Genomic DNA, 57,671 nt, shown 5'->3' with positions numbered 1-57,671 from the left:
GTTCTCCACGCTCTCGGTGAGCGCGTCGAGCTCGTCGTCCGTCTTGCTGTTCATCTCGGAGATCTCGCCGGTCCGGCTCTTCACCGAGGCGGGATTCTTCACACCGGCGGTGACGAACTCCGTGATGAACGTGTTGAAGTCGTCGAAGTCGCCGCGATAACCCTCGAACTCCGTGGTGATCGAGGAGGGCAGCCCGGCGGACATCACCAGGTCCGCGGCCTCGACCGAGGAGGCCACGTCATCCGTCACGTCGCCCGAGACGTCGTCGCCGAGTGCCGCACGGTAAGCGTCGACCTTCAGCTCGCTCTGCCGGTTGTTCAGATGGTTGAGCGCCGCCAGGCCCGCCTCCAGGCTGCGCAGCTGCTCGGCCTGATCGGCCAGGTCGTCCTGGGAGATGAGCGTGATCGTGGCCATCGCGCCGAGCGCTATCGCCCCCGCCGCGACGATGGCGCCCAGCCGGTGGGCCGTCCCGATGTTCTTAAGGCCGAGCATCTTCCCTCCATCTTTGCCGACGTACGCCCGATCGACCGTGACGTGGCTCACCTGAGGAAAGAAGAAGTTTCCAGCTATATGCCCGACTTTTCTTAATTGTTGAGTTTACTGCGCCAATCGGCCGGGACGGCACCGGCGGGACCCGGAACCGGCTGACCCTCCGGACGGCTGACCGGCGGTGCCAGCTCCGGCCCGGCGAACGCCTGCTCGGTGGTGAAGTCCCAGAACCAGTCCTCGCCCGGCTCGAACGAGCGGATCACCGGGTGGCCGGTCTCCCGGAAGTGCCCGGTCGCGTGCTGGGACGGGGAGGTGTCGCAGCAGCCCACGTGCCCGCACCGGGCGCAGCGCCGCAGGTGCACCCACCAGCCGCCGGCGGCCAGGCACTCGGCGCACCCGGTGCCGGAGGGGAGGACATCGGGCTGGATCGCTTCGCTCGTCATCCCTTTTTCCTACCCGGCCCTCTCGGTGTCATAGGTGTCCTGCGCCGCCCGGATGTGCGTGATCTCCCCCTCCACGAGGTCGATCAGCTCCTTCATCTTGACCGCGACCTGCTCGCCGAGCGGGGTCAGACTGTATTCCACCCGGGGCGGGATGGTGGCCTGCACCTCGCGGACCACCAGGCCGTCGCGCTCCAGGGACTGCAGGGTCTGGGCCAGCATCTTCTCACTGACACCGTCGACCCGGCGGCGCAACGCGTTGAAGCGGTAGCTGCCCTCGTGCAGCGCGGCCAGGGCGAGACCACCCCACTTGCCGGTGACGTCGGCCAGCACGTGCCGGGAGGGGCACTCCCGGGCGAAGACGCTGGCGACCAGCTCATCGCTCGGATCGCTCATGACACGCAGCTTACCCGTTTCCGCCGTGCTTCCCGTTGTGATCGCACTCTCCTTCGGGTTGGCACTTTCGAAAAGTTAGTGCATGCTTTTCGGTATCCACCGCTTGAGGGAGCAGAACATGACCACCATCGCCGTCACCGGAGCCACCGGACACCTCGGCCGCCTCGTCGTCGAGGCCCTCATCGCCCGCGGCGCCGAGCCCGGCTCGATCGTCGCCGCGGTCCGCAGCCCGGAGAAGGCCGGCGGGCTCGCCGCCAAGGGCGTCCAGGTCCGCGAGGCCGACTACGAGCGCCCGGAGACGCTGGCCGGCGCGTTCGCCGGGGTGGACCGGCTGCTGCTGGTCTCCAGCAACGCGGTCGGCACCCGGGTCGCCCAGCACACCGCCGCGATCGACGCCGCGAAGGCCGCCGGGGTGGGCTTCATCGGCTACACCAGCATCCTGCGCGCGGACAGCACACCGCTGGCCCTGGCCGCCGAGCACCGGGCCACCGAGGAGATCCTGGCCGCGTCCGGTCTGCCGTACGCGTTCCTGCGCAACGGCTGGTACACCGAGAACTACACCGACCAGCTGCCCACGGTGAAGGCGACCGGCGGCTTCCTGGGCACCGCGGGCGAGGGCCGGATCGCCGCCGCCACCCGCGCCGACTACGCCGAGGCCGCCGCGGTCGTCCTGATCAGCGGCGAGGCGGGCGTCTACGAGCTCGGCGGCGACCAGCCGTTCACCCTGACCGAGCTGGCCGCCGAGGTGGCCCGGCAGACCGGCGACGCGGTCGCCTACAACGACGTACCCCCCGCCACGATGGTGGAGATCCTCACCGGCGCCGGCGTACCCCAGGGCTTCGCCGAGATCCTCGCCGACACCGACGTCCACGTCCGCGACGGCGCCCTGACCACCGACAGCGGCGACCTGTCCCGCCTGATCGGCCACCCGACCACCCCCCTCACCGACGCGGTCGCGGTCGCCCTCAAGTCCTGACCACCCCTCCCCCACACACGGGACCGAACTCGACACACGGGACCGAACTCGACATGCGGGCCGCCGCCGTGTGCCGCGGCCGCACCGGCTGGTCGAGGGCCTGCCGCGGCGTGCGGTTTTGGCTGGCACTCAGGGGTGCCTCGCTCCGCTTGAGGCACCCCTGACCCCGCTGGTCGATTCCGGCGGGATTCGGGGGTAGGCGTTCTCGGTCGTCGTCTGGGTTGGGGGTTATCCACCGCTGGGGTTTGTCCACAGGCCCCCGGGCCAAGATCGCTGCTATGTGCCACTGTTCCGTTAGGGATGGGGGTTTCCCCCGGTCGGGGTGGGCCCCGACCGGCCGGACTTGATCGACTTTTCATGATCAACTGCGGGGATGATCTTGGTGGCTGGTGGTCAGGGGTGTGTCGGCGGGCTGGAGTGACCCGTGAGTGCCAGCTTTCCCGGGGTGGCTGGTGTTCCGGGGTCTCTCGGGCGCCGGAGACACCCCGGATCGCCAGCCGGACCGGCCCGAGACACCCCGGATCGCCAGCCCGCCACCCACGGGGCGCCGCCCGGACGGTCCACGAACGAATCCTGGCTGGCGGGGCCGGCGATCCGCGGGCGGCGAGTGTTCGGGCGGGCACCCGGTCACGGGATCCGGCGTCCCGCCCAGGGGGTCCAGATGTGACCAGCAGGGTCACCCCTGGACACCAGCCGGGACGGTGGGCTACTCGGTCACGTCGGCGAACCGGCCGGACAGGGCGCCGACCGCGGCGTCCGCGCCGACCCGCAGGGCCGCGCCGCGTTCGCCCGAGCCCAGGCTGATCGTGCGGCCCCGGGTACGCTCGTCGGCGATCACCGGCCACGGCTTCGCCGAACCGAACGGCGTGATCGTCCCCCGCTCGTAGCCGGTCGCCCCCTTGGCCGTGGCGGCGTCCGGCATGGACAGCCGGTTCACCCCGAGCAGCGCCCGCAGCTTCGGCCAGGAGATCGACCGGTCGCCGGGCACCAGCACGAAGAGGTAGTCGCCGTCGCCCCGGCGTACCACCAGGCTCTTGACCAGGTCGCGGATCTCGACGCCCTGCGCCTCGGCGGCCTCGGCCACGCTGCTCACCGGGCCGTACCGGACCACCTCGTGCTCGATCCCGAGGGCGTTCACGGCGTCGATCGCGGGGCTCGTCATGATCGAACACTAACGCGACCGGACACCGGCGCGACCCTGGAGAATCACCGGCACGCGAACCGGAGCACGCAGCGCGACCGGCGCGCGAACCGGAGCACACGCCGCGACCAGCGCGCGAACCGGAGCACACGCCGCGACCAGCGCGCGGACCGGAGCAGGCGACGCGACCGGCGCGCGGACCGGAACGCGGCCGGAACGCGAAGTACGCTCGCGAGTATGACCGACAGGCCCCGCAAGTACCCCGGCCCGGATCACCCGATCACCGTCACGCCGACCGGGAGACGCGTCGTCGTCACCGCCGGCGGGAAGGTCGTCGCGGACACCCGGGCGGCGCTCAGCCTCCAGGAGTCGACCTACCCCGTCGCGCAGTACGTCCCGCTCACCGACGTCGACCAGTCCCTGCTGGAACGATCGTCCACCACTACGTACTGCCCGTTCAAGGGTGAGGCGACCTACTACTCGCTGCCCGGCGCGGCCGACGCGATCTGGGAGTACCAGGACCCCTACGACGCGGTCGCCGCGATCAAGGGTCACGTCGCGTTCTACCCCGACCGGGTCGACGGCATCACCGTCGAAGACTAGAGCGGACCGCCGCGAGCTGGTACCGGTCGGCGTCGTAGGGGGTGTACAGCGAGATCCGGTCGACCTTCCCGTCGAACCGGTCGCGCAGCGCCGCCGCGACGGTGACCGGGTCGCCGGCGACCGCGAACGCGTCCAGCACGTCGTCCGGGATCGCGGCGGCCATCGCGTCCCACTCCTGGCGGCGGGAGAACGCGTTGAGCCGGTCGGCGAGCCCGCCCCAGCCGTGCAGGTCCAGCACCGGGCGGTACGCGGGCGTCGAGGCGTAGAACGCGATCTGCCGGCGCACCGCCCGCTCCGCCCGGGACCGGCGCTCCTCGTCCGGGCCCATCACCACCATCGGGCTCATCGCCACGCTGAAGCCGTCCAGCTTCCCGCCACGCGCCTCCCGGGTCACCGGCAGGATCCTCTCGTTCAGGTACGCCGCGCTGGTCAACGGGTGCACCAGTAGCCCGTCGGTGCTGCGCCCGGCCACCGCGAGCATCCGTTCCCCGACCGCGGCGAGCTCCACCGGCGGGTTCCCGAACGGGTTCGGGCCCGGCGTGAAGAACTCCGTCATCAGCGTGTGCCGGTAGAACTCGCCGCGGAACATCAGCCGCTCGCCGGTCGCCCAGCTGTGCCAGATCGCCCGCAGCGCCCCGACGAACTCCTCCATCCGCGCCGCCGGCCGGCTCCACGGCATCGCGAACCGTCGCTCGATGTGCGGCTTCACCTGCGAGCCCAGCCCGAGCCGGAACCGCCCCTCGGAGATCAGCCGGAGATCGTTGCCGAGGATCGCCACGGTCATCGGGTTCCGCGCGAACGCCACCGCGATCCCCGACTGCAGCGAGATGTGCGTGGTCGCCCGCGCCACCAGGGCCAGCGTGGTGAAGACGTCGTGCCGGGTCTCGGCGGCGCTGAAACCGTCGTACCCCACCTGCTCCGCCGAGACGGCCGCCGCTTCTGCCTCGGCGGGCGTGGCCGCGACCGAGGCCGCGAAGTCAACCAACATCACACAGAGATAACACCATTGGATTCCAGAACCTTTTCCGGGTACGCCCGACGCCCGCCCCACCGGAGCTTTCCCCGCCCCGCCGATACCGCGCACGTCTCCCGCCCACACCCTTCGTCGCACGTGGGAGAGGCCGCCTCACCCGGTGACCGCCGCGCGGATCGCCGCGGCCATGACGTCCGAGGCCACGGCGCGGAGGTGGTCCAGGTCGTACCCCGAGGTGACCTCCCCGCTGGCGAGCGCGACCACGGCGTCCCCGTCGTACCGCGAATGGGCGGGGTGCAGCGCCCGGGCGAACCCGGTGTGCCCGCTCTGCGCGAGCAGGAAGCAGTCGGTCTTCCCGAGCTTCGCGTCGGTGACCACGACGGCGATCGTGGTGTTCCCCATCGCGGACCCCGGCGGCACCCCGGAGGAGCCCGCGCCCGAAGAGCCCGCCCCGGAGGAGCCCGCGCCCGAAGAGCCCACCCCGGAGGAGCCCGCGCCGAACATCGGTGGCGCCGGCGGGCCGGGTGACTCCGGTGCGCCCGGGGCGAAGAGCGGCCGCCCGTCCGCGCCGAGCACGTCGCCCCACGCGTTGACCACCGCGATCGCCGCCACCCGCGCGGACCCCGACCGCCCCTCGGCGACACCGGCACCACCCGGGTCGAGCCGGGACCGCCACTTCCCCGTCACCGCGCCGGTGCCCGCGCCGTGCGTACCGGAGCGGAGGGGTGCTCCGGAGAGGGCGGCGAGAGCGGCCGCGCGACCGGAGCCGGCATCCGGCGGGCGCGACGCCACCGAGGCATCGAAGATCGACATGCCGACCACGATCGGCACCGGCCCGAACGGCGTGGCGAACCCGCGGCCCCGCTCGCGCAGCAGCCCGGCCACCCCGTCGGCGGCGGCGAGCCCGAACGCCGAGCCCCCGGAGAGCACCACCGCGTCCACCCGGTCCACCAGCCGGGTCGGGTCGAGCAACGGGAACTCCCGGGTAGCGGGCGCGCCACCCCGCACCTCCCCGGACGCGACGGTCCCCGGCGGCGGCACGATCACGGTGACGCCGGTGCCGTCCCCGTCCCAGTGCCCGGCGAACGACGTCAGCAGCTGCGGTCGTTTTTCAGGATCGGTCACCCCGCCAATCTAGGGCGGCCTGTCTTCACCGCTTCCTGTTCGGCCCGCCGGAAACCGGGGAACCGGCCAGCATCGCGGTGCACCCGAGCACGATCAGCAGGGCGAGGACGGTCAGCGCCATCGGCGGCACACCGGGCCACTGCGGGCGTGGCAGCGGTGCCGGGTCCAGCCCGGCGAGCGGCAGCGCGGACCCGGTCAGTGCCCACGCGCCCAGGCCGATCGCCAGCCCGGCCGGGATCGCACCGGCCACCAGCAGCGGGTACGACCAGAGCGCCACCCGCCGCGCCGCGGCCCGGGACAGCCCCTGGGCCCGGAGCGCCGTCAGGTCCTCGATGAGACCGGCGCGCCCGGCCACCGCGGTCAGCACCAGCACCCCGGCGGCGAGCAGCACCACCAGCACCGCGACCAGGGCCGCGTACCCGAGGGCGACGGCCGGGCCCTGCCGGGCCAGGCGGCGGGCGGCCTGGCCGGCGCGGAGATCACCGGTCACCACCACGCCCTGCGCGGCGACCCGCTCCAGCACGTCCGCCGGCGCGCCCTCACCGAGCCAGATCTGGCCGGTGGTGGCCGGGGTGCCGTCGGTGGAGAGACGGTCGGCGTACTCCAGGTCGATCAGCCGGGCGGGCGTGCCCAGCTGCGGCACGGCCGGGATCCGGGCCGCCACGGTGACCGGGACGTCCCGGTAGTCCAGGCCGGTGACCGCGCCGGTCCAGCCGCCGGTCGCGGCCGTGGGCGGCGCGCCGGCCGCCGCGATCGGCACCGGGTACGGCGTGTCCACCGGCTGGACCACCATCCCCTCGGGCAGCCCGTCCAGCCCGCCGACCTCGATCCGCAGCCCGTCGGTGGCCGCGGCGAGCCGCCCGGCCGAGGCGCGCCAGGCGCCGGCCTCGCCCAGGGCGGGCACCCCGGCCAGGCCGTGGACGGTGACCACGCCGGTGACGTCGAGGACCGCGTTGCCGCCGGCGATCCGGAACGCGTTGATCCGGCAGCCCGCGGCGCACTGCGGCACCGGGTACCGGTACGTGTGCCGGCGCTGCTGGAGCACGCCCATCGGGGCCACGACGTCCTCGCCGCCGCGGACCGGGCTCAGCACGATCTGCATGGTGACGCCCTTGCCGGGGCGGAACTCGGCGGCGGTCAGGTCCAGCACCACCTCGGTGCCGGTCATGATCGGGGGTGCGGCCGCCGCCGGGCGCAGTGCGGCCGCCACCGTCGCGGCGTCCGGCCCGCCGTCCGGCCAGTTCGCCGCCGCGGCGAGGCGCTCGCTCTCCACCGCGAGCACCGGTGCCTCGCCCGGAGACCCGGTTATCCGTACGGCGGCCATCGCGTACGCCCCGTCCGGGTCGACCGCGTGCACCGCCGCGATCAGCCGGCTCCGCCCGATCGGCCCGACCGTCAGCACCCGGTCCGCGCCGGTGCCCAGACCCGCCTCGACCGCCCGGCCCCGGCTCGCCACGGCGGTGGCCGCGACCGCGTACCCGCTGACCGCCACCGCGGCCACGAGCAGGGCGAACAGCCGGGCGGTGCCGGGACGGCGGGCCAGCCGCAGACCGGTCAGTCCGGTAGCCGGCCGGCCGCGGTCCAGGGCGCGGTGGGCGTACCAGGCGGTCAGCGGGCGGACGGCGCGGGCGGTGATCAGCGCGAGGGCCAGGATGACCAGTCCCGGTGCGGCCGCCCCGGCGCCCTCCGCCGACGAGGTGCGCAGCTGCACGACGGCGGCCACGGCGAGCGCCGCGATCAGCATCTCGGCGGCGATCCCGGCCCGTCCGGCGGGGCGGGTGGCCCGGCGGAGCAGCTCGGTCACCGGGCGGGTCAGCGGGCGGCTCTGCGCGATCAGCACGGTGAGCATCACGGCGAGGGCGGCCGGTGGGGCGTACCGCAGCGAGGAGGCGTGCGGGTCGGCGCCGACCCCGGGGAAGCGGAGCGCCACCACCGCGTCGACCAGCCACTGCCCGGCCGGCACGCCGAGCAGGGTGCCGGCCAGGACCGCGATCAGGCTCTCCCCGGTCGCCAGCCACCAGCGGTGGATCCAGCGGGAGCCGCGCAGCGCGATCACCGCGCTCTCCGGGCGGCGCTGCGCGGCACCGGCCCCGGCGGCGATCAGGACGGCGAGGCAGGCGAGCAGGATCAGCGCCACGGCCGGGACCGGGACGATCCGGCGGGCCGCCGCCCGGCCGCTGTCGATCCGCTCCATCAGCGCGGGCATCGAGGTGCCGAGGTTCAGCCCGCTGGCGCTGACCCCGCCGGTGCCGAGCTGCGCGCCGAGGTCGGCGACGGTGCCCTGCAGCCGGGCGAGCGCCGCGCGCAGGGCGGGTAGCCGGTCCACGTCCATCGCGCCCGGACCGGCCGAGCCGTCCACCGCGAGCTGGACGTCGCCCCGCTCCATCAGGTTCATCGTGGAGAGCCCGGTGAAGGCCGGCTCGCCCGGCGCGTTCTCCTCCGGGGCGAAGTACCCGTGGTCGCCCCAGTAGGCGCCGCCCGCGCCGGCCACCCGGTACGTGCCCACCACCAGGAACGTCGCCGGCGCGCCGTCGGCGACGTACACCATCAGGTCGGGGGCGGCGGCGAAGTAGGCGTACGACAGGCTGACCGAGTCGCCGGCGGCGAGGTGCAGCCGGCGCGCCGCCTGCTCGCCGAGGACCAGATCGCCCTCGCCGGAGAGGCAGCGCCCGGTGACCATCACCAGGTGGGCGCAGACGTCCTGCCGGTAGACCAGCCGGGTGCGGTACCGGTCGTCCGGCTCGATGCCGACGGTGGGGTACTCGGCGGAGTAGACGTACTGGAAACCGGGGAGGTCGACCAGCGCGGAGCCGGTGTTGGGCAGGTTGACCGAGCCGGCCGAGCCGGCGTGGTCGCCGCGCTGATCGGGTTCGGTCAGCCGGACGGTGACCGACCGCTCGGCGAGGTCCGCCTGCGCGACCTGCCCGGCGGCGATCACCCGGTCGGCGGCGCGGAGGTAGGCGGGCGCGGCCACCGCCGGGGCGACCGCGAAGACGGTGAGCAGAGCGAGCACGACGGCCTGCCCGCGGCGGGCCCAGACCATGGCGGCGACGAGAGCGATCATCGCGCGGCCCCCGGACTCATCGTGCGGCGCCCGGGTTCATCCCGCGCCCCGGGCCATCGCTCGCCGCCGGGCTCATCGGTCCCCGCCGGCGGAGGTCGCCGAGGAACCGGAGATCGCCGACGACGCGGCCAGCAGCAGGAGGGCGACCGCGCCCGCGGCGAGCAGGGCCGGCCGGCCGAGCGGATCGGGTGCGGGCAGCAGCCGCCAGCCGTCCGCGAAGTACGTCGCCGGGGCGCCCGCCGCCCACCGCGCGAGCACCGCCGCCGCCAGCCCGGCCACCGCGCCGGTCACCGCCAGCGCGAGCGGCCCCGCGTAGCCGGTGGCCGCCGCGGTCCGCCGGGACAGGCCCTGCACCCGCAGCGCCCGGGTCGCCGCCAGCCGGGGCTCCCGGTCGACGGTCGCGGCGACCACGCCCATCGCCACCGCGACCAGCACCGCGACCACCGCGCCGAAGAGCGTGAACGCGCCGGCCGCCGACGCGCCGCGCCCCGGTGTCCGGGCCGCCCGGGCGGCCGCGTCCTCGTCGGCGAGAACGGTCAGCCCGGCGGCGCGCAGACCGTCCACCACGGACTCCGGCGCGCCGGAGGCGAGCCAGACCTGCGGGGTTCCGGAGGGCGCGGCCTCCGCGGCGATCCGGCGCAGCGCGTCGAGATCGGTCAGCACCCCGGCGGCGCCGAGCACCGGCAGCGCCCCGGCGGTGCCCGCGACCCGCACCGCGATCGGCCCGGCGCCGGTGAGGTCCAGGACGGCGTCGTCGAAACGCCAGCTCGCCGGTGCCGGCCCGGCCAGCAGGACCGGCAGCGGGACGGTGGCGTCGGCGGCGTAGACCCGGTCGCTGGTGGCGCTGCTCGCCGCGCCGCCGGAGATCGCCAGCCCGTCCGCCACCCCGGCCAGCTGCGGTCCCGGCCCGGTGGCCACCGTGCGCCAGCGGACCGGATCGGCGAAGTCGGCCGCGGTGAGCAGCGTCCGGTCCGGCCCGGTCTGGGTGAGCTGGCGCAGGACGATCGGTGCCGCGGCGGCCGCGCCGGTCACCCCGGGCGGGCTGGGCACCTCCCACCGGACCAGCCGGCATCCGCCGGAACAGCCCTCCACCGTACGCGTGACCGCGGCGTCCCCCGGCCGCACCGGGCCGAACGCGACGCGGACCGGCGCACCGGTGGCCTCGTCCTGGAGCACCAGGTCGACGGTGCCCGCCCGGACCCGGTCGTTGCGCACCTCGAGGGTCAGCGCCGAGCCGGTGATCAGCAGCGGCGCGTCCGAGTCGGCCTGCGGGACGGGGCGGGCCCCGAACGTGGGGTACCAGTCGGCGACCGTGGTGAGCCGAGTGGTGTCGACGGCGAGCAGCGGCGGGTTCTCGGTACGGTCCACCACCGCGGCCATCGCGTACCCGCCGCCCGGATCGGCGACGGTCACCGCGTGCTGCAGCGCGGTCCAGGTCAGTGTGGTGCCGGGCGCCGCGCCGACGGTCAGCACCCGGTCGGCACCGAGCTCGGCACCGGCCCGGGCCAGGTGCGCGGACCGGTCGGCGGCGAAGAGACCGGAAGCGGTCGCGAGCATCGCCACCGCGACCGCGATCAGGGCGAAGACCCGGTCGGTGCCGGCCTGCCGGGACATCCGCACGGCGATCAGCCCGAGACGCAGCCGCCCGGACCGGAGCGCGGCGCCGCCACCCCGGTCGGCGATCCGGATCATCAGCCGGGCGGCCAGCACCGCGACGGCGACCGCGACCGCGGCGGGGGCCAGCGCGCCGAACCCGGAGTCGGTGCCGCCTGACCGGGATTGATAGGCGGCGGCCGCGGCGACCGTGATCAGCAGGAGGTCGGCGAGCAGCACGGCGCGGCCACTGCGTGCCGGAGGCACCGAGCGGAGCAACGCGGCCACCGGCGTACGGAGAAGCAGGGAATCGGCGGCGAAGAGGGTGAGGAACGCGATGAGCAGGACCACGACGACGGCCGAACCGGACCAGAGACAGGCGGTGCCGAGTGCCGGACCGGGCGGTCCGCCGGCCAGGAGCCACGCGCCGGTGATCCCGGCGGCCGCGCCGAGCAGGCCACCCAGCAGCAGGGGCGGCACGTGCTGACCGGAGAGGAGCACGGCCAGCCGGCGCCGGCCACCGCCGCGGAGCGTGACCAGGGCGGCGTCGCGGCGACGGTCGCGGGCGGTGTAGCGGCCGGCCAGGACGATCGCATACCAGCCGAGCAGCAGGACCGGGAGGGCGGCGAGCAGCACGCCGACGGTCAGCCGCTCCCGCTCGCCGGTGAGGATCGCGCGCAGCGGACCGGTCGGATCGGTGATCTCCAGGCCCTGGGCGGAACCGGACGCGACCAGCGCGCCGAGGTCGTAGCCACCGTCTCCGCGCAGCAGCGCGTCCGGCACCGCGGCGGACCAGGTGAGCACCGGCTGCGCGAGCACGCCCTCGGTGAACGACGCGGGCACCGTCATGATCGGGTCGAGCCCGCTCTGCGGCCGGTAGAAGGGGTCGGCCCAGTAGCCGTCGGCGGGGTCGGTGACCTGGTAGATACCGGTCACCCGCAGGGTCACCTCGCCGGACTCGAGGTTGGTCTGCACGACCAGGTCGTCGCCGGGCCCGACGCCGAGCCGGGTGGCGACCGGCTGGGTGATCACCGCATCGCCCCGGTCCGCGGGGCAGCCGCCGGTGAGCGTGACCCGGTCGCAGAAGCCGTCGCGGTAGCCGACCATCACCCGGTCCGCGGTGCCGACCGGATCGATCACGGTCATCGCCCGGCTCAGCCCGAGCACCGGACCGGCGCCCGGCATCGGGATGGCGCGGTCCACCGCGTCGCCGAAACCGGAGAGCGCGGCGGCCGGATCGCCCCCGGTCTCCGCGGCCCAGTGCACCGTCACCACCCGCTCGGCGGCCGGCCCCTGGAGGCCCACGGTGGAGCGGACCGTGGCGGTGAGCACGTACCAGGGCGCGCCGGCGGCGACCGCGGCGGGCAGCATCGCGAGCACGAGCAGCGTGCACGCCTGGGCGGCCCGTGCCCGGACCGCGCCCAGCAGGATCGTGACCATGCCCCCGTCAGCCATCGTCAACCCACGGTACGGAAGCCCATGTTCCCTGTCGACGAATCAGCGGTATTCGATGACCGGGCGGCGTTCCGGTACCGGTTGCAGTACGAGTCGTGGCAGAGGTACGAACCACCCCGGATCACCCTCGACTGACCGTCATCGGGCCCGCGCGGGTCCTCGGCCGGCGAGATCGCGTAGTAGTCCGGCGCGAACCAGTCGGCCACCCACTCCCAGACGTTCCCGACCGGTTGGTGCAGGCCGTACGCGTTCGGCGGGAACGCCCTCACCGGCGCCGTGGTGAGGAAGCCGTCCTCGACCGTGTTGCGCACCGGGAACTCGCCCTGCCAGATGTTGCACGCCCAGTCGCCGATCGGCAGGTCGTCGCCCCACGGGTAGCGCCGGGAGTCCAGCCCTCCGCGGGCCGCGCACTCCCACTCGGCCTCGGACGGGAGGCGGCGCCCGGCCCAGTCGCAGTAGGCGAGCGCGTCGTTCCAGCTCACGTGCACCACCGGGTGGTCGTCCCCGGCCGACGACGACGGGCCGCCCGGGTGGGCCCAGTCGGCGCCCTCGACACCGAGCCACCACGGGGTGCCGCGCATCGGGCCGACGACGCGATCGGGATCGGTCAGCGCGAGGTGGAAGACGGCGGACCAGCCGTACTTCTCGGCGTCGGTGCGGTAGCCGGTCGCCGCCGCGAAGGCGCGGAAGCCGGCGACCGTCACCGCGGTGGCGTCGATCCGGAAGGCGGGGAGGGTGACCTGGTGGACGGGGCGCTCGCCGTCGGCGTACGCCCCGTCCCCGTGCGCGTCCCCCATCGCGAAGCTCTGCGCGGGCACGAGGACCTGCTCGATCCCGTGCGCACCGGGGCTCTCCGGCCGCCCGGCACCGCCACGGCCGGCCGGGCCCCCTGAAGCGCCCGCCTGCCCCGCGGCCGCGCCGTCCTCTTCCCCCGCGCCGCCGCTCGACGGCGTACAACAATCCATGATCGCTAGGATAGGTAGGATTGGTCGTCGAGGCCGCTCAGGGTGGGGTCGTGGTCCACCGCGCCGACCGGATACATCGACGTCATCCAGTGGTAGAAGCGGTCGTCCCGCTCCACCAGCAGGCGGTAGAGGCGGGCCGTCATCCGCTCCCGGACCGGCGCCATCTCCGGGTGGTGGTAGACGTTGAGCAGCTCGTCGGGGTCGCGCTCCAGGTCGTAGAGCTCGTTCACCGACTCCGGGTTGACGACCAGCTTGTAACGGTCGTCGCGGAGCATCCGCTGCGGGTACGGGAAGTGGTGCCCGTGGAACTCGCAGACGATGTCCGGCTGCCAGCCCGGGTCCTCGCCCTTCACCAGCGGGACGAGGCTGCGCGAGTCGACCGCCGGCGCCGTGTCCACCCCGGCCAGGTCGAGGATCGTCGCGGTGCAGTCGAGGAGGCTGACGAACTCGTCCCTGACCTGCGGCGGCGCGCCCGGGATGCGGACGATGCCCGGGGTCCGGTAGATGTCCTCGTACATCGCCGGGCCCTTGTCATGGAGGCGGTGCGAGCCGGTGAACTCTCCATGATCGCAGGTGAAAAATACAGATGTTTCCTGGCTTATACCCAATACATCGATTTCGTCCAGGATCCGGCCGATCTCGACGTCGATCATCGAGACGTAACCCCAGTAGACGGCGATCAGCTTCCGGGTGACCTCGATCGGCATGCTGTCGAAGGTCCAGTGGGCGGAGTAGTTCCGCTGCACCGGCGGCTTCCCCTCGAACGTCTCCGCGATCGATTTCGGTAACTCGACGACCGCCGGGTCGATCATGTCGAAGTACTCGTCGGGCACGATGTAGGGCAGATGCGGCCCGAAGAAGTGGGTGGCGAGGTAGAACGGCCGGTTCTCCGCGCTGTATCGCCGCAGAAGCTCGATCGTCCGCGTCGCCAGATAGTGCTCGAAGGTGGCCTCCACCGGCTGCCTCAACCGCGCGGCCAGCAGATTCCCCGGCCCGCCGTTCGGCAGCGTCCCCCGGATCCGGTCGTGGATCTCGTACGGCGGAAGATCGTGCTCCTTGAGGTACGCCAGATAGTCCTCGTGCTCCACGGGGTTGTGCCACCCCGGCAGGTGCGGCCCGTCGAACCCGTAGTCCGCCGGCGTCTTCGCGCTGCTGGCATGCCACTTCCCGAGCAACCCGCAGTTGTAGCCCCGCTCCCGCAGCGCCTCCCCGAAGGTGAACGCGCCGTCCGGCAGATCCTCCTGGTACCCGACGTTGCGCTCCCGGTTGGCGAGCACCTTGTGCCGGAACGGCGCCTGCCCGGTGAGCAGGCTGGCCCGGGCCGGCGTGCAGATCGCGGTCGGGGTGTACCAGCGGTCGAACCGGGTTCCGGTGGCGGCCAGCCGGTCCAGGTTCGGGGTGGCCACGTGCGGATTCCCGTACGCCCCGAGCGTGTCCACCCGGTGCTGATCGGTCATCAGGAAGAGGAGGTTCACTGCGCGAAGCCCTCACCCGAGTAGTAGGTCGACGGGTCCGGGTTGCTCGGCAGCTTGCCGGCCCCGACGAAGTAGTCCCCCATCCCGGTCAGCCACGTGGCGATCGTGCCGTCGGCCGTGTACTTGACCAGCGTCGCGGAGTCGAGCATCTCGCTGTTCGCCGCGTCCGCCTTCACCGCGTCGACGGTCTGCTTGTTCAGCGCCGCCACCAGCGCCGCCGTCTCGTCCGGGTGCGCCGCCCGGTAGTCCATCGCCTCGCGCAGCACCTGCACCACCTTGGCGGTCTTCGCCGCCGCGACGTCGTTGCCGCCGACGAACGCGGTCGGGAACGACACCTCGGCGGCGAAGTCGGCGTCCTTGGCGAGCTCGACCAGGTCCGGCTTCTTCGCCTTGATCGTGTTCAGCAGCGGGTACCAGATCCCGGCCGCGTCGATCTGGCCCGAGCCGAACGCGGTCACGATGGTGGCCGCCTCCATCGGCACCCGCTGCACGTCGTCGCCGCTCAGCCCGGCCTTCTTCAGCGCCAGCGTCAGGATCATGTCGCCCGAGGTGCCCTCCGGTACGCCGATCTTCTTCCCCCTGAGCTGGGTGAGATCGGTGATGCCGGCCTGCGCGATCACCCGGTCGGCGTTGCCGAGCGAGTTCAGCGCGATGATCTTCGCCTTGCCGGAGGCGGGCAACCAGACCGCACCCGGCCCGATGTAGCCGTAGTCCAGGTCACCGGCGTTCATCGCGGTGATCTGAAGCGGTCCGTTGGTGAAGACCTTGAGGGTGGCCTCCAGCCCGCGCTTGGCCCAGAGCCCCTGGTCGTCCGCGATGGCCGGCAGACTCGCGCCGTTGTAGTCGGCGATATAACCGAATATCAGTTTTTCCGATGATTTTTCGCTCTCGCTAGAGCATGCCGCCACTCCGGCGAGCAGGGCGGCGGACAAGAATGCACGGCGCTTCATGCGACAGACTCCTGGTGATAGACGGCGCTCCACACGCGATTCCGGAGCGCGGTGAATCGCGGGCTGAGCCGCGATTCCTCGGTACGGGGGTACGGCAGATCCACGTCGACGATCTCGGCGATCCGTCCCGGGCGGGCGGCCATCACGACCACCCGGTTCGCCAGGAACACCGCCTCGTCGACGTCGTGGGTGATGAACAGGACGGTGCGCCTCTCCTGGCTCCACGTGGCGAGCAGCTGCTCCTGCAGGCGGACCCGGGTGAGCGCGTCGACCGCGCCGAACGGCTCGTCCATCAGCAGGATCGACGGGTTGACGGCGTAGGCGCGGGCGATCGCCACCCGCTGCTTCATGCCGCCGGAGAGGGTCTTGGGCAGCGCGTCGGCGAACCGCTCCAGCCCGACCAGCTCGATGAAGTGGTCGGCGGTCGCCCGCCGTTCGGCACGCGGCACACCCCGGTTCCGCAGTCCGAATTCGACATTCTTGCGTACGGTCAGCCAGGGGAAGAGCGCGTACTGCTGGAAGATCACGCCGCGCTCCGGTCCGGGCCCGGTGACCGGCTCGCCGTCGACCAGCGCCCGTCCGCGGGTCGGCGTCTCGAGCCCGGCCAGGATGTTCAGCAGCGTGGACTTCCCACAGCCCGAGGGCCCGACGACGGTGACGAACTCGTTGTCCTGCAGCGCCAGCGACACGTCCCCGAGCGCGACGAACTCCTCGCCCTTCGGCAGCGGGAAAACCTTGCGGACGTTCTCGACGGTGATCATCGGGTCTCCTGCCAGTCGGTCAGCCGGCGTTCGGCGAGCAGCAGGAGCCGGTCCATCAGCAGACCCAGCAGACCGATGCTGATCAGCCCGACGAAGATCGTCGGCAGGTCGTAGTAGAGCTGCGCGCTCTGCATGCGATAGCCCAGCCCCTGCTGGGCGGCGATCAGCTCGGCGGCGACCAGGGTGGCCCACGACGAGCCCAGCCCGATCCGCATCCCGACCAGGATGAACGGCGACGACGCCGGGATCACCACCCGCGCGAAGATCACCCGGTCGTTCGCGCCGAGCACCCGCGCCGCGTTGAGCAGCGTCCGGTCCACGGTCAGCACGCCCTGCAGCGTGGCGATCACGCAGGAGAGGAACGAGGCCAGGAAGATCACGAAGATCTTCGGCGTCTCCTCGATGCCCATCAATACGATGGCGAGCGGGATCAGCGCCAGCGGCGGAATGGTCCGGAAGAATTGAATCCACGGTTCCACCAGCGCCCGCACCGCCGGATACCACCCCATCAGGAATCCCACCGGAACGGCCGCGAGCACCCCGAGCAGGAATCCACTCAGCACCCGTTTCACGCTCGCCAGCACATCCGCCCCGAGCGTCCCGTCCGCCGCGAGTTCCATTCCCCGCTTCAGCACCACGGCCGGCCCCGGAATATCAATCCCGGTCAGCGACGCCCCCCACCAGACCCCCAACCCCACCAGGACCGAGATCAGGTTCAAGACCGTCCTGGGTACGCCCGGAGCACGGCGCCCGAGCTCCCCCCGGCTCACCGCAACGTCGGTCTCCGCCTCGACAAGCGTCACGCCCCACTCCCCTCCGAGTCCCCGTACCCGGCCAGCAACGGCGACTGCCGGTACAGCGCCGCCACCGCCCCGCGGGCCCCGTCGTCATCCCCCAGCAGCGCCGCCCGCACCACCGGCCCACGCGGCCGCGTGCCGCTCCCCGCGACGTCGTGACCGGCCGGGATCCGCCCCGCCGCCACCACCGCCGCGGCCCGGTCCACGATCGCCGGGGCGGCCGGCGGCAGGCTTCCGCCGATCACGATCAGCTCCGGGTCGAGGATCAGCGCCGCCGCGGCGAGCACCCGGCCCACCGCGGCGCCGATCCGCTCCATGGCCGCCGCGATCCCCGGCTCGGCACACCGCCCGGCCAGCTCGTCCAGATCCGCGACCCCCGCCGCGGCCAGCGCCGGCCCCACCGAGGCGACCGTCTCCAGACAGCCCCGCTTGCCGCAGCGGCACGTCGCGCCGCCGGGCTCCGCGAGCACGTGCCCGAACTCGCCGGCCGCTCCCCCGGCCCCCGCGACCAGCCGGCCGCCGACCACCAGCCCGCCGCCGATGCCGTCCGCGAGCCGGACGTAGAGCACGTCCCGCGCGTCGGTCGTCCCGGCCTCGGCCAGCGCCGCGAACCGGGTGTTGTTGTCGACCAGCACCGGAGCCGTGAACCGTTCCCGGAAGGCCGCCGACACGTCGGCCCGCGCGCTGCCCGCCGGGTACGGCCCGGTCACCCCGACCCCGACGCCCTGCAGCGCGGAGAGCCCTATCCCCTGCTCCCGGCTCATCCGGTCGATCAGGGCGAGGCCGGACCGGACCCGCACGGCGAGCGAGGTCCGCGGCGAGTACCGGGTCACCCCGCTCGCGATGATCTCGTGGGCCGCGTCGGTGACCACCACGCGCACCCGGGTGTGCCCGAGGTCCACCCCGAGGAACTGCCCGGACCGCGGATCGAGCGCCAGCAGCTCGGCCGGCCGCCCGCTCCCGGCCCGCTGATGCGCGTCGGTGGTCACCTTGACGATCGCCCCGCGCCCGAGCAGATCGCCGGTGATCTCGGAGAGCGTGGTGCGCGACAGCCCCGAGCGGGCCGCGATCTGGGCCCGGCTCAGGGTTCCGCACTCCCGCAGGATGGCCAGGACGCGCTCCTCGTGAGCCCGTCTGACCAGCGCGTGGACGCCTATCGTTGCCGACACGCGGCTACCGTAAGCAACCCGTAATTTTTCCGTCAACGATCCGACGGAATTATCTCCCCAAAACCCGTAGGAAAACTTCCCCACTCATGATCACATGCGGTGAACGACCGGTTCCGCGGCGTTGGTCCACAGTGCCCCTATCTGCGATTTCCGGGGCTGCACGGAGGCCGCCGATGCTGCCACCCTGTCCCGATGGCCGCGGACCATCGTTCTGCCACACCCGCCCTGCCCCTGGTCGCCGACCCGCCCGTGTCGCGGAACGGCCAGCTCACCCGCCAACTCGGCGCCGTCCTGCTGCTCGGCGCCTTCCTCCCGCTCGTCTTCCAGGGCGTCGCGCACGGCTACCGGGTAGCCGGCAACGCCCTGCTGACCACGGCCGTCCTCGCCGTCCTCGCCGCCGGCACGATCCTGCTGCTGGTACTGCTCGCCGGCGGCACCCGCGCCGCCACCCCGCTCGGCGCCACCACCACCGGCCGGGTGACCTGGGCCTTCCTGGTCACCGTCGCCGGCGGCACCCTCTGGACCCTGGGCTGGCTGATCGCCGACAGCGCCGAACTGGAGATCGTCCGCTCCGGCCGCCTCACCCTGCTCTCCGGCGGCCTCCTCTTCGTCCTGGTCGCCGCGGTGCTGACGCACAGCTGGCCGCTCCGGATCCTGGCCGCACTCCTGCTGCTCGCCGTGGTCGCCTCCGGCGCCCTCCTGCTCCGCAACACCGGCCCCACCGAGGCCGACCAGGCACTGCGCCGGGCCGGCTACCCGCACGGCGCCCTCTACGTCGTCACCATCCCCGGCTACCGCTCGATCGGCCGCTCCTTCGGCGCCTCCCCCGACGGCGACCTCTTCGAGCCCACCACCCTCCCCGACGGCGCCGACCCCGCGACGTTCCGGATCAGCTTCAAGACCCGTTACACCTACCCCTGCGCCCACAACCTTCGCTGCTCCGACGCCGACACCACCGAGGCCGCCTCCACCACGACCTCGTCCCTGACCCCGACCATCGACCTCGCCGACCGCAGCGGCTTCGTCGCCACCCGCGGCCGCGCCACCCTCCAGCTCACCGCGGGCACCGCCGTCGACCCCACCGTCCTGCGCACCGCTCTGCGCGAGGCCCGCCCACCCACCGACACCGAGATCCTCCACGCCATCCCCGCACCCCCACCCACCGATTTCCTCGACTCCCTCCGCCGCTTCCTCCGCCACCACCTCTGACCACCCACCCTCATCACCCGCCGCCCATCACCCATCGCCTCCCACCCCACCGGCCCACGCTCGCCTGCTGCCCCCGCTCCTGGCCGGTTCTGAGGGGCGCCCGAGACGGCCCGACACACCTCTGACCCCGCTGGTCGATTCCGGCGGGATCGTCGTCGCCGGCGAGGGCCGCGGGATGGGCGTTCTCGGTCATGGTCCGGGGCGGGGGTTATCCACAGCCGGGGTTTGTCCACAGGGCCCCGGGCCAAGATCACTGTTATGTGCCACTGTTCCGTTAGGGATGGGGGTTTCCCCCGGTCGGGGTGGGCCCCGGCTGGCCGGACTTGATCAACATTTCATGATCAACTGCGGTGATGATCTTGGTGGCTGGTGCTCAGGGGTGCCTCGGCGGGCCGGAGTGACCCGTGAGCGCCAGCTTTCCCGGCGCGGCTGGCGTTCACGGGTCACTCGGAGCGCCTGAGACACCCCGGATCGCCAGCCGACCAGGACTGAGACACCCCGGATCGCCAGCCGGACCGGCCCGCGAGGCACCCCGAATCGCCAGCCGACCGGCCCGGGGAGCCCTGGACCGCCGGCTCACCGCCCGCGGGGTGCCGCCCGGCCGGTCCACGAACGAACCGCGGCAGGCGGGGCCGACGATCCGCGGACGGCGAGTGTTCGGGCGGGCGGCACCCGGTCACGGGACCCGGCGTCCCGCCAGGTGGTCCAGATGTGACCAGCAGGGTCACCTCTCAGTCCCGGCCAGAAACCGGCGGCTGGCACTGAAGGATGCCCGAAGCCCCCCAACACCAGCCAGCAACCGACGGCTGGGCAGCCGGCGGCGCGGGGCGGCCGTCGGGGTGGGGCGGCCGTCGGGGTGGGGACGGTCCACCGATCGCCGTGACGGCGGTGCACGGAAGGCGTTGACCTGGCACTCCGCGATCGATGCGATGCCGTTTACACCGTTTCCCGGGCAGTCCCTCGGGGTGAGGGGACCAAGTGGGTCGATGGAGTCGGTAGGTTGGGATCATGAGCATGCGATTCGGGGTTTTCGTGCCGCAGGGCTGGCGGATGGATCTTGTGGAGATCGCGGATCCGGTGGAGCAGTACGAAGCCATGACGACGGTGGCGAAACTGGCGGACGCCGGGCCGTGGGACAGCGTCTGGGTGTACGACCACTTTCACACCGTGCCCGAGCCGACGATCAACACGACGTTCGAGTGCTGGACGGTGACCTCGACGCTGGCCCGGGACACGACGCGGGTCAACATCGGGCAGATGGTGGGGTGCAACGGGTACCGGCAGCCCTCGCTCTACGCGAAGATCGCGTCGACCGTGGACGTCGCCAGCCGGGGGCGGCTCTACGCGGGACTCGGCGCGGGGTGGTACGAGCACGAGTGGAAGGCGTACGGCTACGAGTGGACCGAGATCCCGCAGCGGATGGCCGAGTTCCGCGAGGCCGTCGAGGTGATCACCCGGATGTGGACCGAGGAGCGGCCGGTCTTCACCGGGAAGCACTACGCGATCGACGGGCCGATCAACGAGCCGAAGGGCGCGGGCGGCCGCAAGCCCCCGCTCTGGCTCGGCGGCGGTGGTGAGAAGGTCACGCTGAAGCTGGTCGCGAAGTACGCGGACGCCTGCAACATCGGCAACGGCGACCCGGAGATCGTCGAGCAGAAGCTCGGCGTGCTCCGGAAGCACTGCGACGACCTGGGCCGGGACTACGACGCCATCACCAAGTCGACCAGCCTGCACCTGGACCTCGGCCAGCCGCTGGGTGACGTGGCGGGACGGATCGAGGCGCTGCGCGAGGCGGGTGCCGACTACCTGATCGTGTACGTGCCGCGGGTGGCCTACGAGCACGAGCCGATGCTGCGCTTCGCCGAGGAGATCATCCCGCAGTTCTCCTGAGAGCGTTTTCCCAGGGCAGCGGCGGAAACGCCCCGACGGCCCGGCCGATTTTCTCCGCGGCCGGGCCGAACCGCTTCCGGAACTTACGAAGCTGGTCCAGGCCCTGCCAGCTGCGGAAACAGCAGCCTGGGCTTAACCGGTTAATAAAAATCCGCTGCACAGGATGCGGATGACCATGGGAAGACGTGGCAGAATTCCGATACCGGGTTCGTAAGTTGCAGGCGATGCACCCCGGAACGAGGAGTTCCCCCATGGCTGTCGGCAAGCAGCGTGTCACGATCGCGGCCATCGCGCAGGCGGCCGGAGTGTCCGTTCCGACGGTTTCGCGAGTGCTCAACGGACGTTCCGACGTCTCCGCCTCGACCCGCGAGCTGATCGAGCAACTACTCCGCGAGCACGACTACCGGCCCCGCAACTCTCGGCATTCCGGACGCGCCCGGCTGATCGACCTGGTCTTCAACGACCTGGACAGCCCGTGGGCCCTCGAACTGATCCGCGGCGTGGAGGACGTCACCCACGCGGCCGGGGTCGGCACCGTGGTCTCCCAGGTGCACCGGCGGACCACCGCGACCCGCCAGTGGCTGCAGAACCTCCGGGCCCGCGCCTCGGACGGCGTCATCTTCGTGACCTCCGACGTGGCCGAGCCGGTGCACAACGAGCTGCACCGGCTGCGCGTCCCCGTGGTGATCATCGACCCGGCGGGCGGCGCGGCGGCGGACGTGCCGACGATCGGCGCGACGAACTGGTCCGGCGGGCGCACGGCCACCGACCACCTGATCAGCCTCGGTCACCGGCGGATCGGCTTCATCGAGGGACCGCGCGATCTGCTCTGCAGCCGGGCCCGGCTGGACGGGTTCCGCGCCGCGATGGAGAGCGCCGGGCTGCCGGTCGACCCGGAGCTGATCGAGCAGGGCGACTTCAGCAACGAGACGGGCTTCCTCGCCGGTGGACGGCTACTCGACCGGGCCGGCCCGCCCACCGCGATCTTCGCGTCCAGCGACCAGATGGCGTTCGGCGTCTACGAGGCGGCCCGGCGGCGCGGCCTGCGGGTGCCGGACGACCTGAGCGTGATCGGTTTCGACGACCTGCCGGACGCGTGCTGGTCCTCGCCGCCGCTGACCACGGTCCGCCAGCCGCTCGCCGAGATGGGGGCGCTCGCCGCGCGTACCGTCCTGCGGTTGTCGCGCGGCGAGGCCATCGAGACGCCCCGGGTGGAGCTGGTCACCAAGCTGATGACCCGGGAGAGCACCGCGCCCCTGAGTGAGACGCGGACCCGGCTGCTGGCGGAGGCCAGCGGCCAGGCCGCATGAGATCGAGCGAGGGTCCTACTTGCTGAAGCCGGCGGTCAGGCCGCTGAGCAGCTGACGCCGGCCGATGATGTACAGCGTCAGGATCGGCAGCGTGGTCAGCACCACGGAGGCGAGCACCGCCGGGATGTTCACGCTGTACTGGCCCTGGAAACTCCAGAGCGCCAGCGGCAGCGTGCGCTGTTCCGGGCTCTGGGTCAGGATCAGCGGCAGCACGAAGTTGTTCCACGCCAGGAGTCCCTGGTAGATGGTGACCGTCACCAGGGCCGGCCGGGTCAGCGGGAACGCCAGCCGCCAGAGCGTGCCCCACTCGGTGGCGCCGTCCATCCGCATCGATTCGAAGAGCTCCTTCGGTACGTCACGGATGAAGTTGGAGAGCACCAGCACCGAGAGCGGAATGGCGAACGCCAGCTGCGGCAGGATGATCGCGCCGAGGGTGTCGTACATCTGGATCCGGGTGATGATCAGATAGATCGGGATGATCACCGCCTGGAGCGGGATGGCGAGACCCATCAGGAAGAGGCCGTTCACGCCGCGCAGGAACCGGCTCGCGGCGCTGCCCCGGACGATCGCGTACGCCGCCATGAACGAGAAGAGCACGGCCGGTGCCACCGCGCAGACCGTGACGATCACGCTGTTCATGAAGTACCGGGCGAAGTCGTTCTCCAGGACGAACCGGTAGTTCTCCAGCGTCGGCGAGGCCGGCGGCGCGAGCGGGTTGGTGTCGTAGTAGTCGGCCTGCATCTTCAGGCTGGTGATCACGATCCAGTAGATCGGGACCACCACGATCAGCAGCCAGAGCCAGCCGGCCAGGCCGCCGAGCCAGTTGTACTGCAGGAGCCGGGCACGCCGGTTGCCGGGCGCGGGTGGCACCTCGCTGATCCGCCCGGACGTACGGCTGTCGATCATGGCCGTCATGTCAGGCCCCTTCCAGCTGGCTGGCGGTCGCGTCCTTGCCGCCCAGCCGGCGCAGCAGCAGCGCCAGCAGCAGCCCGACCAGGACCAGGATGACCGCGATCGCGCTGGCCGGGCCCATCAGGTTGGCCTTGAAGCCGCGCTGGTACATGTCGACCGCCAGCGCCCGGGTCGCGTCGCCCGGCCCGCCCGCGGTCAGCACGTAGATCAGGTCGAAGAAGGTCAGCGAGCCGACCACCATCAGCGTCGAGGAGGTGATCAGCGTGTACTTGAGCTGCGGCAGCGTGATACTGAAGAACTGCTTGACCCGGCCGGCACCGTCGATCTGCGCGGCCTCGTAGAGCGAGGCCGGGATCTGGCGTACGCCGCCCTGGTAGATCAGCGTGTGGAACGGGATGAACTGCCAGGAGACCACGAAGATGACCACGCCGACCGCGAGCGTGCCGTCGCCGAGCCAGTCCTGCTGCAGGAACTCGAAGCCGAGGCCCGCGCCGAGCCCGAAGTTCGGGTCCAGCAGCATCTTGTACGTGATCGAGATGGCGGCCTGGCTGAGCAGCAGCGGGATGAAGAAGAGCACCGCGAGCACGCCACGGTACCGCTTGTGCGCGGCGATGAAGACGCCGAGCAGCACCGAGATCGGGGTCTGCACGAGCCAGGAGAGCGCCATGATCAGGAAGGTGACCCACACCGCGTGCGGCAGGTCCGGGTCGGTGAGCACGGACTTCCAGCTGTCCAGTCCGGCGAAGGTGATCTCGGGGGTGACCCCGCTCCACGAGGTGAAGCTGAGCGCCAGCACCCCGACGAGCGGGACGGCCCCGAACGCGACGAACGCGATCAGGGCCGGCCACGCCATCCAGGAGACGGACGTGCTCCGCCCACCGGAACCAGCGGGCGGAGCAGTCGGTATGGCGGGCGGAGCGATGGTCATTTGCCGATGACCTGGTTCATGTTGTCGGCGAACTGCTGCGGGGAGATCGACAGCTGGAAGAGCTTGGCGATGTTGTCCAGCAGGGTCTCCGCCGCGGTCGGGCTGAGCGCCTGGTCCCAGGACTGGGCGAAGTTGCCCGCCTTGGAGGCCACGTCGTAGATGAAGTTGAGGAACTCGGCGTCCGGCGAGGAGGCGAGCTTGCTGTTCGAGCCCTGGACGATCGGGACGCCGCCGGTGTCGATCCAGCCCTGCTGCTCGGTGTCGTCGAGCAGGCTGGTGAAGAACTTCTTCGCGGTCTCCTTCTGCGCGGCGGTGGCCTTCGCGTAGATCGAGAGGTACTGGCCCGCGTTGCCGACGGTGTTGGTCGGGTCGCCGGTGCCGCCGTCGTACGCCGGGAAGTTGAAGAAGCCGAGCTTGCCGTCCTTGATGAAGCTGCCGCCCTCGGCCTTGATGATGCCGTAGGACCAGGAGCCGTGCAGCTCCATGGCGGCCTTGCCGCGGTAGAGCAGCGCCTGGTCGGCGTTGGAGTCCGCGGTGATCGAGGAGAAGCCCTTGATGAAGCCCTTGGCGTTGATGAAGTTCTGGATCTCGGTGAGGCCCTTGATCGAGGCCGGCGCGCTCCAGGCGTCCTTGGTGCCGTTGTACGCCGCGTTGAAGACGTCCGGGCCGCCGATCCGGTCGAAGAGGAACTCCAGCCACATCATGTTGGTCCAGCGGGACTGGCCGCCCAGCGAGAAGGGCGCGATGCCCTTGTCGTTGAACTTCGGCAGGATGCTCATCAGCTCCTGCCAGGTCTGCGGCGGTGCCGAGACGCCGGCCTTCGCGAAGGCGTCCTTGTTGTAGAGGCAGATGATCGGCTGGACCGTCTCGCACGGCATCGCGTAGATCTTGCCGTCGATGGTGGCCGGGCCGAACGAGGACGGGAAGAGCCGGTCCTTGACCGCGGCGTTCTGGCCGAACCAGTCGGTCAGGTCGTCGACCTGGCCGGCGTCCACGTAGCTCTTCAGGCCACCGCCGCCCCAGCCCCAGATCATGCTGGGCGCCGTGCCCGCGCCGAGCGCGGTCTTCAGCTTGTCCTTGTACGCGTCGTTCTGAATCGCCGTGATCTTGATCTGGTTGTCCGGGTTGGCCTTGGTGAACCGCTCGACCGCGGCGGTGCGGATCGGCTCACCGGGCGGGCCGCTGAGGAACCAGTAGGACGCGGCGTCGCCAGTGGCCCCGCCGCCGGAGGTGTCGTTGGGACCGGAACTGCCACACGCGGCGAGACCCGCGGCCGCGGCGGTACCCGCGGTGAGGCTGAGGAAATTCCTGCGCTTCACGCTGTTCTCCGTACTCGAAGCAAGCCGCGCGGGCAGGCGCGGCGAGTGAATAAGCGATGGGGCGACGGCGGTCACCTGGTTCCGGAACTTACGAGCGGCCGCCGCAAATTAACGCGAGGTTTCGTTAACGTAGGGTTTCGTAGTGATGAGTGTCAAGGCCCTTGCCGGAACCGTGCCCGGAGCGCGAGAGTAGGCGTCAATCGCGGGGTGTGCGGACCGCCGAAACTTTCGGAGGCATCATGACAACAGAACAGGTGACCCAGCCCTGGCGCGATCCGGAACTACCGATCGCGGACCGGGTGGAGGCACTGCTCGCCGAGATGACCCTCGAGGAGAAGGTGGCGCAGCTGGGCAGCCGGTGGCTCGGCAACGACATGGGTGACGGACCACCGCCGGAGGCCGAGCACAACGTCGCGCCGATGCAGGACGCCTTCGAGGCCGGCGGCCGGGTGTCCCTCGATGAGGCGGCGCGGCACGGGCTCGGGCACCTGACCCGGATCTACGGCAGCGTCCCGGTCAGCCCGGCCGAGGGCGCCGCCGAGCTGGTCCGGCAGCAGCGGATCGTGATGGCGTCCCGGCTCGGCATCCCCGCGATCGTCCACGAGGAGTGCCTCACCGGGTTCACCGCGTACGGCGCCACCGTCTACCCCTCGGCGCTGGGCTGGGGCGCGACCTTCGACCCGGCGCTGATCGAGCGGATGGCCGCCGCGATCGGGCGGGACATGACCGCGCTCGGCGTCCACCAGGGGCTCTCGCCGGTGCTCGACGTGGTCCGCGACTACCGCTGGGGACGTGTCGAGGAGAGCGTGGGAGAGGACCCGTACCTGGTCTCGCTGATCAACGGGGCGTACGTGACCGGCCTGCAGAGCAGCGGGGTGATCGCCACGCTCAAGCACTTCGCGGGCTACTCCGCGTCCCGCGGGGCGCGCAACCACGGCCCGGTCTCGATGGGCCGGCGCGAGCTGATCGATGTCATCCTGCCGCCTTTCGAGTACGCCGTCCGGGAAGCCTCGGCGGGCTCGGTGATGAACTCCTACTCGGAGATCGACGGGGTGCCGGCCGGCTCCGACCCGTGGCTCTTCACCGAGGTGCTCCGCGGCCTGTGGGGCTTCACCGGCACGGTCGTCTCGGACTACTGGGCGGTCCCGTTCCTCGCCGGGAACCACGGGATCGCCGAGCGGCCCGGCGAGGCGGGCATGCTGGCGATCACCGCCGGGATCGACGTCGAGCTGCCGGACACGGTCTGCTACGGATCGGCGCTCGTCGACCGTGTCCGCTCCGGTGAGCTCGACGTGGCGTACGTGGAGAGATCGGTCCGGAGGGTGCTCACCCAGAAGGCGCACCTCGGGTTGCTGGACCCGGACTGGACGCCGGAGGCGTCGGTGGAGCGCGCGCCGCTCGCCGTGCTCGACTCGCCGGAGAACCAGGACATCGCGATCGAGCTGGCCGAACGCTCGATCGTGCTGCTCGACCCGGGGAGCGCGCTGCCGGTCACCGAGCGGTTCCGGATCGCCGTCGTCGGGCCCGCCGCGGACGACGCGCGCACCTTCCTCGGCTGCTACGCGTTCCCGAACCACGTGCTGCCGCGCTACCCCTCGATGGGGCTCGGGCTGGACATCCCGACCGCGGTGGAGGCGCTGCGCGCCGAGTTCCCGGTCAACGAGATCACCTACGCCCCGGGCTGCGCGGTGGACGGGACCGACCGGTCCGGCTTCGGCGAGGCGGTGACCGCGGCCGGGGAGAGCGACCTGGTGATCGCGTTCGTCGGCGACCTGGCCGGGCTCTTCGGCGGCGGCACCTCCGGCGAGGGCTGCGACGCCGGCGACCTGCGGCTGCCGGGCGTGCAGGCCGAACTGCTGGAGGAGCTGATCGCCACCGGGAAGCCGGTCGTCGTGGTGGTGGTCTCCGGGCGGCCGTACGCGCTCGGCTTCCTGGACGGCCGGGTCGCCGGTCTCGTGCAGGCGTTCATGCCGGGGCAGGCGGCCGCACGGGCGATCGCCGGGGTGCTGAGCGGGCGTGTCCAGCCGCAGGGCAGGCTGCCGGTGCAGATCCCCCGGACGCCCGGTGGGCAGCCCGGCACCTACCTGCAGCCGAAACTCGGCGCCGTGCACACCGGAGTGAGCAATCTGGACCCCACACCCCTCTTCCCTTTCGGGTACGGCCGGTCCTACACCACGTTCGCCGTGGACGATCTGCGGATCAGCCACGACGAGGTGCCGACCGACGGGGAGTTCACCGTGACCGCGCGGGTCCGCAACACCGGGGAGCGGGACGGCGCCGAGGTGGTGCAGCTCTACCTCGCCGACCCGGTCGCGTCCGTCACCCGTCCGGTCAAGCAGCTGTCCGGTTTCAGTCGCGTGCCGCTCGCCGCGGGCGCCGCCGCCGAGGTGGAGTTCCGGGTGCACACCGACCGGACCGCGTTCACCGGGCGGGACATGCGCCGCATCGTCGAGCCCGGTGACCTGCGGATACTCGTCGGAACCTCGGCCGGGGAGCTGCCGTTGACCGGCACCGTACGCCTCACCGGCCCGGTCCGCGAGGCCGGAGCGGATCGGCGGTTGACGACGCCCACCACGGTGCGCCCCGCGTAATCGGGGCGTGCGGTTACCGTCGGCGCCCGGTCCCGGACACTAGGCTGACACCGTGCCCCGACGCATCAAGGATCCTGATGCGACATCACTCGACGACGTCCTCGATGAGTTCCTCGGGCTCGTCGAGGACGCCGTCGCCGAGGGCCGGGCTCTCGGCGACACTGAGGTGCACCGGCTGAAGCAGGTCGCGGACCGCGCCGACCAGGCCCGGCGGCTGCGCTCCGCCGAACTGGACCAGGCCGCCGCGCTCGCCCTGCAGCGCAGCCTGCTCCCGGCCCGGCTGCCCGAGGTGCCCGGTGTCGAGCTGGCCGCCCGGTACGCCCCCGGTCACGCGTTCGGCGTCGGCGGCGACTGGTACGACGTCTTCCGCCTCCCCACCGGCTGGCTCGGCGTGGTGATCGGCGACGTCTCCGGCCACGGGCTCGCCTCGGCGGTGGTGATGGGCCGGGTCCGGAGCGCGCTGCGGGCGTACGCGCTGGTCTGCGACGACCCGGCGGACGCGCTCACCCTGCTCGACCGCAAGGTGCACCACTTCGAGGCGGGCAGCCTGACCACCGCCCTGTACGGGATGGTCAGCCCGGACCGGACCCGCATCGTGCTCTCCTCGGCCGGCCACCTGCGGCCGGCGATCGCGACGCCCGGCGACCGGTGCCGGCTGGCGGACGTCCCGGTCGACCCGCCGCTCGGGATCAGCCGCCAGCACGCGCCCCGGCGGAGCGCCGCGCTCCCCCTCCCGCACGGCGCGCTGCTGCTCTGCTACACCGACGGCCTGGTCGAGCGCCGCGATGAGGTGATCGATACCGGCGTCGACCGCCTGCTGGCCGCGGTTCGGGCGGAGAATGCGGAGACGGTCTGCGCCTCGGTGATGGACGGGGCCGGCACCGAGGACGACGTGGCGGTGCTCGCGATCCGCCGCCGTAATACGTGAACACACGCTGTTAACACGGAAAAATGGATCTGCCCCCTTGTTCGCCACGGAATCAGCGGAAAAGATGGGGCGGCATGCACTGATACCACAGCTGGAGGCCGGATGACCGCCAAGACCGTTCTCAACAACTTCATCGGCGGTGAAGCGGTCGCCCCCGTCGAGGGCCGGTACGCCGACCTGATCGACCCCTCGTCCGGCGAGGTCTTCGCCTCGGCGCCCGTCTCCGGCGCCGAGGACGTCGACCGGGCGATGACCGCGGCCTCCACCGCGTTCGCCGAGTGGCGCACCACCACCCCGAGCGACCGGCAGAAGGCGCTGCTCAAGTTCGCCGACGCGATCGAGGCGCGGGCCGGCGAGCTGGTCGCGCTCGAGTCGCAGAACACCGGCAAGCCGCTCGGCCTGACCGCGAGCGAGGAGATCCCGCCCGCCGTCGACCAGATCCGCTTCTTCGCCGGCGCCGCCCGCCTGCTCGAGGGCCGCTCCGCCGGGCAGTACATGAACGGCTTCGAGAGCTACGTACGCCGCGAGCCGATCGGCGTCTGCGCCCAGGTCACGCCCTGGAACTACCCGCTGATGATGGCGGTCTGGAAGATCGCCCCGGCGCTCGCCGCGGGTAACGCCGTGGTCCTCAAGCCCTCCGACACCACCCCGGTCACCAGTGTCAGGCTGGCCGAGATCGCCGCCGAGTTCTTCCCGGCCGGTGTCTTCAACGTGGTCCTCGGCGACCGTGACACCGGGCGCGCGCTGGTCGAGCACCGTACGCCGCAGATGGTGTCGATCACCGGCTCGGTCCGCGCCGGCATGGAGGTGGCCGGCAGCGCCGCCGCCGACCTCAAGCGCACCCACCTGGAGCTGGGCGGCAAGGCCCCGGTCGTGGTCTTCGACGACGCCGACATCGAGGCCGCCGCCGCGGCGATCGCCGAGGCGGGCTACTTCAACGCCGGCCAGGACTGCACCGCCGCCACCCGGGTGCTGGTCGCCCCCGGCGTGTACGACGACTTCGTCGCGGCTCTCGCCGCCCAGGCCAAGGGAATCAAAACCGGTCAGCCGGACGACGAGGACGTTCTGTACGGCCCGGTCAACAACGCGGGCCAGCTGGCCCGGGTGGCCGGTTTCATCGAGCGCCTCCCGAACCACGCGAGCGTCGAGGCCGGTGGGGCCCGGGTCGGCGACCGGGGCTACTTCTTCTCCCCCACCGTCGTCGCCGGGCTGAAGCAGGACGACGAGATCATCCAGAACGAGGTCTTCGGGCCGGTCATCACCGTGCAGAGGTTCACCGACGAGGCCGAGGCCGTGGCGTACGCGAACGGCGTCGACTACGCGCTCGCCTCCAGCGTCTGGACCAAGGACCACGGCCGGGCCATGCGGATGACCCAGCAGCTCGACTTCGGCTGTGTCTGGGTCAACTGCCACATCCCGCTGGTCGCCGAGATGCCGCACGGCGGGTTCAAGCACTCCGGCCACGGCAAGGACCTCTCCGTGTACGGCCTGGAGGACTACACCCGGATCAAGCACGTCATGCACAACGTGGGGGCGTGACCGTGTCCGTCTCCGATGACATCCACAAGCGCCGGGTCGCGGCGGTCGCCCGCGGCGTCGGCTCGACCATCCCTTTCTATATCGAGAAGGCCGGCGGCGGCACGCTGACCGACGTCGACGGCAGGGAGTGGCTGGACTTCGCGTCCGGCATCGCGGTCACCAACGTCGGCAACGCCGCGCCGAAGGTGGTCGAGGCGGTCCGGGCGCAGGTCGAGCGTTTCACCCACACCTGCTTCATGGTCGCGCCGTACGAGTCGTACGTCGCGGTCTGCGAGCAGCTGATCGAGCTGACCCCGGGGTCGTTCGAGAAGCGGGCGGCGCTCTTCAACTCGGGTGCCGAGGCCGTGGAGAACGCCGTCAAGATCGCCCGGCACGCGACCGGGCGGCCCGCCGTGGTGGTCTTCGACCACGCGTACCACGGGCGGACCAACCTGACGATGGCGCTGACCGCGAAGAACATGCCGTACAAGCACCGGTTCGGGCCGTTCGCGCCGGAGGTGTACCGGGCACCGATGTCGTACCCGCTGCGCGACGGCGGGCTGGACGGCGCCGAGGCGGCCCGCAAGGCGATCGACGTGATCGAGAAGCAGGTCGGTGCCGACAACGTCGCGGCCGTGCTGATCGAGCCGATCCAGGGCGAGGGCGGGTTCATCGTGCCCGCGCCCGGCTTCCTCCCGGCCATCGCGGCCTGGGCTTCCGCCAACGGCGTGGTATTCATCGCCGACGAGATCCAGACCGGTTTCTGCCGTACGGGCCAGTGGTTCGCCTCCGAGGACGAGGGCCTCGAGCCGGACCTGATCACCACGGCCAAGGGCATGGGCGGCGGGCTGCCGATCGCCGGTGTCGTCGGGCGGGCCGACCTCATGGACGCGGTGCACGCGGGCGGCTTGGGTGGGACGTACGGTGGAAATCCGGTGGCCTGCGCCGCCGCACTCGCCGCCATCGAGACGATGCGCGACCTCGACCTCGCGAGCGCAGCGCAGCGGATCGCGTCGATCCTCAAGCCCGCTCTCGTCGCGCTGGCCGAGAACGATCAGGGAATCGCCGACGTCCGCGGGCGGGGCGCGATGATCGCCGTCGAACTGGTCGTGCCGGGCGGGCTCGACCCGGACGCCGCGCGCACCGCGGCCGTCTCCCAGGCCTGCCACGCGGCCGGTCTGCTCACGCTGACCTGCGGAACCTACGGCAACGTGCTCCGGTTCCTGCCGCCGCTGGTCATCTCCGACGAGGACCTGCGCCGCGGCATCGACATCCTGACCACCGCACTCCGGAACGACTGAAGGGAACTCCTCTTTGCCCGAGCACGTCCTCACAGGAAAGAATCTCGCCGTGAGTGACACGGGCCTGGACGAGATCAACAAGCAGATCATCGATCACCTGCAGCGTGACGGACGGATGTCGTACGCCACGCTCGCCAAGACGATCGGTCTCTCCGAAGCCGCCGTCCGGCAGCGCGTACAGCGCCTGCTGGACGGCGGCCTGATGCAGATCGTCGCGGTCACCGACCCACTCACCCTGGGCTTCGCCCGGCAGGCGATGGTCGGTCTGCGGGTCAACGGCGACCTCCGGGAGATCGCCGACAAGCTGGCGGCCATCCCCGAGGTGGACTACGTGGTGATCGCCGCCGGCCGGTACGACCTCCTGGTCGAGCTGGTCTGCACCGACGACGAACACCTGCTGGACCTGCTCAACACCAAGGTCCGCGCGATCGAGGGCGTCGCCGCCACCGACACCTTCATGTACCTGAAACTCGCCAAACAGACCTATGCCTGGGGAACCAGATAAATGAGCGACACCCATCACCCCTCGTTCTGGCTCGACGCGATCGGACCGTTCGAGGGGCGATCCCCCCTGCCCGGCGACCGTGACGCGGACGTCGCCATCGTCGGCGGCGGCTACACCGGCCTCTGGACCGCCTACTACCTCGCCAAGGCCGACCCCTCGCTGCGGATCGTGATCATCGAGGCGGAGTACTGCGGGTTCGGCGCCTCCGGCCGCAACGGCGGCTGGGCGTCCGGCCTCTTCCCGGTCGCCGAGCCGAAGCTCGCCCGCCGATTCGGCCCCGCGAAGGCCGCCGCCATGACCGCCGCGCTCGCCGGCACCGTCGACGAGGTGGGCCGGGCAGCCGCCGCCGAGGGCATCGACTGCGACTACGCCAAGGGCGGGATGATCTCGCTGGCCCGCACGCCCGGCCAGCTCCGCCGGCTGCAGGGCTCCCCCGGCCTGCTCTCCGCCGCCGCCGCTCACGACATCTGCGGCGCGAACGGCGTCCTCGGCGGCTACTACACCGAGCACTGCGCCGCCCTGCACCCCGCGAAGCTGGTCCGCGGCCTGGCCTCGGTGGTCGCTTCGCGGGGCGTCACGATCCATGAGTCGACGCGCGCCCTGTCCATAAAAAAGGGATATGTCACGACAGATCGCGGCGTTGTGCGCGCCGACACGATCGTCCGGGCACTGGAGGGCTACACACCGGCCCTGGACGGCTACCGCCGCGTGGTCGCCCCGGTCTACTCGCTGATGGTCGCCACCGAGCCACTCTCCGCCGCCGACTGGGACCGCATCGGCCTGCGCCGCCGGGAGACCTTCACCGACGAACGCCGCATGGTCATCTACGGTCAGCGCACCGCCGACGACCGTCTCGCCTTCGGCGGCCGCGGCGCGCCCTACCACTTCGGCTCCCGCGTCGAGGCGTCCTTCGACCGCGAGCCGTCGGTCTTCGAGGCCCTCCGCGACACCATCACCGAGCTCTTCGGCATCCGCCCGGAGATCACCCACCGCTGGGGCGGCCCGCTCGGCATCCCCCGCGACTGGATGCCCTCGGTCGGCCTCCACGACGGCCTGGCCTGGGCGGGCGGCTACGTCGGCGACGGCGTGGCGGCCACCAACCTGGCCGGCCGCACACTGACCGACCTGATCCTGAACCGCAGCTCCCCCCTGACCGAGCTCCCCTGGGTCAACCACCGTTCCCGCCGCTGGGAACCCGAACCGGCCCGCTGGCTCGGCATCAACGCCGGCCTCCGCGGCACCGCCCTCCTCGACGCCTGGGACCGCCGAAACACCAAGTAGCCCTCTCCGGTACGCCCGCCCACCCCGCCGGCCGGCACCCGAACACCCCGGCCCCCGCCGCTGCCCGCAGGTGTCGCCGGTGGGCGGGGAACCGCGCCGGCGGGCGGGCGGGAAGCAGGACGGCCGACGGAACCGTGGGGCTGGCGTGAATTATGCGAAATCGTCCCGGGCCGTCCGGGAACCGGAGCATGCTGGTGCAATGGCCGTGCTGCTGATCGCCGAGGACGACGAGGACATCGCCGCCGTGATCGCCCGGGTCTGCAAACGAGCCGGACTCACGGTGCTGCGCGCGCCGGACGGCCAGGTCGCCCTGGAGATGATCATCAAGGAGCGGCCGGATGTCCTGCTCACCGATCTCGGCATGCCGCGGATGGACGGCTGGGAGCTGATCCGGGCGGTCCGCGCGCACGACGGCGTACGCGACACCCCGGTCGCGATCCTGACCGGCCAGCTCACGCCGGGCGACCCCCGGGTGGCCGAGGCGCACGCCTGCGCGATCCTGATGAAGCCCTGCCCCAACGACCAGCTTCTCCTGATGATCGAGAAGCTCGCCACCGTCGGACCGCACGGGCACTCCGGCGCCGAGTCCCGCTGCCCCGTCCGGAATCCGGTGACGGTATAGACGTCGACGAGTCGGTACTGCGCGACCCGGCGCGGCTGGCCGCCGTCGACCGGGCGCTGCGAACCCTCCCCGGTCAGACCCTCGCCCTGGACGCGATCGCCGCCCTGGCCGCCCGGCTGCTCGACGCGCCGATAGCCGCCGTGACCCTGGTCGGGCAGGACGAGGAGCACCTGGTCGGCGCGTACGGCCTCCCGGAACCGCTGAGCGGCCGCAAGCGCGCCCCGCTCGCGTACTCGGTGTGCAAGTACGTGGTCTCCAGCGACCACGCCGTGCTCGCCACCGACATGACCGACGCCCGCGACGGCTCGCTCTGCACCCACCTGCTCACCACCGAGCTGGGCATCCGCGCGTTCGCCGGGGTGCCGGTGCGCGACCCCGAGGACCGCCCGCTCGGCTCACTGACCGTGCTCGACCACCGTCCCCGGTTCTGGACCGGCGAGCAGGTCTCGACCCTGCTCGCGATGGCCGAGACGGTTCTCGCGCCGGCCGCCGTCCAGCCCCGCGCACCGGTCCCGGCGGGGACCGGTGCGCTGCTCGACGCGCTGCTGGAGTGCCTGCCCGCCGGGGTGATGGCGTGCGACGAGAACGGTCGCGTGGTCCTCGCCAACCGGGTCTCCCGGGAGTTCCGGGGGCTGCCGGTGGAGGGCCCGATCCCGGACGACTTCCCGTCCCGGACCCACGCCGTGGTCTGCGGCCCGGAGAACGAGCCGATCCCGTGGGAGCGGACCCCGCTGATGCGCGCGTTCCGCGGCGAGTACGTCTTCGAGGAGGACGTGCTGGCCAAGCTGCCCGGGCACCGTACCCGGATCCTGTCGAGTTCGGCCCGCCCGGTGCTCGGCACGGACGCCCGGCCCGCAGCGGCCTGGGTCTCAGCCTGGCCCGCGTGATCATCCAGCTGCACGGCGGCTCCATCCGCCTCGACCCCAACACCCCGACCGGCACCATCGTGTGCGTCCGCCTCCCCCTCTGAGGCGTCTCCGGTACGCCGTCCCGCCCCCCACCGCGCTCAAAAGGCGGCCGCCCGTCGTGCCCGCGACCTCCGCACCCCTCCGGGCCGTCACGCGACTCCCGCCCCTGGCTGGTGCTCAGGGGTGCCTCGACCCGGCCCACACACCCGTGAGCTCCAGCCAGCAGGGCGAGCCGGAGCCCGTACGCGAGAGCACCGGCCGCGGCGGGCGAGCCGGAGCCCGTACGCGAAAAGGCGCGAGATGGCCGGGAGAAGCCACCTCGCGCCGATGCGGAGAGGGTGAGGTCAGAGCAGGGTCTGTGCCTCGGTGAGGACCGAACGGAGGATCTGCTCGATCTCGGTGAACTGGGCCTCGGTGGCGGTCAGCGGCGGGGCCAGCTGGATCACCGGGTCGCCACGGTCGTCGGCGCGGCAGTAGAGCCCGGCGTCGAAGAGCGCGGTGGAGAGGAAGCCGCGGAGCAGTCGCTCGGACTCGGCCTCGTCGAACGTCTCCTTGGTCGCCTTGTCCTTGACCAGCTCGATGCCGAAGAAGTAGCCGTCGCCGCGGACGTCGCCGACGATCGGCAGGTCGAGCAGCTTCTCCAGGTGCGAGCGGAAGACCGGGCTGTTGTCCCGGACGTGCTTGTTGAGCTGCTCGCGCTCCATGATGTCGAGGTTCGCGAGGGCCACCGCGGCGCCGACCGGGTGGCCGCCGTACGTGATGCCGTGCGCGAACATGTCGGCGCCCTTGGTGAACGGCTCGGCCAGGCGCTCGGAGGCGATCATCGCGCCGAGCGGGACGTAACCCGAGGTCAGACCCTTGGCCACCGTGATGATGTCGGGCTGGTAGCCGTACCGGTCGGCGCCGAAGTACTCGCCGAGACGGCCGAACGCGCAGATCACCTCGTCGGAGACGAGCAGCACGTCGTAGCGGTCACAGATCTCCCGGACCCGCTGGAAGTACCCGGGCGGCGGCGGGAAGCAGCCGCCGGCGTTCTGCACCGGCTCGAGGTAGATCGCGGCGACGGTGTCCGGGCCCTCGAACTCGATCATCTCGGCGATCCGGTCGGCCGCCCAGACGCCGAACTCCTCGGGGGTCTGGCTCTGGTCGGGGCGCCGGTAGTAGTTGGTGTTCGGCACCCGGAAGGTGCTCGGGACCAGCGGCTCGAAGTCCTGCTTCAGGCCGGGCAGGCCGGTGATCGAGAGGGCGCCCATCGAGGTGCCGTGGTACGCGATCGCGCGGGACAGCACCTTGGTCTTGAGCGGCTTGCCGGCCCGCTTGTAGTACGCCCGGGCCAGCTTCCACGCCGACTCGACGGCCTCGGAGCCGCCGGTGGTGAAGAAGACCCGGTTCAGGTCGCCGGGGGCCATCTCGGCGAGGCGGCCGGCCAGCTCGATCGCCGTGGGGTGGGCGTACGACCAGATCGGGAAGTAGGCGAGCTCGGCGGCCTGCTTGGCGGCGGCCTCGGCGAGCTCCTGCCGGCCGTGGCCGGTCTGCACCACGAAGAGCGCGGAGAGCCCGTCCAGGTAGCGACGGCCCGTGGAGTCCCACACGTAGCACCCGTCACCCCGGGTGATCACCGGTACCGGCGCGTCCTGGTACGCGGAGAGCCGGGTGAAGTGCATCCACAGGTGGTCACGGGCGGTCGCGGAGAGTTGGTCCACGTCTGCTGGCTGTCGGTCGGTCACGGTGTCTCCCGCCATCGTTTACTACGGTTGACGTTGATCCTGCCTACGGAATCCGTCGTGCACAAGTCTACAGCCAACTATTTCCGCGCCATTTCCCCAGGAAAACGAGGAAGGCCGGGCCCCCGGCGCGGGACCCGGCCTTCCTCGTGCGGAGGACTAGTCGGCCTTCTTGGAGCGCGACTTGAGGTTGGTGAGCACCGCGATCAGGATGCCCGCCGCGAAGATGAGCGTGCCCATCACGTTGACCTGCGGGGGCAGGCCGACCCGGGTGGCGCCCCAGATCCAGAGCGGGAACGTCACCGTGGTGCCCGCGGTGAAGTTGGTGACCACGAAGTCGTCGATCGAGAGCGCGAACGCGAGCAGCACGCCGGAGAAGACCGCCGGCAGGATGATCGGGAAGGTGACCTTCCAGAACGTGGTCCAGCCGTTGGCGCCCAGGTCGGCGGCGGCCTCCTCGATCGACCGGTCCAGGGTGATCACCCGGGCCCGGACCACGGTGGAGACGAATGAGATGGAGAACATCACGTGCGCGATGGTGATGGTCACCGCCCCGAGGCCGATGCCGAGCGAGACGAAGAGCGTGAGCAGCGAGATGCCCATGATCAGCTCGGGTGAGGACATCGTGGCGAACATGATGAAGTTCAGCGTGTCCGAACCGCGGAACCGGTAGCGGCCCAGCGCGTACCCGATGCCGGTGCCGAGCGCCCCGGAGATCAGCGAGCTGACCACCGCGATCACCAGCGAGACGACCAGCGCCGAGGTGAGGTCACTGATCGAGAAGACCTGCTTGTACCACTTGAAGGTGAAGCCCTGCCAGGTCTGGTTGTACCGGCCGTGCGGGTTGTTGAAGCCGAACGCGATCATGATCAGGATCGGCACCACGAGCCAGGCGATGATCAGCCAGGTGTAGGCGAACATGGCGCGCTCGCCGCTGAAGAACCTTCTCTTGACCGTACTCATCGCGCCGCCGCATTCATGACGTCCTCGGTGCCGAGCGCCCTCGCGTACGAGAGGATGCCGCCCAGGAGCACCGCCATCAGGAAGAAGGAGATGGCCGAGGCCATCGGGTAGTTGGAGTTCGCCAGCGCCTGCGCCTGCACGACCTGGCCGATCATGGTGGTGTTCGAGCTGCCCAGCACGCCCGAGTTGACGTAGTCCGAGCTGGCCGGCACGAACGTCATCAGCACGCCGGCGAAGACGCCGGGCAGGGCGAGCGGGAAGATCACCTTGCGGAGGACGGTCATCGGGGCCGCGTACAGGTCCCGGGCCGCCTCGACCACCCGCGGGTCGATCCGCTCCAGGGCCACGTAGATCGGCAGCACCATGAACGGCAGGAAGTTGTAGACCAGACCGAAGATCACCGCGTACGACGTACCCAGGATGTGGAAGCTCTCCGGGAGCAGCCCCGCCTGCTTGAGCGGGTGCAGCAGCATCCCGTCGTCGGTGAGGATCTGCCGCCACGAGATCGTCCGGAGCACGAACGAGACGAAGAACGGCAGCAGGAGCAGGAAGAGGTACGTGGACTTCTTCTTACCGCCGTAGAAGGCGATCCAGTAGGCCACCGGGAAGCTCATCACGACCAGCAGCACCGTCGTGATGAGCCCGTACACCAGCGAGCGGATCAACTGGGTCTTGTAATTGGTGATCGCGTCGACGTAGGTCTCCCAGTGACCCGTGAAGACGTACCCGTTGATGATGTCGCCCTGCTGCAACGACAGCGAGAACATGGTCGCCATCGGCACCACGAAGAACAGCAGCAGCCACAGCCCGCCGGGAAGCACCAGCAGGTAGGGCGCGAGTGTACGTTTTACCCGGTTCATTGCCTCAGCTCAGCGTGATCGGCTCGAAGATGTCCTGGAAGCCCCGCTGTTCCTCAGCGGTGTTGAAGTCGACGTAGTAGCTCAGCTTCGAGTAATCCGACTCCGCCGGGAACACGAGGTTGCTCTCCGCAACGCTCTCCAGGTAGGTCTTGTCCTCGCCGCTCTGCTTCGCCGCGTCCTTCTTGATCTGCGCCTGGGCCGCCGGCACCGGGCACACGTAGTTGATGTACTCGGCCAGCGACGCCGCGATCTCGACGTTGTAGAAGAAGTCCATCGCCATGATCGCGTCGACCGGGTTGGCCGCCGTGATCGGGATGGTCATGTTGTCGGTCCAGATCGTGCCGCCCTCGGACGGGATGACGAACTGGAAGTCCGTGCCGTCCGAGACGTTCTTCTGGAAGATGTCGCCCGACCAGGCCTGAGTGATCCAGATCTCACCCTTGCCCAGAGCGTCGACGTAGCTCTGATCGTAGTAGTTACGGACGATTCCGGCCTCCTTCTGCTCCTTGAGCTTGGCGGCGGCCTTCTTCCATTCGTCCTCGCCCGAGTCGGCCGGCTTCAGACCCGCCGCGAGCAGGCCGAAGTTCGCCAGCTCCTGGGTGTCGGAGAACATGCCGACCTTGCCCTTGAACGCCGGGTCCCAGAGGTCGGCGAGCGAGGTGATGTCCCGGCCGGTCTTCTTCCGGTCGTACGCGATACCGGTGATGCCGGACGCCCACGGGATGCTGAAGACGTTGCCGGCGTCGAACGACTCCTTCGCGTACGACGCGGCGGCGTTCGCGGCGTAGTTGGTCAGCTTCGAGTGGTCCAGCGGCGCCAGGAACCCGGCGTCGCGGAACTGCCCGAACTGGATCGAGTTGGTGATGACCATGAGGTCGTAGCCGATCGACTGCCCGGCGGACAGCTGCGGCTGGACCTTCGCGAACCAGGGACCCATCTCCTGGATGACTTCCTGGTAGTTGACCGTGATGCCGGTCTGCTCGGTGAACTTCTTGAGCTCCGGCTTCTTCGGGTCCATGTAGAGCGGCCAGTTGGCGAAGTCGAGCTTGCCGTTCTTGACCTTGCCGCTCCAGAACTTCTCCACCGCGTCGGGCGCGACACTGGCCTGGGGGGTGCCCTTGCCCTTGACGCCACACGCGGCCAGGAACGCGCCCATCGCCGACGCACCACCGAGGCGCAGCGCGTCACGGCGACCGAAGCGCCGCTGCGTCATGCCACGGAGGCGGGAGGGGTCCGGCATATTGGACTGGAACATCAGACTCCGATCGGGTACGAGTGCTGCGGGGCCCAACTGAGGAAGACGCGCTCACCACGAGACGCGACGTCCTCGGCATCGTGCGCGTTCTGATCGAACACCACGAAGTCTGTTCCCGCAGCGGTCGCCACGGTGTAGTTGGTCGATGTCCCGTGGTAGACCACCTCGGACACCGTTCCCGACAGCACGCTGACCGAGGGGTCCTGCGGCGCCGCGCGGTGCAGGTCGATCTTCTCCGGGCGTACCGAGACCACCAGTTCCTGGCCCTGCGCGACACCACTCTTGACCGGCGCCAGCACCCGCTCGCCCTCGCCGAACTCCAGCGCCGCGACGCTCCCGTCGATCCGGGCGACCCGGCCGTCGACGATGTTCGAGGTGCCGATGAAGCCGGCGACGAAGCGGGTGGTCGGCCGCTCGTAGATCTCCCGCGGCGTGCCGAGCTGCTCGATCAGCCCGGCGTTCATCACCGCGATCCGGTCCGACATGGTCAGCGCCTCGCCCTGGTCGTGCGTGACGTAGACGAAGGTGATGCCGACCTCGCGCTGGATGCGCTTGAGCTCGATCTGCATCTGCTGGCGCAGCTTCAGGTCGAGCGCGCCCAGCGGCTCGTCGAGGAGCAGGGCCCGGGGGTGGTTGACCAGCGCCCGGGCCAGCGCCACGCGCTGCTGCTGGCCGCCGGACATCTCCTTGGGCTGCCGCTTCTCCATGCCGGTCAGCGAGACGATCTCGAGGATCTCGCCGACCCGCCGCTTGACCTCGGCCTTCGCGATCTTCTTGCGCTCCAGCCCGAACGAGACGTTCTGCAGCACGTTGAGGTGCGGGAAGAGCGCGTACGACTGGAAGACCATGTTCACGTCGCGCTTGTTGGCCGGTACGCCCGTGACGTCCTTACCGTCCAGGTAGACCTGCCCGGTCGTCGGCTCCTCGAAGCCGGCGATCATCCGCATCGTGGTGGTCTTGCCACAGCCCGAGGGGCCGAGCAGCGAGAAGAACTCCCCCTGTCCGATCGCCAGGTCGAGGCTCTTGACGGCCGGAACCGCCTCACCGTGCGAGAGGTACTCCTTGCGTACGCCGACGAACTCGATCGCGGCCTGCCCGGTCCGCTCACCGGCGCCGGACGTGGCCGGCACGGCGTGATGCGGGGGAGAAGTGGTCATCTATCACCTCTGGTGGAAATGTTCTGCGGGGCCTTGCAGCCGGATCAGCCGTGATAGCTCATGACGTGCTTGATCCGGGTGTACTCCTCGAAGCCGTACAGGGAAAGGTCCTTGCCGTAACCGGAGTGGCCGTAGCCTCCGTGCGGCATCTCCGAGACGAACGGCAGGTGCGTGTTGATCCAGACCGCGCCGAAGTCGAGCCGGCGCGAGACGCGCATCGCGCGCCCGTGGTTCTGCGTCCAGACACTGGCGCTGAGCCCGAAGCGGACGTCGTTGGCCCACCGGACCGCCTCGGCCTCGTCGGTGAACGACTGGACGGTGATCACCGGGCCGAAGATCTCGTCCTGGACCATCTCATCGCGTTGTTTCAAGCCTGCTACGACGGTGGGCTCGAAGAAGTAGCCGCGGTCGCCGATCCGCTTGCCGCCCGCCAGGATCTCGGCGTGGTCCGGGGTCCGGTCCAGGAACGCGGTCACCCGCTCCAGCTGGTTGATGTTGTTGACCGGGCCGAAGAACGCGTCCGGGTCGCTCGGCGCGCCCACCTTCGTCGTCCGGGCCGCCTCGGCGAGGGCCGCGGTGAAGTCGGCCGCGATCCGCTCGTGCACCAGCACCCGGGTGGCGGCGGTGCAGTCCTGGCCGGCGTTGAAGTACCCGGCACCGGCGATCGCCTCGGCGGTGGCGGCGATGTCGACGTCGTCGAAGACCACGACCGGCGCCTTGCCGCCCAGCTCGAGGTGCACCTTCTTCAGGTCGGGGGCGGCCGCCGCGGCGACCTCCATCCCGGCCCGGGTGGAACCGGTGATCGAGACCAGCTGCGGCACCGGGTTCGACACCAGCGCACGGCCGGTGTCCCGGTCGCCGCAGACCACGTTGAGCACGCCCGGCGGCAGGAACTCGGCCGCGATCTCGGCGAGCAGCAGCGTGCTCACCGGGGTGGTGTCCGACGGCTTGAGTACCACGGCGTTACCGGCCGCGATGGCCGGGGCCAGCTTCCAGATCGCCATCACCATCGGGTAGTTCCAGGGCGCCACCTGCGCGACCACGCCGATCGGCTCGCGCCGGATGAACGAGGTGTGGTCCCGCATGTACTCGCCCGCGGACTTGCCCTCCAGGATCCGGGCCGCGCCGGCGAAGAAGCGCAGCTCGTCCAGGACCGGGCCCATCTCCTCCGCCCGGGTCGCCTCCACCGGCTTACCGGTGTTGCGGCACTCGGCCTCGATGATCTCGTCGGCCCGCTTCTCGACGGCATCGGCGATCTTCAGCAGCGCGAGCTGCCGCTCCGACGGCGTGCTGTCCCGCCACACCTCGAAGCCGGCCTCCGCCGCGGTTACCGCTGCCTCGACGTCCCGCGCCGAGGAGACCTGCGCGTACGCATAGGTCTCCCCGGTGCTGGGGTCGACGACCGGAGAGGTCCGACCCTCCTCGGTGTCCGTGTAGGACCCGTTGATGAAGTTGCGCAGCACGGGAAAATCGGTGCTCACGAGGGTTGTGCCTTCCGGTCGGCGTGTGCGGGTGCTCACCCGAAGTGGGGGAACACTGTCACACGGTTGATACAACTGACAAGGGAATCCGAAGTAATTTCCAAGCCTGAAACGGAATCCAAATCCCGGGCGGCCTGGAAACAACGCAATCCAGCGTCAGGAGGCGTAAAAACCATCGGCGATGGTGAGCGCCCCGTCGAGGATCGCGAGGCCCTCACGGACCTCCTCCGCGGTGGTGGTGCACGGCGGGACGACGTGCACCCGGTTGAAGTGGGTGAACGGCCAGAGCCCCTGCTCCTTGCAGGCCGCGGCCACGTCGTTCATCGGGCCGGCCGCCGCGCCGGCCGCGTTGAACGGCACCAGCGGGGTCTTCTCCGCGTCCTTGACCAGCTCGATCGCCCAGAAGACGCCCAGGCCGCGGACCTCGCCCACGCTCGGGTGCTTCTCCTTGAGCGCCAGAAGCTCGGGGCCGATCACGTCCTCGCCCAGGCTGCGGGCGTGCTCGATGATCCCCTCCTCCTTGAAGATCTGCATGGAGGCGACCGCGGAGGCGCACGCGAGCGGGTGCCCGGAGTACGTGAGTCCACCCGGGAACGGCCGCTCCCGGAAGGTCTCGGCGATCTCGTCGGAGATCACTACCCCGCCGAGCGGCAGGTAACCCGAGTTCACGCCCTTGGCGAAGGTGATCAGGTCGGGCGTGACGCCCCACCTGTCGACCGCGAACCACTCGCCGCACCGGCCGAAGCCCGCCATCACCTCGTCGGCGATGAAGACGATGCCGAACTCGTCGCAGATCTCCCGGACGCCGGCCAGGTAGCCGGGCGGCGGGACCAGGATGCCGTTGGTGCCGACCACCGTCTCGAGCAGGATCGCGGCGATGGTGCCCGGCCCCTCGAAGACGATGGTGTCCCGCAGGTGCTGCAGCGCGCGCTGCGACTCCTGCTCCTCGCTCTCGGCGAAGAACGGCGAGCGGTACGGGTACGGCCCCCAGAAGTGCACGACCCCGACCGCGACCGGCTCGTTCGGCCAGCGGCGCGGGTCACCGGTCGCGGTGATCGCGGTGGCGGTGGAGCCGTGGTAGCTGCGGTACGTGGAGAGCACCTTGTGCCGCCCGGTGTGCAGGCGGGCCATCCGGATCGCGTTCTCGTTCGCCTCGGCACCGCCGTTGGTGAAGAAGACCTTGTTCAGGCCCTCCGGCGCGACCTCGGCGATCATCCGGGCCGCCTCGCCGCGCTTGTCGTTGGCGAACGCGGGCTGGATGGTGCAGAGCTTGGCGGCCTGCTCCTGGATGGCCTCGATCAACCGCGGGTGCTGGTGCCCGATGTTGATGTTGACCAGCTGGGACGAGAAGTCCAGGTACTTCTTGCCGGTGTAGTCCCAGAAGTAGCTGCCCTCCGCCCTCTCGATGGGCAGCGGGTTGATCAGCCCCTGGGCGGACCAGGAGTGGAAGACGTGGGCACGGTCGTCCGCGCGCACCTGAGATTCGTCAGTCACCAGGACATCCTTAACGGGTCTGCGGGAAGCCGAGGTCGATCGACGAGGTTCCGGGGTCGGGCCACCGGGAGGTGACGACCTTGCCGCGGGTGAAGAAGGCGATGCCGTCCGGGCCGTACATGTGCGAGTCGCCGAAGAGCGAGGCCTTCCAGCCACCGAACGAGTAGTAGGCGACCGGCACCGGGATCGGTACGTTGACGCCGACCATGCCCGCGTTCACGTCGAACTGGAACTGGCGGGCCGCGCCGCCGTCCCGGGTGAAGATCGCGGTGCCGTTGCCGTACTCGTTGTCGTTGACGAGCTGCACGGCCTCGGCGTAGGTGTCCACGCGGACGACCGAGAGCACCGGGCCGAAGATCTCGTCGGTGTAGACGGTCATCTCGGGGGTGACGTTGTCGAGCAGCGTCGCGCCGAGGAAGTAGCCGTCCTTCTCCGCGATCTCGGCCTGGCGGCCGTCGGCGATCACGGTCGCGCCTTCGCTCTCACCCGCGGCGATGTAGCCCGCGACCTTCTCCTTGTGCGCCGCGCTGATCAGCGGCCCCATGTCGACGCCGGCGTCCGCGCCGTTGCCGATCTTGATCTTCGGCAGGCGGGCGGAGATCGCCTCCACCAGCGGGTCCGCGATCTCGCCGACCGCGACCACGACCGAGATCGCCATGCAGCGCTCGCCGGCCGCGCCGTAGCCCGCGTTGATCGCCGCGTCGGCGGCCGCGTCCAGCTCGGCGTCCGGGAGGACGATCATGTGGTTCTTGGCGCCGCCGAGCGCCTGCACCCGCTTGCCGTGCGCGGTGCCGGTCTCGTAGATGTACTTGGCGATCGGGGTCGAGCCGACGAAGCTGACCGCGGCGATGTCCGGGTGCGTCAGGAGGGCGTCGACGGCCTCCTTGTCACCGTTGACCACGGAGAAGACGCCCTCGGGCAGGCCCGCCTCGGCCCAGAGCCTCGCCAGCCAGAGCGACGCGGACGGGTCCTTCTCGCTCGGCTTGAGCACGAACGCGTTGCCGGAGGCGATCGCGGTGGCGCACATCCAGAGCGGCACCATCGCCGGGAAGTTGAACGGGGTGATGCCGGCGACCACGCCGAGCGGCTGGCGGATCGAGTACACGTCCACGCCGGTCGCGGCCTGCTCCGAGAAGGAGCCCTTCATCAGGTGCGGGATGCCGGTGGCGAACTCGACGTTCTCCAGGCCGCGGGCGATCTCACCGGCGGCGTCGGCGAGCACCTTGCCGTGCTCGGTGGTGATGATCTCGGCCAGCTCGCCGACCCGGGCCGCGAGCAGCTCACGGAACTTGAAGACGACCGCGGACCGCTTCGACAGGGAGGCGGAGCGCCAGGCCTTGGCGGCCTCCTTGGCGACGGCGACGGCCTCGCCGACCTCGGCCGTGGTCGCCAGATCCACCTCGGCGATCTGCTCGCCGGTGGCAGGGTTGAAGACCGGGCCCACCCGGCCGGACTTGCCGGCGCGCTCGGCGCCGCCGATCCAGTGCGCAATGTGATTCATGGCCAGAGATTATGTGACGACCCTGGACCGAACAATGCTTCGGTTGTACTGTCACAAAAATGTTCGAGGCGGTGGTGGAGCGGCTCATCGATCCCAGTGCGCGCGGCCTGGCCGAGGCGCTCAGCCGGGCGGTCGGCGACGGTGCGATCGAGGGCGGCACCAAGCTCCCGCCGGTCCGCCAGGTCGCCGCCGAGCTGCGCCTCTCCCCCAGCACCGTCAACGCGGCGTGGCAGCTCCTGCGCCGGGCCGGCACCATCCGGACGGACGGCCGCCGCGGCACCGTCGTCGCCACCCCCGGCTCCGGTGGTCCCGGCCGCTACCGGGCCGCCCTGCGCCGGACCAGCGGTTTCGGCCTCGACCTCTCCACCGGCGTCCCCGACCCGGCCCTGCTGCCGCCGATCCCGGCGCTGCGCGGCCTCTCCCCCGCCCCGACCAGCTACCTCGACGAGCCGGTGCTGCCCGAGCTGGCCGCACTGCTCCGCGACCGCTGGCCCTACCCCGCCGAGCGCCTCGCGGTCTTCGACGGCGCGATGGACGCGATCGACCAGGTGGCGTCGGCCCTGCTCCGCCTCGGCGACCTGGCCGTGGTGGAGAACCCCTGCTTCCCCCCGCTACTCGACCTGCTCGAGGTCCTCGGCGTCCCGGTGATCGGCGTCGGCACGGACGCCGAGGGCATGCTCCCCGACCAGCTCGCGGCCGCCCTGGCCCGCCGTCCCGCCGCCGTCTTCCTGCAACCGCGCGCCCTCAACCCCACCGGCGCGTCGTGGTCACCGACGCGGGCCGCGTCCCTCGCCGCGGTCCTCACACCGCATCCCTCCGTGTACGTCGTGGAGGACGACTCCGCGGGCGACCTGGCATCCGGCCCGCTCTGCTCGATCGGCACGCACCTCCCGCGCCAGACCGTGCACGTCCGCAGCTTCTCCAAGTCGCACGGCCCGGACCTGCGGCTCGCCGCGGTGAGCGGCCCGGCCACCATCCTCGACCCGATCCTGGAACGCCGCCTGCTCGGCCAGGGCTGGACCAGCCGCCTCCTCCAGCACCTCCTGCTGACCCTGCTGACCGATCCGGCCTCGGTCACCGCGGTCCGCGCGGCCCGCGACGAGTACGCCCTGCGCCGCCGCCTGATCACCACCGGCCTGCGCGACTCCGGCATCGATCTCCCCCCGGGCGAGGGCATCAACATCTGGCTCCCGGTCGCCGACGAGCAGGCCGCCCTGCTGAGCCTGGCCAGCGCCGGCATCGGCGCCGCGGCCGGCACCGCTTTCACGGTCGGCCCCGGCACCCCCCACCTGCGGGTGACGGTCGGGTTGGTGGCTTCCGATCACGCCGCGATCGCGGCCCGCCTGGCGCGCGCCTCACAACACGTTTCCCCTGCTATACCCCGGTAATCCCCCTGTCGTGTGACAGGTAGCAGGGCGAGACGCTCAACTCGGAGTTGCCGTTTCCGATGGCGATCAGCACCGAGGAGCTGCTCGACTTCTGAGGTCAGTCCTTGACCGGGACGAAGCTGTCGAAGACGACCTGGAGGATGGACTCGCGGCTGGCGGACCACTGGGAGTCCGGGGTCTGGAACCAGAAGCCGTAGGCCTGGTGTGCCGACGTGACCACGCCGCGGTTGTTGACGTGCTGGCGGCTGTCGCTGCCGTTGAAGGTGAACTCCCAGTCGGCGGCCTTCTTGAAGTAGTCGACCGAGGCGATCTTCACCTCCTTGTAGCCCGGGAAGTCACCCGCCGCGAGCCGCGAGTCCCGCTGCCCCTGCCAGTCCTTGACCGGATTCGACCGGGGAGTGTCGGTCTGGTCGATGCCGAGGACGAGGCCCTTCCCGTTCTTGAAGTAGACCATCGTCCCCGATTTCGAGCGGGTCCAGCCCTTGGGGACGTACACGGAGAATCCGGTCTTGTCCTTGTAGTCGGTCCATCCGGAGGGCAACGCGGGGCGGCCGTCACTCGATGATGCGCTCGCGGTGGCGCTCGGGCTCGCCGTGGCACTCGCACCCGCGCTCGCGCCCGCATTCGCATTCGCCGAGGTGGCGGCGCTGGCACCGGGGTTCGCGCCCGCGGATGCCGCCGGAGTCGTCGCGGTCGACTGCGGCGCGGCCTGGTCGTCGGCGTCACCCCTGGTGGTCACGAAGAGCACCACCGCGCCTGCGGCGACGATGACGGCGGCGAGCACCGCGACCAGGTTCCGCTTCTTCCGCGGTACGGCCACGGCGGGGCCGTCGTCGCGCCCGGCGACCGGCGCCGAGCCGGCGGGCTTTCGCTGCCGGGGGATCACCGGTGCGGTGGTGACCGATTCCGACGGACTCAGTCGCGCGATGACCTCGCGCAGCCGCGCCTCGGCGTCCTCGGCGCCGATCCGCTCCGCCGGGTCCTTGCGCAGCAGCTCCTGCAGCAGCGGCCAGAGCGCGTCGGCGTGTTTCGGCGGGTCCGGCTCCTCGGTGGCGAGCGCCGACAGGGTGGCCATCGTCGACGTGCGCTGGAACGGCGACTGCCCCTCGATCGTCGCGTAGAGCGTCGCGCCCAGCGAGTAGAGGTCGGCCTCGGGCCCGCTGGTGCCGTACCGGGCCCGCTCCGGCGCCATGTACAGCGGCGATCCGACCAGCACATCCGACCTGCTGGTCAGGCTGTCGTCGTCCATCGCCGCGATGCCGAAGTCGGTGAGCAGCACCCGCCCGTCCTCGGCGAGCAGCACGTTCGCCGGTTTGACGTCCCGGTGCTGCACGCCGGCCCGGTGCGCGGCCCGCAGCGCGGCGAGCAGGTCCAGCCCGATCCGCGCCGTCCGGTACTCGTCCAGCGGCCCGTCCGCCGCGATCACGTCCTTGAGCGACCGGCACGGCACGTACTCCATGACGATCCACGTACGGTCGTCGAACGAGAGCACGTCGTAGACCTGCACGACGTTCGGATGGCTGAGCCGGGCCGCGGCGCGTGCCTCCCGCAGCGTCCGCCGCCGGGCCGCCGCCGCGTCGGCCGCCAGTTCCACCGGCAGGTCGAGCTCCTTGACCGCGACGTCCCGGTCCAGCGTCTCGTCCCGGGCCAGCCACACCTGGCCCATGCCACCGCGGCCCAGCTGGTCACCCAGCCGGTACCGCTCGGCGAGCAGCGTCGGCGCGTCAGACATGTCCGTCGATGTACCCGCCACGGACTCGCCGGGAACGTCGGCGGGTGCGGCTTCGTCGGCGGCTTCAGAGGAGCTCATCGCGAACCATCCTCGCAGGCGCCCCACGGCCCCCGCGCGCCCGGCCCTCCCCTCCTAGCATGATAATCGTGAATCCCCTCGAACTCACCTCCCGCCCCGATCACGAGGTCGCCATCGTCGCCGCACTCGCCGGCGCCGCCGAGGTCCGGGCCCGCTTCGGCACCGCCATGTCCCGGGTCGACAAGGGCGGCGGCGACTTCGCCACCGAGGGCGACATCGCCGCCGAACAGGCCGTCCTCGCCGTCCTCGCCGCGGCCCGCCCGGACGACGCGGTGACCGGCGAGGAGGGCGGCGCCACCGGCCCTGCCGACGCGGCCCGGCGCTGGCTGGTCGACCCGCTCTGCGGCACCCTCAACTACGGCGCGCAGACCAGGCTGGTCGCCACGAACGTCGCCCTGCGCTCGGGCAGCACGGTCACCGCCGCCGCGTCCGCCGACCCGTTCACCGGCGAGACGTTCTGGACCGACGGCCACGCCGCCCGGCTACGCCACGAGGGCGTCGACACCCCACTCACCCCGTCCGCGGTGACCGCCCTGGTCGACGTCCACCTGGAACACCCCGACCCGACGATCCCGGCCCGGCTGCTCGCCACCCCGGCCTTCTACGCCCACTTCCGCCCCCGGGTCCTCTCCACCACCCTGGCGCTGCTCTGGGTCGCCGCCGGCCGTCGCGCCGCCTTCGTCACCTGGGGCGACCAGCGCGACAGCGTCCACTTCGCCGCCCCGCTCGCCGTCTGCCGCGCCGCCGGCTGCGTGATCACCGGCATCGACGGTTCCCCGGCCACCGCCGGGTCCGGCGGTCTGATCGTGACCGCCGACACCCTGACCGGCGCCAGGTTGGCCGAGGTGATCGCCTCGCTCACCACCTGACCGGCGGTTATTCGGGTTCGGCAGGGGTACCTCAAGTCCGTAAGCCGCCCAGGACGGAGGGGACGATGAGCCACACCGACACACGAACCGACCACGCCTCGACAGCCGAGCTGGTCGCCCGGCTCAGCGAGCAGGTCACCACGCTCGTCCGGGACGAGTTGACGCTCGCCCGGATGGAGATGCAGGAGAAGGGCAGACGCGCCGGAAAGGGCGCCGGCCTCCTGGGCGGTGCGGGTGTCCTCGCGATGTACGGCCTCGGCGCCCTCCTCGTCACCGCCGGAGCGGCCCTCGCCCTCGTCCTCCCGGTCTGGGCCGCCGCCCTGATCACCGCCGTGGCCATCCTCGCCATCGCCGGCGTCGCCGCCCTGATCGGTAGGAAGCAGGTCCGGCAGGCCACCCCGCCGGCCCCCGCCCAGGCCATCGCCAGTGGCCGCGCGGACGCCGCCGCCTTCATGTCCGCCGCCCGTGCCGGGAGGAACTCGTGACCACCCCCAAGCCCCAGCCCCCCACCTCCTCCGGCCCCTCGCCCTCCCCCAAGCCCCACCCACCGGCCACGACGCCCCCGGCCTCCCCGAAGCCCCGCCCACCCGCGGCGAAGCCCAAGCCGGCCACCCCGGCCGACGCCACCCGCCGGCCTTCCCCGCCACCCCAGCCACCCCAGAAGCCCGCACCCCCCAAGCCCTCCATGGCCAAGCCCGCGACACCGGCTACCCCGCCGACAACAGGCACTCCGGCTCCGGCCCCGGCCCCGGCCCCGGCCCCGGCCCCGGCCCCGGCCCCGGCCGCACCGTCACCACCTGCCGCTCAGCCGTCGACTGCCACCACCCCGCCGCACGCCGACCCGCTGACGCCCTCGGCCGCGGCAGCGCTCACCCCGGAGGACCACGTGGCCTGGTCGGAGCCCCCGCCGAACACCGCCCCGGTCGCGAAGCCCGACACGGCCACCGCCGAGGTCGCCGGTCTCAAGGACACCGCCACCGCCAAGACCGCCGATCTCAAGCAGGCGGCCACCGCGACGTATGCCGCCATGGAGGACCCCGCCACCCGAACGAGCGACGCCGGCCACCCGCACGGCGGCAGGTCCGCCGCCTCCGGCGAGCACGCGCACTCGCTGACCCACATCACCGAGGCGACCGCCCAGCGCAGCGCCCGCCTCGCCGGCGGTGCCGCCGACGCGGCCAGCCGTGCCTCCTGCACTCTCGGCGACGCCGGTCGCCGCATCACCGCCAACCCGAGGGACCTGGCCGTCCTCACCGCCGCCCTGGCCACGGCCGCCACCGGCTACGCCCTGATCCGCCGCGCCCGCCGCCGTTCCTGACCACCGCGACGAAGCAGCGCACGACGCAGACCGCAGGGGAGCACTCCATCACCCGGAGTGCTCCCCTGTGCGGTGTGAACGACCGAGACTGAAACGTCTCACCCCTGAGGGAAGGCGCCCCTTGACCAGCCGCACACACGAACGTAACGTGGGTCACACTGCCGGGTAAGAACGTTTCAAGACGCCGGAGGCGTTCATGCGTTCCCGACCATGGAGGAACCTCATGACCGCGCTCGATGGGCTGGACGGCTTCACCATCGAGGTGCCCAGCTGGGCGTACGGCAACTCGGGCACCCGGTTCAAGGTCTTCTCCCGGCCGGGGGTGCCCCGGGACCCGTACGAGAAGATCTCCGACGCCGCGCAGGTGCACCGCGTCACCGGGCTCGCCCCGCGGGTCTCCCTGCACATCCCCTGGGACACCGTCGACGACTGGTCCGACCTGCGCGCGCACGCCGAGAAGCTGGGCGTACGGCTCGGCGCGGTCAACTCCAACCTGTTCCAGGACGACGACTACCGGCTCGGCTCGCTCTGCCACCCGGACCGGCGGATCCGGGAGAAGGCGGTCGAGCACCACCTGCACTGCCTGGAGATCATGCGGGAGACCGGCTCCACCGACCTGAAGATCTGGCTGCCGGACGGTCTGAACTATCCCGGTCAGGACTCGCTGCGCGGCCGGCAGGAGCGGCTCGCCGAGGGCCTCCAGCGGATCTACGCGGCGCTCGACCCGGAGCACCGGATCCTGCTGGAGTACAAGCTCTTCGAACCGGCCTTCTACAGCATGGACATCCCGGACTGGGGCACCTCGCTGCTGCACTGCCTGGCGCTCGGCCCGCAGGCCACCGTGGTGCTGGACACCGGGCACCACGCGCCGGGCACCAACATCGAGTTCATCGTGATGCAGCTGCTGCGGCAGGGGCGGCTCGGTGCGTTCGACTTCAACTCGCGCTTCTACGCCGACGACGACCTGATCGTCGGGGCCGCCGACCCGTTCCAGCTGTTCCGGATCCTCAGCGAGATCGTGACGGCCGGCGCGCACCGGCCCGGGTCCGGGGTCAACTTCATGCTCGACCAGTGCCACAACATCGAGGACAAGATCCCGGGGCAGATCCGCTCGGTGCTCAACGTCGAGCAGGCCCTGGCGAAGGCGCTGCTGATCGACCAGGAGGCGCTCGCCGCGGCGCAGCGGGACGGCGACGTGCTGGCGGCGAACGGGATCCTGATGGACGCCTACGAGACCGACGTCCGGGGCGCGCTGGCCGACCGGCGGGAGGCGCGGGGGCTGCCCCGGGACCCGATGACGGCCTACGCGGCCTCCGGGTACGCGGCGTCGATCGCCACGGCACGGGTCGGCGGGGAGCAGGCGGGCTGGGGCGCCTGAGCCGGCCCGTACCCGAAAAAGGCCGCAAACCGGAACCGGCTGCCGCACTATGTCCGCATGGACGTGCCCAGCGAAGCGGATGACGGACGGCTCGCCGCCGTGCGGGCGCGGATCGACGCCGTCACCGAGGGCGGGCCGACCGACGCCGAGGTGGCCCTGATCGTGCGGCTGCTGCGGTCCTTCGTGACCCGGACGCCGGACGCGGTGGACCGCCTCGCCGCGCTGCTCGGCGACGGCGACCGGGACGAGATCCGGGACCAGGCCCACGGCATGAAGGGCTCGGCGGCGAACATCGGCGCCGACGCCCTGGCCGCGCTCTGCGGGGCGATCGAGGACCAGGCGCGGATCGGGGACGTGACGAACCCGGCGGCCTCGCTCGAGGAGGTTCGAGCGGAGGCCGCCGGGGCGATGCGAGCGGTCGGCGCGCTGGCCGACGAGTACGAGACGAACTACCTGCGTACGGCGTAGTTGGAGTGGTGGTGCCCGGGTACCGCGGCCATCACGAACTCGACCAGTTCGACCGCGCGGGCGAAGTTGGTGAGCCGGTCCAGCATCAGCTCGGTGATCACCGTCTCCTTGCCGATCAGCACCAGCCCGTTGGTCGCCACCACGTCCTCGACCAGGCGGAAGCCGACCTCCAGCTCGACCACCCGGACCTCGCGGATGGTGTCCTGCACCGCCGCGCGGACGCCCTTGACCCGGCGCAGCGCCACGATCACGTGCGCGGGCATGTCGCCGCGCTCCTCCAGCGCGGTGATCGCGGCGGCGTTGTTCAGGCCGCGGCTCTCCAGCAGCTCGAACGCGATCGCCGTCCGCAGCACCGCGATCGCGTCCACGACCAGCGGGGGCAGCTCCACCGACGGGTCCGGCGTCTCGGTCAGCCCCCGGACGATTTGGAGCACGTCCTCCATCATCGGGATGTCGCCGAGCAGCCGCAGCGCGATCTTCGGCATCGCGTCGACGGCGGCCTGCTCGTCGGCGGTCAGCGGCAGGCCCCGGTCCAGCTTGTTCATGGTCGCGGCGGGCACGGTGACCGCGCCGAGCTGCGAGGCCATCGCGGCGACCTCGATCTCCCAGAGGCCGTCCAGCTGCAGCGTGTGGCAGAGCTCGCCGACCAGCGTGCTGATCCGGCCGGCCCGGTTGAAGGCCGGCGGGTTGGAGAGCTCCAGGACGCCGAAGAGCGCCTTCACGCTGGTCCGGAGGGTCCGGTCGAGCAGTTCCCGCTCGGCCATCGCCTCCTCGAACTTGTCCACCGACTCGCGCAGCGCGCCGCGCAGGGCCTCGGTGTCGGCCGGTTTCGGCAGGTAGCGGTAGACGCCGCCGGAGTTGATCGCGGCGACCGCGGTGGCCATGTCGCCGTACCCGGTGTGCAGTACCCGGGTGGTGCTCGGGTACTCCATCTGGACCCGGCGCAGCAGCTCGATGCCGTTCATCCTCGGCATCCGCATGTCGCTGATCACCGCGGCCGCCGGGCCGTGCTCGCCGAGCACGGTGAGCGCCTGCTCGCCGTCGGCCGCCGTCATGATCTTGTAGTCCCGGCCGAGCTGCAGGGAGAGCGTCTCGAGGACGGCTTCCTCGTCGTCGACGAGAAGGACGAGAGGCTTGTTGTTGTCGGCGTCGGCCGACCGGTACAGCTCGGTCCGCATGTGGTCCTCCTACGCCTGACCGGCGGTTCGTGGTTCCCTGGAGTCTCGGGCTCGCAGAAACAGATCGACCTTTGCCGCCGGGCGCTGAGTGTTAGCCGGAGGACGAATTTCTCGCCTCGAATCCCTCACCTGGCGGCCGGCACCGCCGAACTTCGCTCCAACGTGCCCGAGAAGAGAACGGATGCAGATGAGCTCAGTAGGGGATGCGATACGCGACGAGGCCCGCCTCGCCGCGGTGGACAGCTACCGCCTGCTAGGCGCGCCGCGGCCCGTCGTCCTCGACGAGCTGACCCGGCTCGCCAGCTCGGTCTTCGAGACCTCCATGTCCACGGTCACGCTGATCAGCCGGGACCACCAGTGGTTCGCCGGCAGCACCGGCATGCCGAGCTCCGGTGGCGCGTTGTCGACCTCGTTCTGCGGGCACGTGGTGGACAGGCGGCTGCCGCTGATCGTGCGGGACGCCCTCAATCACCCGATCTACCAGCGCTGGGAGAACGTCACCGGCGCCCCGCACATCCGGTTCTACGCCGGCGTCCCGCTGACCGACGAGGACGGGTACCTGCTCGGCACCATGTGCGTACTGGACAACCGCCCGCAGGAGGCCGGGGACCGCCAGGTCGACCTGCTCCGCACCATGGCCGGGCAGGCCTCGGGGCACCTGTCGGCGATCCGGAACCGGCTGCTGCTCGCCGAGGTCGGCGACGAGCTGTCCCGGGCGATCAGCCGCGAGGAGGACTTCGTCGCCACCGTCTCGCACGAGCTGCGTACGCCGGTCACCACCATCCAGGGCTACCTGGAGCTGCTCGTCGAGAACGAGGAGCTGGAGAAGTACCGCCGGATGATCGAGCCGATCCAGCGCAACGGCGAGCGCCTGGTCCGGATGGTCGATCACCTGCTCGCCGGCACCCGCCCGGCCGGCACCCCGCTGCCGCTGCTGCGGGCCGAGACCGACCTGATCGGGGTCGCCGAGGCGGCCGTCGCGGCGTGCCGGGGACAGTCCGCCCAGCGCGGGGTCCGGGTGGTGATCGAGACGCCGGACGGCACCGAGCCGGTCCCGGTGCCGGGCGACTTCACCCGGCTCAGCCAGGCGGCCGAACACCTGGTCCGCAATGCGATCCTGTTCAGCGAGACGGGGGCGACGGTCACCGTACGCGTGGACCGGGACGGCGTGGACGTGGTCGACACCGGTGCCGGCATCCCCGCCGAGGAGCTGCCGCACGTGATCGACCGCTTCTACCGCGGCCAGTACGCCCGGGAGCAGGCCGTACCCGGCGTCGGTCTGGGACTGAGCATCGCCCAGCGGATCATGAAGGCGCACGACGGCGAGCTGACCGTGGACTCCGGCGGACCCGGGCAGGGCACCCGGGCGCGACTGCACCTGGCCTGACCTTTTCGCCGGTTTTCCACCCGTGGCGGTGCCATCCTGGGTCTATGGCGATGTTGCGGCGCTTGCGGTTGGCGGGCCGTCTCACGGCGGCCTTCACCGTCGTGCTCGCGCTGCTCGCGGTCGTGGTGGTGATCGGCGCGGTCGGGCTGAACCGGCAGTCCGACTCGGCCGCCGGGATGCGGGACCTGCAGACCCTGTTGCACCAGGTCGACGAGCAGAAGTACTACGACGGCGACATCTCCGGGTGGCAGGTCTCGTACGCCTGGGACACCCGCCGGCTCGGCGCGGCGATCGCCGTGGCGTCGACCTCCGACAACCGGGCCGGGTTCCTCGCCGACGCGGAGAAGCTCAAGGCGCTGCTCGCGGCGACCCGTACCGACCTGATGACCGCCGACGAGAAGACCACCTTCGAGTCCCTGGTCTCGCTCTGGGATCAGTACTTCGCCGCCGACGACAAGGCCGTCGCCCAGTACGCCAAGGGCGCGATCACCGCCGGTGACAAGATCATCCTGAGCGACGGCTACGACCTGTTCTTCGAGATCGTCGAGGGCACCGAGACCCTGGTCACCTCGGTCACCACCCGCGCCGACACGGCCACCCGGAGCGCGCAGAGCGAGGCCGCCACCGCCCGCAACACGATGATCATCGCGTTCGTGATCGCCGTGGTCGCCGCCGTCCTGCTCATCGCGGTGATCACCCGCAGCATCACCCGCCCGGCCGCGCACCTGGTGGAGGCCCTGGAGGCGATGGCCCGGGGCGACCTCACCGTCCGCGCCGACACCACCGGCCGGGACGAGATGGCGATGATGGGCCGCGCCGTCGGTGACGCGGTGGCCGGGGTCCGCGCCACCGTCCTGGAGATCTCCGGGAACGGCGACCGGCTCACCGTCGCCTCGGAGACCATGCGCCGGGTCAGCCAGGAGATCGACACCGCCGTCGCGCAGGCCGACCAGCAGGCCGGGCTCGCCGCGGAGAGCGCCGCCGGCGTCTCCGGCAGCGTGCACACGGTCGCCGCCGGCACCGACGAGATGGGCTCCGCGATCAGCGAGATCTCCCGCAACGCCGGCGACGCCGCCCAGGTCGCCACCGACGCGGTCGCCGCGGCCCGGGCCACCAGCGACACCATCAACCGCCTCGGCGACTCGTCCGCCCAGATCGGCGACGTGATCAACGTGATCACCTCGATCGCCGGCCAGACCAACCTGCTCGCCCTCAACGCGACCATCGAGGCGGCCCGCGCCGGCGAGTCCGGCAAGGGCTTCGCGGTGGTCGCCTCCGAGGTCAAGGACCTGGCCCAGGAGACGGCCCGGGCCACCGAGCAGATCGCCCAGCAGATCGCCGCGATCCAGTCCGACACCGGTCAGGCGGTCACCGCGATCGACGAGATCAGCCGCATCATCGAGCAGATCAGCGACTTCCAGACCACGATCGCCTCGGCCGTCGAGCAGCAGAGCGCGACGACGGCCGAGATGAACCGCGGTGTCACCGAGGCGGCCAACGGTGCGACCGACATCGCCACCAACATCGCCAGCGTCGCCCACAGCACCGCCGCCAGCCGTTCCGCGGTGGGCCAGGTCGCCCGCACGGCCGAGGAGGTCGAGACGCTCGCCGACCGGCTGCGCGCCTCGGTCCAGCGTTTCCAGATCTGAGAACCACTTCCCGGGTACGCCCCTCCCCGCCCCCGGCCACCATTCCCCGCTCCGCCTTCGCGGCCCGCGACCTGCCCTGCCCCCTCCCGGCCGTGGCGCGCCGCCGGGTCTCCGGAAATCTCAACGCGCCCGCCATGGCGATGGCCTGGCGCGCCGCGGAACTGATCCGCGACGACCACTGACCGCCTCCCACACCG

48 protein-coding genes (1 of these 48 running past the window's edge) are annotated in these 57,671 nt (G+C 71.4%); 21 read left to right on the top strand and 27 right to left on the bottom strand.

Going from position 1 to position 57,671, the window contains the following annotated elements; all coding sequences use genetic code 11:
- The 3 genes from AB0M08_RS28640 to AB0M08_RS28630 form a co-directional block, all read right to left on the bottom strand.
- On the bottom strand, positions 1–492 hold the start of the coding sequence (locus tag AB0M08_RS28640; protein WP_364499585.1) for a methyl-accepting chemotaxis protein. Its footprint begins 1,068 nt before the window's first position; only the first 492 of its 1,560 coding nucleotides appear in the window; it begins with the start codon at positions 490–492; its stop codon lies beyond the left edge, outside the window.
- Positions 493–584: 92 nt separating this feature from the next.
- Positions 585–932 (bottom strand): UBP-type zinc finger domain-containing protein, encoded by a 348-nt coding sequence (locus AB0M08_RS28635; protein WP_364499582.1) that lies wholly within the window; start codon positions 930–932, stop codon positions 585–587.
- A gap of 9 nt (positions 933–941) precedes the next feature.
- Positions 942–1,325, bottom strand: a complete 384-nt coding sequence (locus AB0M08_RS28630; protein WP_364499579.1) for a helix-turn-helix domain-containing protein — start codon at positions 1,323–1,325, stop codon at positions 942–944.
- Positions 1,326–1,443: 118 nt separating this feature from the next.
- Here AB0M08_RS28630 and AB0M08_RS28625 point away from each other — a divergent pair, with 118 nt between their 5' ends.
- The gene (locus tag AB0M08_RS28625) at positions 1,444–2,301 is read left to right on the top strand and encodes an SDR family oxidoreductase (RefSeq protein ID WP_364499577.1); all 858 of its coding nucleotides are present in this window, start codon (positions 1,444–1,446) and stop codon (positions 2,299–2,301) included.
- 706 nt (positions 2,302–3,007) lie between these two features.
- Here AB0M08_RS28625 and AB0M08_RS28620 read toward each other — a convergent pair.
- Positions 3,008–3,463, bottom strand: a complete 456-nt coding sequence (locus AB0M08_RS28620) for a YbaK/EbsC family protein (protein ID WP_364499575.1) — start codon at positions 3,461–3,463, stop codon at positions 3,008–3,010.
- Between the two features lie 216 nt (positions 3,464–3,679).
- On the opposite strand from AB0M08_RS28620, the gene AB0M08_RS28615 reads away from it, so the two are divergent.
- Positions 3,680–4,045: a DUF427 domain-containing protein gene (locus AB0M08_RS28615; protein WP_364499572.1), complete on the top strand. Its 366-nt coding sequence runs from the start codon at positions 3,680–3,682 to the stop codon at positions 4,043–4,045.
- Here the strand turns inward: AB0M08_RS28615 and AB0M08_RS28610 are convergent.
- From AB0M08_RS28610 to AB0M08_RS28565, 10 genes are all read right to left on the bottom strand, one after another.
- Entirely contained in the window at positions 4,029–5,033 is a 1,005-nt protein-coding gene (locus AB0M08_RS28610) for a TIGR03617 family F420-dependent LLM class oxidoreductase (protein ID WP_364499570.1), read from the bottom strand. The genes AB0M08_RS28615 and AB0M08_RS28610 overlap by 17 nt on opposite strands.
- 138 nt (positions 5,034–5,171) lie before the next feature.
- Entirely contained in the window at positions 5,172–6,143 is a 972-nt protein-coding gene (locus tag AB0M08_RS28605) for a P1 family peptidase (protein ID WP_364499567.1), read from the bottom strand.
- Between the two features lie 25 nt (positions 6,144–6,168).
- Positions 6,169–9,207 carry an ABC transporter permease gene (locus tag AB0M08_RS28600; protein ID WP_364499564.1) on the bottom strand — a complete coding sequence of 1,013 codons (3,039 nt, stop codon included), beginning with the start codon at positions 9,205–9,207 and terminating at the stop codon, positions 6,169–6,171.
- Between the two features lie 72 nt (positions 9,208–9,279).
- Positions 9,280–12,255, bottom strand: a complete 2,976-nt coding sequence (locus AB0M08_RS28595; protein WP_364499563.1) for an ABC transporter permease — start codon at positions 12,253–12,255, stop codon at positions 9,280–9,282.
- A gap of 2 nt (positions 12,256–12,257) precedes the next feature.
- The gene (locus tag AB0M08_RS28590) at positions 12,258–13,220 is read right to left on the bottom strand and encodes a formylglycine-generating enzyme family protein (RefSeq protein WP_364499560.1); all 963 of its coding nucleotides are present in this window, start codon (positions 13,218–13,220) and stop codon (positions 12,258–12,260) included.
- A gap of 5 nt (positions 13,221–13,225) precedes the next feature.
- On the bottom strand, positions 13,226–14,695 hold the full coding sequence (locus AB0M08_RS28585) for a sulfatase-like hydrolase/transferase (protein WP_364499557.1): 1,470 nt from the start codon (positions 14,693–14,695) through the stop codon (positions 13,226–13,228).
- A complete protein-coding gene (locus tag AB0M08_RS28580) occupies positions 14,692–15,645 on the bottom strand; it encodes an aliphatic sulfonate ABC transporter substrate-binding protein (protein ID WP_364499555.1) in 954 nt (317 codons plus the stop codon). The genes AB0M08_RS28585 and AB0M08_RS28580 overlap by 4 nt, the downstream gene beginning before the upstream one ends.
- On the bottom strand, positions 15,642–16,406 hold the full coding sequence (locus AB0M08_RS28575) for an ABC transporter ATP-binding protein (RefSeq protein ID WP_364499552.1): 765 nt from the start codon (positions 16,404–16,406) through the stop codon (positions 15,642–15,644). Before AB0M08_RS28575 ends, AB0M08_RS28580 begins: the two co-directional genes overlap by 4 nt.
- A complete protein-coding gene (locus AB0M08_RS28570; RefSeq protein WP_364499549.1) occupies positions 16,403–17,209 on the bottom strand; it encodes an ABC transporter permease in 807 nt (268 codons plus the stop codon). The genes AB0M08_RS28575 and AB0M08_RS28570 overlap by 4 nt, the downstream gene beginning before the upstream one ends.
- Positions 17,206–18,372 (bottom strand): ROK family transcriptional regulator, encoded by a 1,167-nt coding sequence (locus tag AB0M08_RS28565; RefSeq protein WP_364499546.1) that lies wholly within the window; start codon positions 18,370–18,372, stop codon positions 17,206–17,208. Before AB0M08_RS28565 ends, AB0M08_RS28570 begins: the two co-directional genes overlap by 4 nt.
- A gap of 192 nt (positions 18,373–18,564) precedes the next feature.
- On the opposite strand from AB0M08_RS28565, the gene AB0M08_RS28560 reads away from it, so the two are divergent.
- The 3 genes from AB0M08_RS28560 (at position 18,565) to AB0M08_RS28550 (ending at position 22,781) form a co-directional block, all read left to right on the top strand.
- Positions 18,565–19,581, top strand: a complete 1,017-nt coding sequence (locus tag AB0M08_RS28560; RefSeq protein ID WP_364499543.1) for a hypothetical protein — start codon at positions 18,565–18,567, stop codon at positions 19,579–19,581.
- 1,008 nt (positions 19,582–20,589) lie between these two features.
- Entirely contained in the window at positions 20,590–21,471 is an 882-nt protein-coding gene (locus tag AB0M08_RS28555) for an LLM class F420-dependent oxidoreductase (RefSeq protein WP_364499541.1), read from the top strand.
- Positions 21,472–21,722: 251 nt separating this feature from the next.
- On the top strand, positions 21,723–22,781 hold the full coding sequence (locus tag AB0M08_RS28550) for a LacI family DNA-binding transcriptional regulator (RefSeq protein ID WP_364499538.1): 1,059 nt from the start codon (positions 21,723–21,725) through the stop codon (positions 22,779–22,781).
- Between the two features lie 15 nt (positions 22,782–22,796).
- On the opposite strand, the gene AB0M08_RS28545 is transcribed toward AB0M08_RS28550, so the two are convergent.
- The 3 genes from AB0M08_RS28545 to AB0M08_RS28535 all read right to left on the bottom strand — a co-directional run bounded on the left by AB0M08_RS28545 (position 22,797) and on the right by AB0M08_RS28535 (position 25,940).
- Complete coding sequence (locus tag AB0M08_RS28545) at positions 22,797–23,696, bottom strand: carbohydrate ABC transporter permease (RefSeq protein ID WP_364499535.1); 900 nt, start codon at positions 23,694–23,696, stop codon at positions 22,797–22,799.
- 1 nt (position 23,697) lies between these two features.
- Positions 23,698–24,546: a sugar ABC transporter permease gene (locus AB0M08_RS28540; protein ID WP_364499533.1), complete on the bottom strand. Its 849-nt coding sequence runs from the start codon at positions 24,544–24,546 to the stop codon at positions 23,698–23,700.
- Between the two features lie 71 nt (positions 24,547–24,617).
- Positions 24,618–25,940 (bottom strand): extracellular solute-binding protein, encoded by a 1,323-nt coding sequence (locus AB0M08_RS28535; protein WP_364499531.1) that lies wholly within the window; start codon positions 25,938–25,940, stop codon positions 24,618–24,620.
- A gap of 239 nt (positions 25,941–26,179) precedes the next feature.
- On the opposite strand from AB0M08_RS28535, the gene AB0M08_RS28530 reads away from it, so the two are divergent.
- From AB0M08_RS28530 to AB0M08_RS28495, 8 genes are all read left to right on the top strand, one after another.
- Positions 26,180–28,531, top strand: a complete 2,352-nt coding sequence (locus tag AB0M08_RS28530; RefSeq protein ID WP_364499528.1) for a glycoside hydrolase family 3 N-terminal domain-containing protein — start codon at positions 26,180–26,182, stop codon at positions 28,529–28,531.
- 52 nt (positions 28,532–28,583) lie between these two features.
- Positions 28,584–29,459 carry a PP2C family protein-serine/threonine phosphatase gene (locus AB0M08_RS28525; protein WP_364499525.1) on the top strand — a complete coding sequence of 292 codons (876 nt, stop codon included), beginning with the start codon at positions 28,584–28,586 and terminating at the stop codon, positions 29,457–29,459.
- 102 nt (positions 29,460–29,561) lie between these two features.
- The gene (locus AB0M08_RS28520) at positions 29,562–30,998 is read left to right on the top strand and encodes a gamma-aminobutyraldehyde dehydrogenase (RefSeq protein WP_364499523.1); all 1,437 of its coding nucleotides are present in this window, start codon (positions 29,562–29,564) and stop codon (positions 30,996–30,998) included.
- A gap of 2 nt (positions 30,999–31,000) precedes the next feature.
- Complete coding sequence (gene gabT, locus AB0M08_RS28515) at positions 31,001–32,278, top strand: 4-aminobutyrate--2-oxoglutarate transaminase (RefSeq protein WP_364499690.1); 1,278 nt, start codon at positions 31,001–31,003, stop codon at positions 32,276–32,278.
- 49 nt (positions 32,279–32,327) lie between these two features.
- Complete coding sequence (locus AB0M08_RS28510) at positions 32,328–32,783, top strand: Lrp/AsnC family transcriptional regulator (protein ID WP_364499521.1); 456 nt, start codon at positions 32,328–32,330, stop codon at positions 32,781–32,783.
- Positions 32,784–34,064: an FAD-dependent oxidoreductase gene (locus AB0M08_RS28505; RefSeq protein ID WP_364499519.1), complete on the top strand. Its 1,281-nt coding sequence runs from the start codon at positions 32,784–32,786 to the stop codon at positions 34,062–34,064.
- A gap of 199 nt (positions 34,065–34,263) precedes the next feature.
- Positions 34,264–34,686, top strand: a complete 423-nt coding sequence (locus tag AB0M08_RS28500; RefSeq protein ID WP_364499516.1) for a response regulator — start codon at positions 34,264–34,266, stop codon at positions 34,684–34,686.
- Positions 34,575–35,573 carry a GAF domain-containing protein gene (locus AB0M08_RS28495; protein WP_364499687.1) on the top strand — a complete coding sequence of 333 codons (999 nt, stop codon included), beginning with the start codon at positions 34,575–34,577 and terminating at the stop codon, positions 35,571–35,573. Before AB0M08_RS28500 ends, AB0M08_RS28495 begins: the two co-directional genes overlap by 112 nt.
- A 365-nt stretch (positions 35,574–35,938) precedes the next feature.
- Here AB0M08_RS28495 and AB0M08_RS28490 read toward each other — a convergent pair whose 3' ends face one another.
- From AB0M08_RS28490 to AB0M08_RS28455, 8 genes are all read right to left on the bottom strand, one after another.
- Positions 35,939–37,336, bottom strand: coding sequence for an aspartate aminotransferase family protein (locus tag AB0M08_RS28490; RefSeq protein ID WP_364499513.1), 1,398 nt, complete (start codon positions 37,334–37,336; stop codon positions 35,939–35,941).
- A gap of 141 nt (positions 37,337–37,477) precedes the next feature.
- Positions 37,478–38,281 (bottom strand): ABC transporter permease, encoded by an 804-nt coding sequence (locus AB0M08_RS28485; RefSeq protein WP_364499510.1) that lies wholly within the window; start codon positions 38,279–38,281, stop codon positions 37,478–37,480.
- On the bottom strand, positions 38,278–39,141 hold the full coding sequence (locus AB0M08_RS28480) for an ABC transporter permease (protein ID WP_364499508.1): 864 nt from the start codon (positions 39,139–39,141) through the stop codon (positions 38,278–38,280). Before AB0M08_RS28480 ends, AB0M08_RS28485 begins: the two co-directional genes overlap by 4 nt.
- Positions 39,142–39,145: 4 nt before the next feature.
- A complete protein-coding gene (locus AB0M08_RS28475; protein WP_364499505.1) occupies positions 39,146–40,354 on the bottom strand; it encodes a spermidine/putrescine ABC transporter substrate-binding protein in 1,209 nt (402 codons plus the stop codon).
- A 41-nt stretch (positions 40,355–40,395) separates the two neighbouring features.
- Positions 40,396–41,553: an ABC transporter ATP-binding protein gene (locus tag AB0M08_RS28470; protein WP_364499502.1), complete on the bottom strand. Its 1,158-nt coding sequence runs from the start codon at positions 41,551–41,553 to the stop codon at positions 40,396–40,398.
- Positions 41,554–41,597: 44 nt separating this feature from the next.
- Positions 41,598–43,034: an aminobutyraldehyde dehydrogenase gene (locus AB0M08_RS28465; protein WP_364499499.1), complete on the bottom strand. Its 1,437-nt coding sequence runs from the start codon at positions 43,032–43,034 to the stop codon at positions 41,598–41,600.
- A gap of 156 nt (positions 43,035–43,190) precedes the next feature.
- Entirely contained in the window at positions 43,191–44,528 is a 1,338-nt protein-coding gene (locus AB0M08_RS28460; protein WP_364499496.1) for an aspartate aminotransferase family protein, read from the bottom strand.
- A 10-nt stretch (positions 44,529–44,538) separates the two neighbouring features.
- Positions 44,539–46,029: a CoA-acylating methylmalonate-semialdehyde dehydrogenase gene (locus AB0M08_RS28455; protein WP_364499494.1), complete on the bottom strand. Its 1,491-nt coding sequence runs from the start codon at positions 46,027–46,029 to the stop codon at positions 44,539–44,541.
- 59 nt (positions 46,030–46,088) lie between these two features.
- On the opposite strand from AB0M08_RS28455, the gene AB0M08_RS28450 reads away from it, so the two are divergent.
- Entirely contained in the window at positions 46,089–47,417 is a 1,329-nt protein-coding gene (locus tag AB0M08_RS28450; protein WP_364499491.1) for a GntR family transcriptional regulator, read from the top strand.
- Positions 47,418–47,514: 97 nt separating this feature from the next.
- On the opposite strand, the gene AB0M08_RS28445 is transcribed toward AB0M08_RS28450, so the two are convergent.
- On the bottom strand, positions 47,515–49,149 hold the full coding sequence (locus AB0M08_RS28445; RefSeq protein WP_364499488.1) for a serine/threonine-protein kinase: 1,635 nt from the start codon (positions 49,147–49,149) through the stop codon (positions 47,515–47,517).
- Between the two features lie 137 nt (positions 49,150–49,286).
- Here AB0M08_RS28445 and AB0M08_RS28440 point away from each other — a divergent pair, with 137 nt between their 5' ends.
- The 5 genes from AB0M08_RS28440 (at position 49,287) to AB0M08_RS28420 (ending at position 53,260) form a co-directional block, all read left to right on the top strand.
- Positions 49,287–50,096: an inositol monophosphatase family protein gene (locus tag AB0M08_RS28440; RefSeq protein ID WP_364499485.1), complete on the top strand. Its 810-nt coding sequence runs from the start codon at positions 49,287–49,289 to the stop codon at positions 50,094–50,096.
- Between the two features lie 65 nt (positions 50,097–50,161).
- On the top strand, positions 50,162–50,581 hold the full coding sequence (locus AB0M08_RS28435; RefSeq protein ID WP_364499483.1) for a phage holin family protein: 420 nt from the start codon (positions 50,162–50,164) through the stop codon (positions 50,579–50,581).
- Positions 50,578–51,414, top strand: a complete 837-nt coding sequence (locus tag AB0M08_RS28430) for a hypothetical protein (protein ID WP_364499480.1) — start codon at positions 50,578–50,580, stop codon at positions 51,412–51,414. Before AB0M08_RS28435 ends, AB0M08_RS28430 begins: the two co-directional genes overlap by 4 nt.
- Positions 51,415–51,637: 223 nt before the next feature.
- Positions 51,638–52,792 (top strand): L-rhamnose isomerase, encoded by a 1,155-nt coding sequence (rhaI, locus tag AB0M08_RS28425; RefSeq protein WP_364499477.1) that lies wholly within the window; start codon positions 51,638–51,640, stop codon positions 52,790–52,792.
- Positions 52,793–52,849: 57 nt separating this feature from the next.
- Positions 52,850–53,260, top strand: coding sequence for an Hpt domain-containing protein (locus AB0M08_RS28420; RefSeq protein WP_364499474.1), 411 nt, complete (start codon positions 52,850–52,852; stop codon positions 53,258–53,260).
- Here the strand turns inward: AB0M08_RS28420 and AB0M08_RS28415 are convergent.
- Positions 53,242–54,438 (bottom strand): response regulator, encoded by a 1,197-nt coding sequence (locus tag AB0M08_RS28415; RefSeq protein WP_364499471.1) that lies wholly within the window; start codon positions 54,436–54,438, stop codon positions 53,242–53,244. The genes AB0M08_RS28420 and AB0M08_RS28415 overlap by 19 nt on opposite strands.
- 187 nt (positions 54,439–54,625) lie before the next feature.
- On the opposite strand from AB0M08_RS28415, the gene AB0M08_RS28410 reads away from it, so the two are divergent.
- Together AB0M08_RS28410 and AB0M08_RS28405 are read left to right on the top strand one after the other, a co-directional pair.
- Complete coding sequence (locus AB0M08_RS28410; RefSeq protein WP_364499468.1) at positions 54,626–55,825, top strand: GAF domain-containing sensor histidine kinase; 1,200 nt, start codon at positions 54,626–54,628, stop codon at positions 55,823–55,825.
- Between the two features lie 44 nt (positions 55,826–55,869).
- Positions 55,870–57,474 (top strand): methyl-accepting chemotaxis protein, encoded by a 1,605-nt coding sequence (locus tag AB0M08_RS28405; protein ID WP_364499466.1) that lies wholly within the window; start codon positions 55,870–55,872, stop codon positions 57,472–57,474.
- The last annotated feature ends 197 nt before the right edge of the window (positions 57,475–57,671 follow it).

Origin of the sequence: Actinoplanes sp. NPDC051851, assembly GCF_040681165.1 — a bacterium.
Classification (GTDB): Bacteria; Actinomycetota; Actinomycetes; order Mycobacteriales; family Micromonosporaceae; genus Actinoplanes.
Note: the sequence above shows the minus strand (reverse complement) of the source record. Positions and strands in the feature narration are given on the sequence as shown.

Excerpts from the sequence above, each read along its gene's own strand:
- AB0M08_RS28635 (WP_364499582.1), bottom strand. The coding sequence starts at position 932 with ATGACGAGCGAAGCGATCCAGCCCGATGTCCTCCCCTCCGGCACCGGG.
- AB0M08_RS28630 (WP_364499579.1), bottom strand. The coding sequence starts at position 1,325 with ATGAGCGATCCGAGCGATGAGCTGGTCGCCAGCGTCTTCGCCCGGGAG.
- AB0M08_RS28625 (WP_364499577.1), top strand. The coding sequence starts at position 1,444 with ATGACCACCATCGCCGTCACCGGAGCCACCGGACACCTCGGCCGCCTC.
- AB0M08_RS28620 (WP_364499575.1), bottom strand. The coding sequence starts at position 3,463 with ATGACGAGCCCCGCGATCGACGCCGTGAACGCCCTCGGGATCGAGCAC.
- AB0M08_RS28615 (WP_364499572.1), top strand. The coding sequence starts at position 3,680 with ATGACCGACAGGCCCCGCAAGTACCCCGGCCCGGATCACCCGATCACC.
- AB0M08_RS28610 (WP_364499570.1), bottom strand. The coding sequence starts at position 5,033 with ATGTTGGTTGACTTCGCGGCCTCGGTCGCGGCCACGCCCGCCGAGGCA.
- AB0M08_RS28600 (WP_364499564.1), bottom strand. The coding sequence starts at position 9,207 with ATGATCGCTCTCGTCGCCGCCATGGTCTGGGCCCGCCGCGGGCAGGCC.
- AB0M08_RS28595 (WP_364499563.1), bottom strand. The coding sequence starts at position 12,255 with ATGGCTGACGGGGGCATGGTCACGATCCTGCTGGGCGCGGTCCGGGCA.
- AB0M08_RS28590 (WP_364499560.1), bottom strand. The coding sequence starts at position 13,220 with ATGGATTGTTGTACGCCGTCGAGCGGCGGCGCGGGGGAAGAGGACGGC.
- AB0M08_RS28580 (WP_364499555.1), bottom strand. The coding sequence starts at position 15,645 with ATGAAGCGCCGTGCATTCTTGTCCGCCGCCCTGCTCGCCGGAGTGGCG.
- AB0M08_RS28575 (WP_364499552.1), bottom strand. The coding sequence starts at position 16,406 with ATGATCACCGTCGAGAACGTCCGCAAGGTTTTCCCGCTGCCGAAGGGC.
- AB0M08_RS28560 (WP_364499543.1), top strand. The coding sequence starts at position 18,565 with ATGGCCGCGGACCATCGTTCTGCCACACCCGCCCTGCCCCTGGTCGCC.
- AB0M08_RS28555 (WP_364499541.1), top strand. The coding sequence starts at position 20,590 with ATGAGCATGCGATTCGGGGTTTTCGTGCCGCAGGGCTGGCGGATGGAT.
- AB0M08_RS28550 (WP_364499538.1), top strand. The coding sequence starts at position 21,723 with ATGGCTGTCGGCAAGCAGCGTGTCACGATCGCGGCCATCGCGCAGGCG.
- AB0M08_RS28545 (WP_364499535.1), bottom strand. The coding sequence starts at position 23,696 with ATGACGGCCATGATCGACAGCCGTACGTCCGGGCGGATCAGCGAGGTG.
- AB0M08_RS28540 (WP_364499533.1), bottom strand. The coding sequence starts at position 24,546 with ATGGCGTGGCCGGCCCTGATCGCGTTCGTCGCGTTCGGGGCCGTCCCG.
- AB0M08_RS28530 (WP_364499528.1), top strand. The coding sequence starts at position 26,180 with ATGACAACAGAACAGGTGACCCAGCCCTGGCGCGATCCGGAACTACCG.
- AB0M08_RS28520 (WP_364499523.1), top strand. The coding sequence starts at position 29,562 with ATGACCGCCAAGACCGTTCTCAACAACTTCATCGGCGGTGAAGCGGTC.
- AB0M08_RS28505 (WP_364499519.1), top strand. The coding sequence starts at position 32,784 with ATGAGCGACACCCATCACCCCTCGTTCTGGCTCGACGCGATCGGACCG.
- AB0M08_RS28500 (WP_364499516.1), top strand. The coding sequence starts at position 34,264 with ATGGCCGTGCTGCTGATCGCCGAGGACGACGAGGACATCGCCGCCGTG.
- AB0M08_RS28490 (WP_364499513.1), bottom strand. The coding sequence starts at position 37,336 with ATGGCGGGAGACACCGTGACCGACCGACAGCCAGCAGACGTGGACCAA.
- AB0M08_RS28485 (WP_364499510.1), bottom strand. The coding sequence starts at position 38,281 with ATGAGTACGGTCAAGAGAAGGTTCTTCAGCGGCGAGCGCGCCATGTTC.
- AB0M08_RS28480 (WP_364499508.1), bottom strand. The coding sequence starts at position 39,141 with ATGAACCGGGTAAAACGTACACTCGCGCCCTACCTGCTGGTGCTTCCC.
- AB0M08_RS28475 (WP_364499505.1), bottom strand. The coding sequence starts at position 40,354 with ATGACGCAGCGGCGCTTCGGTCGCCGTGACGCGCTGCGCCTCGGTGGT.
- AB0M08_RS28470 (WP_364499502.1), bottom strand. The coding sequence starts at position 41,553 with ATGACCACTTCTCCCCCGCATCACGCCGTGCCGGCCACGTCCGGCGCC.
- AB0M08_RS28455 (WP_364499494.1), bottom strand. The coding sequence starts at position 46,029 with ATGAATCACATTGCGCACTGGATCGGCGGCGCCGAGCGCGCCGGCAAG.
- AB0M08_RS28450 (WP_364499491.1), top strand. The coding sequence starts at position 46,089 with ATGTTCGAGGCGGTGGTGGAGCGGCTCATCGATCCCAGTGCGCGCGGC.
- AB0M08_RS28445 (WP_364499488.1), bottom strand. The coding sequence starts at position 49,149 with ATGTCTGACGCGCCGACGCTGCTCGCCGAGCGGTACCGGCTGGGTGAC.
- AB0M08_RS28440 (WP_364499485.1), top strand. The coding sequence starts at position 49,287 with ATGATAATCGTGAATCCCCTCGAACTCACCTCCCGCCCCGATCACGAG.
- AB0M08_RS28435 (WP_364499483.1), top strand. The coding sequence starts at position 50,162 with ATGAGCCACACCGACACACGAACCGACCACGCCTCGACAGCCGAGCTG.
- rhaI (WP_364499477.1), top strand. The coding sequence starts at position 51,638 with ATGACCGCGCTCGATGGGCTGGACGGCTTCACCATCGAGGTGCCCAGC.
- AB0M08_RS28420 (WP_364499474.1), top strand. The coding sequence starts at position 52,850 with ATGGACGTGCCCAGCGAAGCGGATGACGGACGGCTCGCCGCCGTGCGG.
- AB0M08_RS28415 (WP_364499471.1), bottom strand. The coding sequence starts at position 54,438 with ATGCGGACCGAGCTGTACCGGTCGGCCGACGCCGACAACAACAAGCCT.
- AB0M08_RS28410 (WP_364499468.1), top strand. The coding sequence starts at position 54,626 with ATGAGCTCAGTAGGGGATGCGATACGCGACGAGGCCCGCCTCGCCGCG.
- AB0M08_RS28405 (WP_364499466.1), top strand. The coding sequence starts at position 55,870 with ATGGCGATGTTGCGGCGCTTGCGGTTGGCGGGCCGTCTCACGGCGGCC.